This window comes from Dactylosporangium sp. NPDC050688 (assembly GCF_040654515.1).
Taxonomy (GTDB): Bacteria; Actinomycetota; Actinomycetes; order Mycobacteriales; family Micromonosporaceae; genus Dactylosporangium.
This window is the reverse complement of sequence record NZ_JBFAIC010000046.1, coordinates 2,193-58,468: the sequence shown is the minus strand read 5'-3', so window position 1 is coordinate 58,468 and position 56,276 is coordinate 2,193. Positions and strand designations below refer to the sequence as shown.

49 protein-coding genes, 1 tRNA gene and 1 pseudogene (1 of these 51 only partly in view) are annotated in these 56,276 nt (G+C 71.6%); 29 read left to right on the top strand and 22 right to left on the bottom strand.

Annotated elements, in window-relative coordinates; translation table 11 throughout:
- From AB0H83_RS34045 to AB0H83_RS34025, 5 genes are all read left to right on the top strand, one after another.
- Window positions 1-596, top strand: partial view of a DUF305 domain-containing protein gene (locus AB0H83_RS34045; protein ID WP_360102282.1) — the 3' portion only. The gene continues 34 nt to the left of window position 1, outside the view; the window shows 596 of its 630 coding nt (coding positions 35-630); the start codon falls outside the window, past its left edge; the stop codon is at window positions 594-596.
- Window positions 597-640: 44 nt separating this feature from the next.
- Window positions 641-712: transfer RNA gene (locus AB0H83_RS34040), tRNA-Arg, on the top strand.
- Window positions 713-1,013: 301 nt separating this feature from the next.
- A complete protein-coding gene (locus AB0H83_RS34035) occupies window positions 1,014-1,550 on the top strand; it encodes a UTRA domain-containing protein (protein ID WP_360102280.1) in 537 nt (178 codons plus the stop codon).
- 12 nt (window positions 1,551-1,562) lie between these two features.
- Entirely contained in the window at window positions 1,563-2,474 is a 912-nt protein-coding gene (locus tag AB0H83_RS34030) for a DMT family transporter (RefSeq protein WP_360102278.1), read from the top strand.
- A gap of 11 nt (window positions 2,475-2,485) precedes the next feature.
- Window positions 2,486-3,364 (top strand): UTRA domain-containing protein, encoded by an 879-nt coding sequence (locus AB0H83_RS34025; RefSeq protein WP_360102276.1) that lies wholly within the window; start codon window positions 2,486-2,488, stop codon window positions 3,362-3,364.
- Between the two features lie 195 nt (window positions 3,365-3,559).
- Here the strand turns inward: AB0H83_RS34025 and AB0H83_RS34020 are convergent, their stop codons facing one another.
- On the bottom strand, window positions 3,560-3,766 hold the full coding sequence (locus AB0H83_RS34020; RefSeq protein WP_360102274.1) for a hypothetical protein: 207 nt from the start codon (window positions 3,764-3,766) through the stop codon (window positions 3,560-3,562).
- A 133-nt stretch (window positions 3,767-3,899) separates the two neighbouring features.
- A complete protein-coding gene (locus AB0H83_RS34015) occupies window positions 3,900-4,922 on the bottom strand; it encodes a hypothetical protein (protein ID WP_360102272.1) in 1,023 nt (340 codons plus the stop codon).
- A 690-nt stretch (window positions 4,923-5,612) separates the two neighbouring features.
- Here AB0H83_RS34015 and AB0H83_RS34010 point away from each other — a divergent pair.
- Window positions 5,613-6,320: a DUF4241 domain-containing protein gene (locus AB0H83_RS34010; RefSeq protein WP_360102270.1), complete on the top strand. Its 708-nt coding sequence runs from the start codon at window positions 5,613-5,615 to the stop codon at window positions 6,318-6,320.
- A gap of 152 nt (window positions 6,321-6,472) precedes the next feature.
- On the opposite strand, the pseudogene AB0H83_RS34005 reads toward AB0H83_RS34010, so the two are convergent.
- From AB0H83_RS34005 to AB0H83_RS33995, 3 genes and pseudogenes are all read right to left on the bottom strand, one after another.
- Window positions 6,473-6,625, bottom strand: a pseudogene (locus tag AB0H83_RS34005) (IS1380 family transposase); the annotation flags it as partial.
- A gap of 33 nt (window positions 6,626-6,658) precedes the next feature.
- Entirely contained in the window at window positions 6,659-7,810 is a 1,152-nt protein-coding gene (locus AB0H83_RS34000; protein ID WP_360102268.1) for an MFS transporter, read from the bottom strand.
- A 59-nt stretch (window positions 7,811-7,869) separates the two neighbouring features.
- Entirely contained in the window at window positions 7,870-8,430 is a 561-nt protein-coding gene (locus AB0H83_RS33995; protein WP_360102266.1) for an NAD(P)H-dependent oxidoreductase, read from the bottom strand.
- A 116-nt stretch (window positions 8,431-8,546) separates the two neighbouring features.
- Here AB0H83_RS33995 and soxR point away from each other — a divergent pair, with 116 nt between their 5' ends.
- The 4 genes from soxR (at window position 8,547) to AB0H83_RS33975 (ending at window position 11,513) form a co-directional block, all read left to right on the top strand.
- Window positions 8,547-9,041 carry a redox-sensitive transcriptional activator SoxR gene (soxR, locus tag AB0H83_RS33990; RefSeq protein WP_360102264.1) on the top strand — a complete coding sequence of 165 codons (495 nt, stop codon included), beginning with the start codon at window positions 8,547-8,549 and terminating at the stop codon, window positions 9,039-9,041.
- Window positions 9,042-9,229: 188 nt separating this feature from the next.
- The gene (locus AB0H83_RS33985; protein WP_360102262.1) at window positions 9,230-9,706 is read left to right on the top strand and encodes an Rrf2 family transcriptional regulator; all 477 of its coding nucleotides are present in this window, start codon (window positions 9,230-9,232) and stop codon (window positions 9,704-9,706) included.
- Between the two features lie 41 nt (window positions 9,707-9,747).
- On the top strand, window positions 9,748-10,950 hold the full coding sequence (locus AB0H83_RS33980; RefSeq protein ID WP_360102260.1) for an FAD-dependent oxidoreductase: 1,203 nt from the start codon (window positions 9,748-9,750) through the stop codon (window positions 10,948-10,950).
- 161 nt (window positions 10,951-11,111) lie between these two features.
- Window positions 11,112-11,513 (top strand): hypothetical protein, encoded by a 402-nt coding sequence (locus AB0H83_RS33975; RefSeq protein ID WP_360102258.1) that lies wholly within the window; start codon window positions 11,112-11,114, stop codon window positions 11,511-11,513.
- A 162-nt stretch (window positions 11,514-11,675) separates the two neighbouring features.
- Here AB0H83_RS33975 and AB0H83_RS33970 read toward each other — a convergent pair whose 3' ends face one another.
- Window positions 11,676-12,170, bottom strand: coding sequence for a GyrI-like domain-containing protein (locus AB0H83_RS33970; protein WP_360102256.1), 495 nt, complete (start codon window positions 12,168-12,170; stop codon window positions 11,676-11,678).
- A gap of 376 nt (window positions 12,171-12,546) precedes the next feature.
- Here AB0H83_RS33970 and AB0H83_RS33965 point away from each other — a divergent pair, with 376 nt between their 5' ends.
- The 3 genes from AB0H83_RS33965 to AB0H83_RS33955 all read left to right on the top strand — a co-directional run bounded on the left by AB0H83_RS33965 (window position 12,547) and on the right by AB0H83_RS33955 (window position 15,373).
- Entirely contained in the window at window positions 12,547-13,359 is an 813-nt protein-coding gene (locus AB0H83_RS33965; RefSeq protein WP_360102254.1) for a phytanoyl-CoA dioxygenase family protein, read from the top strand.
- 62 nt (window positions 13,360-13,421) lie between these two features.
- The gene (locus AB0H83_RS33960; RefSeq protein ID WP_360102252.1) at window positions 13,422-14,252 is read left to right on the top strand and encodes a TrmH family RNA methyltransferase; all 831 of its coding nucleotides are present in this window, start codon (window positions 13,422-13,424) and stop codon (window positions 14,250-14,252) included.
- A 509-nt stretch (window positions 14,253-14,761) separates the two neighbouring features.
- Window positions 14,762-15,373: a hypothetical protein gene (locus tag AB0H83_RS33955; RefSeq protein ID WP_360102250.1), complete on the top strand. Its 612-nt coding sequence runs from the start codon at window positions 14,762-14,764 to the stop codon at window positions 15,371-15,373.
- 63 nt (window positions 15,374-15,436) lie between these two features.
- On the opposite strand, the gene AB0H83_RS33950 is transcribed toward AB0H83_RS33955, so the two are convergent.
- Window positions 15,437-18,523 carry an ExeM/NucH family extracellular endonuclease gene (locus AB0H83_RS33950; protein ID WP_360102248.1) on the bottom strand — a complete coding sequence of 1,029 codons (3,087 nt, stop codon included), beginning with the start codon at window positions 18,521-18,523 and terminating at the stop codon, window positions 15,437-15,439.
- A 209-nt stretch (window positions 18,524-18,732) separates the two neighbouring features.
- On the bottom strand, window positions 18,733-19,848 hold the full coding sequence (locus tag AB0H83_RS33945; RefSeq protein WP_360102246.1) for a hypothetical protein: 1,116 nt from the start codon (window positions 19,846-19,848) through the stop codon (window positions 18,733-18,735).
- 117 nt (window positions 19,849-19,965) lie between these two features.
- Here AB0H83_RS33945 and AB0H83_RS33940 point away from each other — a divergent pair, with 117 nt between their 5' ends.
- Window positions 19,966-20,859 (top strand): dienelactone hydrolase family protein, encoded by an 894-nt coding sequence (locus AB0H83_RS33940; protein WP_360102244.1) that lies wholly within the window; start codon window positions 19,966-19,968, stop codon window positions 20,857-20,859.
- Between the two features lie 20 nt (window positions 20,860-20,879).
- Here the strand turns inward: AB0H83_RS33940 and AB0H83_RS33935 are convergent, their stop codons facing one another.
- Window positions 20,880-21,698 (bottom strand): MerR family transcriptional regulator, encoded by an 819-nt coding sequence (locus AB0H83_RS33935; RefSeq protein WP_360102242.1) that lies wholly within the window; start codon window positions 21,696-21,698, stop codon window positions 20,880-20,882.
- A 69-nt stretch (window positions 21,699-21,767) separates the two neighbouring features.
- Entirely contained in the window at window positions 21,768-22,466 is a 699-nt protein-coding gene (locus AB0H83_RS33930; protein WP_360102344.1) for a response regulator transcription factor, read from the bottom strand.
- Between the two features lie 102 nt (window positions 22,467-22,568).
- Here AB0H83_RS33930 and AB0H83_RS33925 point away from each other — a divergent pair, with 102 nt between their 5' ends.
- Window positions 22,569-24,119, top strand: a complete 1,551-nt coding sequence (locus AB0H83_RS33925) for an ABC transporter permease (protein WP_360102240.1) — start codon at window positions 22,569-22,571, stop codon at window positions 24,117-24,119.
- A gap of 116 nt (window positions 24,120-24,235) precedes the next feature.
- On the opposite strand, the gene AB0H83_RS33920 is transcribed toward AB0H83_RS33925, so the two are convergent.
- The 3 genes from AB0H83_RS33920 to AB0H83_RS33910 all read right to left on the bottom strand — a co-directional run bounded on the left by AB0H83_RS33920 (window position 24,236) and on the right by AB0H83_RS33910 (window position 29,149).
- Window positions 24,236-26,158: an RICIN domain-containing protein gene (locus tag AB0H83_RS33920; protein WP_360102238.1), complete on the bottom strand. Its 1,923-nt coding sequence runs from the start codon at window positions 26,156-26,158 to the stop codon at window positions 24,236-24,238.
- An 80-nt stretch (window positions 26,159-26,238) separates the two neighbouring features.
- Entirely contained in the window at window positions 26,239-28,161 is a 1,923-nt protein-coding gene (locus tag AB0H83_RS33915; protein ID WP_360102236.1) for a discoidin domain-containing protein, read from the bottom strand.
- Between the two features lie 694 nt (window positions 28,162-28,855).
- Window positions 28,856-29,149, bottom strand: coding sequence for a metal-sensitive transcriptional regulator (locus AB0H83_RS33910; RefSeq protein ID WP_033358532.1), 294 nt, complete (start codon window positions 29,147-29,149; stop codon window positions 28,856-28,858).
- An 84-nt stretch (window positions 29,150-29,233) separates the two neighbouring features.
- Between AB0H83_RS33910 and AB0H83_RS33905 the strand changes: the two genes are divergently transcribed.
- From AB0H83_RS33905 to AB0H83_RS33895, 3 genes are read left to right on the top strand one after another with little or no spacing between them, the layout of a single operon-like run.
- Window positions 29,234-29,449 (top strand): heavy-metal-associated domain-containing protein, encoded by a 216-nt coding sequence (locus AB0H83_RS33905; RefSeq protein ID WP_033358531.1) that lies wholly within the window; start codon window positions 29,234-29,236, stop codon window positions 29,447-29,449.
- Complete coding sequence (locus tag AB0H83_RS33900) at window positions 29,446-30,318, top strand: hypothetical protein (protein ID WP_360102233.1); 873 nt, start codon at window positions 29,446-29,448, stop codon at window positions 30,316-30,318. Before AB0H83_RS33905 ends, AB0H83_RS33900 begins: the two co-directional genes overlap by 4 nt.
- The gene (locus AB0H83_RS33895; protein WP_360102231.1) at window positions 30,305-32,476 is read left to right on the top strand and encodes a heavy metal translocating P-type ATPase; all 2,172 of its coding nucleotides are present in this window, start codon (window positions 30,305-30,307) and stop codon (window positions 32,474-32,476) included. The genes AB0H83_RS33900 and AB0H83_RS33895 overlap by 14 nt, the downstream gene beginning before the upstream one ends.
- Before the next feature lie 78 nt (window positions 32,477-32,554).
- Here AB0H83_RS33895 and AB0H83_RS33890 read toward each other — a convergent pair whose 3' ends face one another.
- A complete protein-coding gene (locus AB0H83_RS33890) occupies window positions 32,555-33,154 on the bottom strand; it encodes an LPXTG cell wall anchor domain-containing protein (protein ID WP_360102229.1) in 600 nt (199 codons plus the stop codon).
- Window positions 33,155-33,430: 276 nt separating this feature from the next.
- Here AB0H83_RS33890 and AB0H83_RS33885 point away from each other — a divergent pair, with 276 nt between their 5' ends.
- The 3 genes from AB0H83_RS33885 (at window position 33,431) to AB0H83_RS33875 (ending at window position 37,549) form a co-directional block, all read left to right on the top strand.
- The gene (locus AB0H83_RS33885) at window positions 33,431-34,312 is read left to right on the top strand and encodes a PHB depolymerase family esterase (protein WP_360102227.1); all 882 of its coding nucleotides are present in this window, start codon (window positions 33,431-33,433) and stop codon (window positions 34,310-34,312) included.
- 115 nt (window positions 34,313-34,427) lie between these two features.
- A complete protein-coding gene (locus AB0H83_RS33880) occupies window positions 34,428-36,425 on the top strand; it encodes a helicase-associated domain-containing protein (RefSeq protein WP_360102342.1) in 1,998 nt (665 codons plus the stop codon).
- Window positions 36,426-36,451: 26 nt separating this feature from the next.
- Window positions 36,452-37,549, top strand: coding sequence for a winged helix DNA-binding domain-containing protein (locus tag AB0H83_RS33875; RefSeq protein ID WP_360102226.1), 1,098 nt, complete (start codon window positions 36,452-36,454; stop codon window positions 37,547-37,549).
- Here AB0H83_RS33875 and AB0H83_RS33870 read toward each other — a convergent pair.
- Window positions 37,501-38,409 (bottom strand): BadF/BadG/BcrA/BcrD ATPase family protein, encoded by a 909-nt coding sequence (locus AB0H83_RS33870; RefSeq protein ID WP_360102224.1) that lies wholly within the window; start codon window positions 38,407-38,409, stop codon window positions 37,501-37,503. The two genes, AB0H83_RS33875 and AB0H83_RS33870, sit on opposite strands and share 49 nt — an antisense overlap.
- Before the next feature lie 149 nt (window positions 38,410-38,558).
- On the opposite strand from AB0H83_RS33870, the gene AB0H83_RS33865 reads away from it, so the two are divergent.
- From AB0H83_RS33865 to AB0H83_RS33840, 6 genes are read left to right on the top strand one after another with little or no spacing between them, the layout of a single operon-like run.
- The gene (locus AB0H83_RS33865; RefSeq protein ID WP_360102340.1) at window positions 38,559-39,422 is read left to right on the top strand and encodes a MurR/RpiR family transcriptional regulator; all 864 of its coding nucleotides are present in this window, start codon (window positions 38,559-38,561) and stop codon (window positions 39,420-39,422) included.
- Window positions 39,419-40,174, top strand: coding sequence for an SIS domain-containing protein (locus AB0H83_RS33860; protein WP_360102222.1), 756 nt, complete (start codon window positions 39,419-39,421; stop codon window positions 40,172-40,174). Before AB0H83_RS33865 ends, AB0H83_RS33860 begins: the two co-directional genes overlap by 4 nt.
- A gap of 16 nt (window positions 40,175-40,190) precedes the next feature.
- Entirely contained in the window at window positions 40,191-41,609 is a 1,419-nt protein-coding gene (ngcE, locus tag AB0H83_RS33855; RefSeq protein WP_360102220.1) for an N-acetylglucosamine/diacetylchitobiose ABC transporter substrate-binding protein, read from the top strand.
- Window positions 41,609-42,517 (top strand): sugar ABC transporter permease, encoded by a 909-nt coding sequence (locus tag AB0H83_RS33850; protein ID WP_360102218.1) that lies wholly within the window; start codon window positions 41,609-41,611, stop codon window positions 42,515-42,517. The genes ngcE and AB0H83_RS33850 overlap by 1 nt, the downstream gene beginning before the upstream one ends.
- Window positions 42,514-43,329, top strand: coding sequence for a carbohydrate ABC transporter permease (locus tag AB0H83_RS33845; protein WP_360102216.1), 816 nt, complete (start codon window positions 42,514-42,516; stop codon window positions 43,327-43,329). The genes AB0H83_RS33850 and AB0H83_RS33845 overlap by 4 nt, the downstream gene beginning before the upstream one ends.
- 40 nt (window positions 43,330-43,369) lie before the next feature.
- Window positions 43,370-44,593 carry a glycosyl hydrolase gene (locus AB0H83_RS33840; RefSeq protein WP_360102214.1) on the top strand — a complete coding sequence of 408 codons (1,224 nt, stop codon included), beginning with the start codon at window positions 43,370-43,372 and terminating at the stop codon, window positions 44,591-44,593.
- 155 nt (window positions 44,594-44,748) lie between these two features.
- On the opposite strand, the gene AB0H83_RS33835 is transcribed toward AB0H83_RS33840, so the two are convergent.
- The 5 genes from AB0H83_RS33835 to AB0H83_RS33815 form a co-directional block, all read right to left on the bottom strand.
- Window positions 44,749-45,045, bottom strand: coding sequence for a DUF2695 domain-containing protein (locus AB0H83_RS33835; protein WP_360102212.1), 297 nt, complete (start codon window positions 45,043-45,045; stop codon window positions 44,749-44,751).
- Between the two features lie 25 nt (window positions 45,046-45,070).
- Window positions 45,071-46,300 (bottom strand): RNA polymerase sigma factor, encoded by a 1,230-nt coding sequence (locus AB0H83_RS33830; RefSeq protein ID WP_360102210.1) that lies wholly within the window; start codon window positions 46,298-46,300, stop codon window positions 45,071-45,073.
- A gap of 106 nt (window positions 46,301-46,406) precedes the next feature.
- Window positions 46,407-46,757, bottom strand: coding sequence for a YciI family protein (locus AB0H83_RS33825; RefSeq protein WP_360102208.1), 351 nt, complete (start codon window positions 46,755-46,757; stop codon window positions 46,407-46,409).
- A gap of 28 nt (window positions 46,758-46,785) precedes the next feature.
- Window positions 46,786-49,359: an aminopeptidase N gene (gene pepN / locus AB0H83_RS33820; protein WP_360102206.1), complete on the bottom strand. Its 2,574-nt coding sequence runs from the start codon at window positions 49,357-49,359 to the stop codon at window positions 46,786-46,788.
- A gap of 60 nt (window positions 49,360-49,419) precedes the next feature.
- Complete coding sequence (locus tag AB0H83_RS33815) at window positions 49,420-50,781, bottom strand: MFS transporter (RefSeq protein WP_360102204.1); 1,362 nt, start codon at window positions 50,779-50,781, stop codon at window positions 49,420-49,422.
- Between the two features lie 136 nt (window positions 50,782-50,917).
- Between AB0H83_RS33815 and AB0H83_RS33810 the strand changes: the two genes are divergently transcribed.
- Complete coding sequence (locus tag AB0H83_RS33810) at window positions 50,918-52,306, top strand: FAD-dependent monooxygenase (RefSeq protein WP_360102202.1); 1,389 nt, start codon at window positions 50,918-50,920, stop codon at window positions 52,304-52,306.
- A 201-nt stretch (window positions 52,307-52,507) separates the two neighbouring features.
- Here AB0H83_RS33810 and AB0H83_RS33805 read toward each other — a convergent pair whose 3' ends face one another.
- Window positions 52,508-53,965, bottom strand: coding sequence for a multicopper oxidase domain-containing protein (locus tag AB0H83_RS33805; protein ID WP_360102200.1), 1,458 nt, complete (start codon window positions 53,963-53,965; stop codon window positions 52,508-52,510).
- A 126-nt stretch (window positions 53,966-54,091) separates the two neighbouring features.
- Between AB0H83_RS33805 and AB0H83_RS33800 the strand changes: the two genes are divergently transcribed.
- Window positions 54,092-54,769, top strand: a complete 678-nt coding sequence (locus tag AB0H83_RS33800) for a permease prefix domain 1-containing protein (RefSeq protein ID WP_360102198.1) — start codon at window positions 54,092-54,094, stop codon at window positions 54,767-54,769.
- A 1,276-nt stretch (window positions 54,770-56,045) separates the two neighbouring features.
- Here AB0H83_RS33800 and AB0H83_RS33795 read toward each other — a convergent pair.
- A partial coding sequence (locus AB0H83_RS33795; protein ID WP_360102196.1) for a hypothetical protein occupies window positions 56,046-56,276 on the bottom strand: 231 nt, incomplete at its 5' end.

The following is a 56,276-nucleotide window of genomic DNA, read 5'->3' as shown; positions in this document are numbered from 1 at the left end:
CCCTGGGCGTGCTCGCCGCCGTTCTCCTGCTCGCCGTGGGCGTCTCCGTCGGCTACCTCATCCCGACCCTGCGCGCCCCCGGCGACAACTCGGTCGACGCCGGCTTCGCCCGCGACATGAGCGCCCACCACACCCAGGCCGTCGAAATGGCGATGTTCGCGTACCGCCTCGGCTCCACCGACGACATCCGCACCCTGGGCTATGACATGGCCACCAGCCAGCAGTGGCAGATCGGCCAGATGCAGACCTGGCTGACCCAGTGGCACCTGTCCCCCAACACGGACAAGACCCCGATGGCCTGGATGCCCGACGGCGCCAACGCCCTGCAGCCCGACGGCCGCATGCCCGGCATGGCGTCGCAGGACGAGCTCAAGAAGCTGAAGTCCTCCACCGGCAAGGACTTCGACACCCTCTGGTGCCAGCTCATGCTGCGCCACCACCTCGGCGGCATCCACATGTCGGAGACAGCCGCCGCCAAGGCCTCCACCCCCGAGGTCCGCGACGCCGCCGAGAAGATCCGCGTTGCCCAGCAGTACGAGATCACGGCCTTGACGGAGAAGCTCAAGGACCTCGGAGCGCAACCCCTCCCCTCCTGACTCAGGGGCCACAGCGGATCTGTTATCCTTTGCGAGGCCGCAAGGCCCCCGTAGCTCAGGGGATAGAGCACCGCCCTCCGGAGGCGGGGGCGCAGGTTCGAATCCTGCCGGGGGCACACAGCGTGAAGCGCCGGTGACCAGCCAAGACGAAGCCCTGGACCAGTGGAAGTGTGGTTTGGGGCTTCGCTCGTGTGTCCGGCTGTCACCGGCTGAATCCCGCCATGATCGGCCGTCCGCCCCCACGTGGGGACGCCCGAGTGCCGCGGCTTCGCATGAGTGCTGTGACCTGAAAACCTTAACCGGGTTGAGTCAGGCTGTGCGGATGGCGAGAGCGCCCCATCGGTGTTGCTTCGGTGCGGGCGCGTTCGTGGCGTTGCGCGTGCCCGGACAAGCTCCGCGCGCCCAAGAACGCCGCTGATGCGGCTCGGCTCGAACCGGTACTCGCGCCGGCTGCGTAGTGAGATCGGTCTGTCACCGTTCCGGATCGAGGTCGCCAGGCAGGGCCGGACACCGAAGGCGGAGTGCCGCTCGGTTGAGCTGGCGCCTGCACCGGCCGATGTCGTCGATCGGCTCGGCCTTGAGGTTGGTGAGCTGGTGGTGCGGCGGGAGAACTGGTACTTCGCCGACGACGAACCGGTGCAGGTCGGCGTCACGTACATCCCGCTCAGCGTGGCCGGCGACTCGCCGCTCGCCACCGCGAAGGTGCTCGGCAAGGGCAGCATCTACGCCCGATTCGAAGACGTCGGGTACGTCATCACCCGCATCCGCGAGGAGATCTCCGCCCGCATGCCCAGCCCCGACGAAGTGACCGGCCTCGCGATGCCGCCCGGAGTGCCGGTGATCGAGGTGCTGCACACCAGCTTCGACGCCAACCGCCAGCCGTTCGAGGTCACCAGGTTCGTCATGCGCGGCGACCTCAACGGCCTGGACTACAACATGCCCGTCGAAGACTGAGAGGACCCCTCCGTGCGCCGCAGCAGCATGCTCCGCCTCGTCGGCCTCGCCCTGCTCTGGGGCTCCGGGTTCCTCTGGATCAAACTCTCACTCCGAGGCTTCACCCCGGTCCAGATCGTGCTGGTACGCCTCGCCCTCGGCGCCCTGGTCCTCGCCCCGATCGGCCTCGCCCGCGGCATGCGCTTCCCCACCGACAAGCGCGTATGGGGGCACCTGTTCGTCGCCGCACTGGTCGCCAACGCCATCCCGTACACCCTCTTCGGCATCGGCGAGAAAACCGTCGACTCCAACGTCGCCGGCGTCATCAACGCCACCACACCCCTCTGGACCGTGCTGGTCGCGTTCCTCGCCGGCACGGACCGGAAGGTCTCCGCGTGGCGCGGCGTCGGCCTGGCACTCGGCTTCGCCGGAACGGTGCTGATCTTCAGCCCGTGGAAGTCGGCGAACGAGATCGCGAGCTGGGGCGGCCTGGCGATCCTCGCGGCATCGGCGAGCTACGGCATCTCGTACGTCTACATGGGCAAGTACCTGACCAACCGGGGCATCCCCTCGATCATGCTGTCCGCGTCGCAGCTCGCAGCCGGCGCCGGATTGATGCTGCTGGCGATGCCGTTCGGCGGACTGGTCGCCCCGCACTGGCGCTGGGACGCCGTCGCGTCCCTGGTCGTCCTCGGCGTCCTGGGGACCGGCGTCGCGTACGTGCTGAACTACCGCCTCATCGCCGACGAGGGACCAACCGTCGCCTCGACCACCACCTACCTCCTGCCCGTCGTCGCCGTCGTGCTCGGCGCCCTGGCCGTCAACGAACCCGTCACCGTGACGATGGTCGCCGGAATGCTGATCGTCCTCGGCGGCGTCTTCCTCGTGCAGCGCACCGCCGCCGCTCGCAAACCCGAACCAGAACCTGTCGCCATCAGCGACTGACAACCCTTCGGATGGTGCCGATGGCCTCATTCGCGCAACAGCTCCAGGCACTGCGGCACGCCCGCGGCCTGTCGCTGCGCGCGTTCGCCACCCAGGTCAACTACTCACACACCTACCTCTGGGAACTCGAAACCGGCCGCAAGCAACCCTCACCACTGGTCGCCAGCCACCTCGACAAGGCACTCAGCGCAGACGGATCGCTGTCCGCGCTGGTGCCCGCCTCGGCACCGGACTCACCGCTCGCCGGCTACAGACGCCAGGTCGAAGCACTGACCCGCACGGCACCGGCCGGCCTGATGGCACAGCTCGCGACCTGGCTGTACGACACGGACGTCCGAGGCCGGCCACCGCTGATGCGACTCGGCGCGGAACGGTACTCCCGCCGACTGCGCGAGGAAACCGGCCTCTCGCCGTTCCGCATCGAAGTCAGCAGACAAGGCCGCACACCAACCACCGAATGCCGCTCGATCACCACCGTTCCCGCGCCGGCCGAGGTCGCCCGGCGCCTCGGCTTACCCACCGGCACCCCGGTCGTTCGCCGGGAGATCTGGTACGCGGCCGACGACGAACCCGTGCAGCTGGCGCACACGTTCATACCGCTCGACATTGCCAGCAACTCGATTCTCGCAACGGCAACAACGCTGGGAGCTGGCGCGCTCTACGGCCGCCTGGACGAACTCGGCCACCACCTCGCCCACCTGCACGAACAGGTCACCACCCGGCTCCCGACTACCGAAGAGGCGACAGCCCTCAAGGCACCGGCGGGCGTTCCCGTCCTCGACGTCCTGCACACCAGCTCCAACAGCGACGGCCGCCCATTCGAGGTCACCCGGTTCGTCATCCGCGCCGACGTCGCGACACTCGACTACGAACTCGCCATAGACGACTGAGCGTCAGCCAGTCCACGGCTGACGCCAGCCATCTACCCAGCTCTCTGATTTCGTCGGCAAGCTGACCAGTGACGAACAGCGGGAACGCGCCCTGAACACGCCCCGGGCAGCTCACGGAACAATCGGCGCGTAGCTGCTCGAATATCTATGGCGCCATTGGGGCCGACAGCGTAACCAAACAGCCGAGGAGGCACTTCAAATGAATTTGGATACAGCGCCGATGATGAACAGCCTTTCGGCTGGCGTGAAGAAGCTACGTACGCACCGATCGACCTCGACGCCTGCGCAGTACCGTTCGACCCTCGCGCGGGGTGCGCTATCAGCATCGAACGCAATCTCGCTGGTGAGAAATCGTTCATCGGCTTGACGTTCGTGACAGAACTCGGCCAGGACCTGCCACACGACATTACGGTCGAACAAGCTGAGACGTTGATCTTGACGGTCTCCGAGGAGATCCGTCGAGCGCGAGCAGGAATCTAGGCGGCCAATCCCCGGCGTCACCTTCGCAGTCGATCCGACGCAGCGTCCTCGCACCTCATTCTTGAACTGCAAGAACAAACTCCGCGGAGGTATCTACAGGCGCTATCGTAGCCCTATAGTTCGCGGACCCAGACCACTTATGGGTCCCGAAAATATCTTTATAGGAACATGTGAGTGAATAACTTCCAGTTACCCGATATAGCCCGGTGGTCGTGTCAAATGTCACCTTGGCATTCGCGATCGGGTCGGTTGCGAGCGCCCAGGTCGCTCGATCACCACTGGGACCTCCACGGATGCTGGGACAGCCCGCGGGCATCGGTGCAGTCTTCGACTGCACGCACTGCTTGAGCCCTGCCAGAGTGGCGGCCTTCAAGCTGTCCGCGGGAATGCCAGGATCACTCTTCTTGACTTCACCTCCGACATTTTTCGAGACTGCTATCAGCTCTTTCAGAACGATACCGTCATCCGAATAATTCAACTTTGCGTGAAAGCGCACTACGACCACCTGCGAGGTATCCCCCGAGTAGGATCGGAAGGTAGCTGAAAGCGCTGCGACGCCAAGAACATGAAGAATCAGATCTTTGTAAGCGACCTTAGCCCCGTTGGCCGGATCGCCCAGAACCTTCCAAGTCACATCCTCGTCAGACGGTGCGTCAACCGATTGAGGACAGTTCGTCGGCTGGGCTACCTTTGCCGCAGCACAGTCGGAGAGCGCAGACTTCATCGCCTGAAATACGTCGCTATTGGCGACGCCATACGGCAGCGGGTCACTAATTGAGGGAAAGGTAGCCGCTTCCGCCTTCTTTCTTGCTTCCTCTTCACAAGCGCTGGAGATCGCGAGTGGAATCGCAATTATCACTGCGACTACCCAGACCCAGCGTGGGACCTTCTTCTCTACTCCAGCTGGCGGCTCGTCGGACTGCTCCGCTTCGGACGGTTCAGCTTGGGTGCCGACAGCGAAGTTATACGAATTAAAGGTGATATTTTTGGCTTGATTATTGAGCTGATACGCTCCAGTTTCTGCAGTCGCGTACTGACCGAACGAGCGAGGCGAAGAATCGCTCGATTCCTCATTCATTCTGCGTCATCCTCACCCGCTGACGACTGCCGAGTACCTCGCTCATCCGCGAAATGCATGTTCACTGCCTGATTGTTAACCTGGTGCGCGCTTCCACTGGCGCGGTTGTTTTGGCTGAAACTAACCGCGCGCGGTGTGCGCCGACTCGGCGGAGCATCAGTTGGGCCATCCTCCGAAGGCGGGTTTGGCGCGATTGGCGGCACAACGGGCTGCCTCGCCGCACGAAGCTCAACGGCAACCAGAATCGCGATCAGGCAGCACGTAACAGGGACCGCGAACCACAACCAGCGAACATCCATCTCAGACGTTCGGCTTGTAAGAATATTGATCGCCAAGGGAAGAAGAACTGCACTTACGAGTAGTCCTATTACGATTCTTGTTCTTGTCAGTCGTTCGCGACCGTCACTCATGATCACCATCCGTCAGCCTGGGGGGACTCTGCGTCGATGATATCGAAGTCTTGCACTTCCAAACGCCGCTGCCCGCTGGAGGCGCCAAGCCAGTCCGGTTTGAACCACCCATAAGCGAGACGACGCGCGGCTACCGTTGGGCGGAATATCCGAAATGTATGACTCTGAGCTTTTTACCCCAACTTCCAAGGGATGCCGAAGCTAGGCGTCCACCGTTGGCGCAGGTTGGCATTCAATCGCCTTACATGCCCTGCCCCTGATACGCCCCCAAGCTGAGCCGATGAGCATCGCAGACCACGGCGTTTTAGCAGCTCAGTACGCCTTTAGAAAATGCAGACGGTATACCTCTCCGGAGGCGGGGGCGCAGGTTCGAATCCTGCCTTGGACAGAGACCTGCGCTCTTCATCTCCGGGAAACGGCCCTGAACTGCAGGTTTGCCTTCAACATGGCGCTGATGGACGCGGAGGTGGTCGTCGCCGATCCGTTGAGACTGCCCAGTGGCCGCTTAGTCGCTGCCGAGCCGCCCGGTCTCTTCCCGGCCGGGGAGGTTGCCCGTTGGGCATTCGCCGAGACGGTCGCCCCGGGCGAGTATCCCGTCGAGGTACTGCGCGAGCGCGGCTGGGTGATTGCCGCGCGGGTCATCGTTTGCCCCGGGCCTGTGCACGAGTGGCGGCCGGCTAAGGTGGCTGGACAGCCGGATTGGGAGCATTGCTTCTTCCCGGTTGACGGCGCCACAGGGGCGTTCGGATCGGTCGAGGTGTTCGAGGCGCTGACCGATCCCGAGGCCAGGGAGGACCTCATCGCCGACTTCTCCTTCGGCTTCGGCGAGCCCTACATCACGTATGCCGACGAAGACACGGGTCTCAATCTGATCGGCTTCGCCCTTGGCGGCGACGGGAAGTTCGAGACCTGGGTCGGCTACGCCGCAGCCGGCGACGCGGCGCGTTTCCTCACCGATTACGGCGATCTGCGCGGCCGGGACCGCTGACCTCAGTCATTCGTTAAGCGTTGATCAATGTCAAGTGTCCGTGGGGCCTGGTGCTGGTCTTGTTGCTGGTGGTGCCGGTGGGTGGGCATGTCGATGGTCCGGTGCGGGTGGCCGGGTTCCTCCGGATGCTTGTCTGATCGTGGGTGCGCTGTTCAGCTGGTGACGAGGTCTGTTGCCCAGGGCCAGTGTTCGGCGATGCGGAGCGGGGTCTGCCGGGCTGCGCGGGAGAGGCGTGCGGCGACGTGCAGGAGTCGGTAGCGCAGTTTCTTCGGTTCGGCGAGGGCGAGCGGGCCGTCGAGGAGGAGTTTGTCCTTCCGCCAAGGTGGCTGCGGCTGGGTTCATCTCCGGTTGCCGGGTGGCCTTCCTGGGCCGGTGGCCAGGAGCGCGATGAGTGTTCCGGCGGCAAGCGCGGCGGTGGTCAGGAAGGTCCCGGTGACGGAGGTGGCGGTCTGGATCGGGCCGAGGAGCAGCGGCGAGGTGAACTGGCCGGTGAAGGTGGCGGTGGCCAGCAGGGCGGTGGCCTGCCCGCGGCGGTTCGCTGGGGCGTGCTGCGCGGTCAGGACGGTCAGGGTCGGGACTGCCAGTCCCATGCCGATGCCGAAGAGGGCGGGCGCGGCCAGGAGCAGGGTCGGTGTGTGGGTGAGGGCGAGTGTTGCCAGTGAGATGGTCCAGATGCTGTAGGCGAGGATCAGAAGTTGTGTGTGCCCGAGCCGGGCGCGAGCCTGCGCGTAGCGGAGACCGGCCAGGCTCATGGTCACGGACAGTGTCGCAGTGAAGGCAGCGACGATGCGTGTGTCGGTGATGCCGACCTCGGCGAGGCGCAGCGGCAGGAACACCAGGATGCCGTAGAGCAGCACGGTGGCCACGATCTGCAGGCCGTAGATGCCCAGGAGCCGGGGCCGGCTGCTGATCAGTGCACGCAGCGGTTGAGCCGGATCGTTGGTGTGGGCGCCGGTCGTGGCCGGCCGTGCAGGGGCTGGTAGTGCGCGTAGGGCGGCTAGTCCAAGCGGCACGCCCAGGAGGTAGACGGCGAACGGGGCGTGCCAGGAGATGGCGCCCAGGGCTCCGCCGGCCAGCGGCCAGATGACACCGCCGAGGCTGATCGCGGTCGAGCGCCAGCCCATGACCCGGTCCCGTGCGGCGCCTTCGTAGAGGTCGAGCAGAGCAAGGGTGGTACCGGTGAAGACGACTGCGGCGCCGACGCCGAAGACCAGCCGGCTGGCGATGAGGGCGGGGTAGGAGGTGGTGAGGAGTCCGGCGCCTCCGGCGACCCCGTAGAGGAGCAGGCCCGTGGTGAGCGGTCCGCGTACTCCCCAGCGGTCGATCGCCCGGCCTACCGCCGGGCCGGCAAGGGCTAGCGAGAGGCCGTGGGCGGTGATGACGAGCCCGGCGGTGACGGCGGTGAGGTCCAGGTCCGTCTGGAGGAGCCCGACCACCGGGGAGAGCACCCCTCCGGCCATTACTGTGAGGGTGGAGCCCAGCAGGAGCACAATCAGTACGGTTCGCCGATGCGTGCTGGGCTGGCTGGTGGGTGCAGACCGGTCCGCCGTCACGCTTGCCGCACCCGGGACAGGGCGGAAGACCAGGTGAGCAGCTCGTCCAGCATCGTCTGCAACGTGGCGCGCTGGTGGGGTGCGGGCATCAGGCCGCTGGCGGAGAAGTCGGTGAAAAGGGAGAGGCCGACCGCGGTGCGCACACCGGCGACCCGGACCTCGGCCAGGATCAGGCGGAGGGCCTCGGTGGCGCGCCAGCCTCCGGTAACCCCGTAGCTGACGAAGCCGGCGGCCTTGTCATGCCATTCCGCGAACAGGTAATCGATGGCGTTCTTCATTGCCGCCGAGGTGGAATGGTTGTACTCAGGAGTGACAAAGATGAACCCGTCACACCGTGCCACCGCATTCGCCCAGGCGTGCGTGTGCGGATGACGGTACTGGCCCATCGCGGCCGGACACGGCTCGTCTAGTAGCGGCAGCCCGAAGTCCGCGAGATCGAGAATCTCGAACGTCGCCGCTGGGCGGTCCGTCACCGCGACCTGATGGACCCAGCGTCCGACGGCTGGTCCGCGACGCCCGGGGCGGGTGCTGCCGATAATGATCCCGATACGCGCCATCAGGGCCTCCGGCCACCGACAGAGGCATGGGCAGGGCCAGGGGCAAGCAGAGCGGCTCTCACGTGGACAGCATCAGACCTCGAGTATGGTCGAGGTCAAGCCGATACGATGGGCCGGTGCTCAAACCGCCCCCGCGTGCCGCCGAACTCACCGTCGGTCAGGTCGCCGCCCGCAGCGGTGTCGCCATCACCACCCTGCACTTCTACGAGAGCAAAGGCCTCATCCGCAGCCGCCGCACCACCGGAAACCAGCGCCGGTACCCGCGGGACACCCTCCGCCGGGTCTCCTTCATCCGGGTCGCCCAGCGCGTCGGTATTCCGCTGCGTCTCGTCGCTGAAGCCCTGTCCAGCCTGCCTGATGAGCGAACCCCCACGCGCGAGGACTGGGCTCGACTCTCGGCTGCCTGGCGCGCTGAACTCGACGAGCGGATCGACCTACTTCAGCGTCTGCGTGACAACCTCTCCGACTGCATCGGCTGCGGCTGCCTCTCCATCGACCGGTGCGCGCTGCGCAATCCCGATGATCAGCTCGGCGACGCGGGCCCTGGCCCGCACCGCCTTCTCGGTGCGTACACCCAGCCCGGAAACCGCCAGGCGCGTCCTGGTAGGTGATGTCGCGACAAGAGTCCGCCGCGACCGCTGCGGAATCCCGGTCCCGGACCGACTGCAGTTCGTCATGACGCTCCGAAGCTACCCCTCAGGGCACCCCTGCCGGCAGGCAGGACCAAGACCGTACCGTTGCTTAAAATCTGGATAGCTGATATCCAGTTAAAGTCAGGGCGTCGACCGAGGGCGGCAGCATGATGATGAGCGAAGGCGTCGAGTGGGCGCTGCACTGCTGCCTCAATCTGGCATTTCTCGGACCGGGTACGGCTGTGCCCGGCGCCCGGCTCGCCGCGTTCCACGAGCTGCCACCGGTGTATCTCCACAAGCAGATGCAGGCGCTCGTCCGCGCCGGGATCGTGTCCTCGACGCCTGGCCGCCGCGGCGGCTTTCAACTCGCGCGAGATCCGGCGCACATCACGCTGATGGATGTGGTGGCGGCCGTGGAGGGGCAGGAGCCTGCTTTCCGGTGCACGGAGATCCGGTCCCAGGGGCCGTCCGGCAGCGGGGGCACCACACAAGCGATCTGCACGATTGAGGCCGCGATGCGCAAGGCGGAGATGGCCTGGCGGCGCGCGCTCGCCGAGCAGACCCTCGCCGACCTCATGGCCACGGTCGAACGGCGCTACCCGGCCACACCACGGCGTATCAGCAGCTGGTTCGCCGCAGGCTGACAAGTTCGGACCACAGACGACGATGAGCAGGGGGCAGATCGATGTCCGACATCCTGATTCTCGGCGGGGGCTTCGCCGGTGTGTGGAGCGCGATGGCCGCCGCCAGACTCCGGCACGAACTGGGCGGCGACCTGACCATCGCCCTGGTCGCGCCAGGTGAAGACCTGACCATCCGCCCACGCCTCTACCAGGCGAACCCCGGCACGATGCGGGTACCACTCGACCGCGTGCTCCGACCCGTTGGCGTGCGCCGGATCGCGGGACAGGCGATCACCGTTGACACCTCCGGACGCACGGTCACCGTCGTGGACGGCACCGGGTCCACACATGTGGTCGATTACCGCCGGCTCGTGCTGGCGACAGGCAGTGCGCTCGTCCGGCCAACCATGCCCGGCGCCGAGCACCTGCACGACGTCGACACACTCGGCGGCGCGGTGGCCCTCGATGCCCACCTCCACCGGCTGCCAGCCGGGCCGGCATGTGCAGGGCAGTTCACCGCAGTTGTGGCCGGCGCCGGATTCACCGGCATAGAGGTGTCCATCGAACTCATGGACCGGCTCCAGGCGATCGCTGGGCCTCTATCCCACAAGGTGCGGGTGATCCTGCTAGAGCGCGCCGACACCGTCGGCCCGGAGCTCGGCTCCGGCCCCCGCTCCGCGATTCGCACGGCCCTCAACCAGGTCGGTGTCGAAGCCCGACTCAACACGAGCCTGTCCGCCGTCACACCCACAGGCGCCACCCTCCGCGATGGCACCGTGATCGCCGCGCATACGGTGATCTGGACTGCCGGCATGGCCGCCAGCCCGCTGACCCGACAGATCGTCGGGCGGCGCGATCCACTCGGCAGGCTGCTGGTCGACCCGCAGTTGCGCGTGCCCGAATCGCCCGACGTGTTCGCCAGCGGAGACACAGCAGCCGCCGATACGGGAGACGGTCACCTCACCCTGCAGAGCTGTCAGCATGCCATCCCGCTCGGCCGGATCGCCGGCCACAACGCCGCCGCCGATCTGCTCGGCCACCCTGCTGTGCCGTTCAGCCCCGAACCGTACGTTACCTGTCTCGATCTGGGCTCGGCCGGTGCGGTCTTCACCACGGGATTTGATCGAGAGGTGCGGATGACCGGGGCGGCGGCCAAGGGCCTCAAACGGTCGATCAACGAACGCAGAATCTATCCGCCCCTCGACGACGCCAAAGCCATCCTGAATGCGGGAGATCCGAAACGCACATGGGCAGAAATGGCCTGAGGCCAGCGATCGCGCCGCGGCACCCGGGGGAGGGTCCGTTGCTGGGGCGCTCAGTCCCTCGGAGATCTCAGCCGGGCGGGGGCTATGTGCCGGCGGACACACGAAAACCGGCGTGGGCGGACAGTTCGTGCTGGGTTGACTGCCCAGGCTCGGGCGTCGCCTTGACGGGCAAGTACCTGCTGCGCTGCTCCGACCCGAAACTGTCCGCCGAGGACATCGCCCTGGGCTACAAACAGCTCCTCGAAGTCGAACGCGGCTGGCGCGACATGAAGACCACCCTGGACCTACGACCGGTGTTCCACCGCCGCGAGGACCGCATCCGAGCCCACATCCTGCTCTGCTGGCTCGCGCTGCTCCTCATCCGCGTCGCCGAGACCAGCACCGGCCGCACCTGGAACACCATCCGCACCGACATCGACCGGCTGCACATCGGCGTGTTCACCGGCCCCGCCGGCACCTTCACCCAGCGCACCGAGCTGGCTCAGCCCCAGAAGACCCTCCTGGCCAAGCTGAAGGTCACCGAACCGCCCCGCATCTTCGACGCCACACCCGCAACCGCCTGACCTGCACCAACGCCACAGCCCAGTGACCCGCCATGGCACCGGGCCCACCACTGTTTGCCCAGCTCACACCACAGATCCGCGGACTACATCGACGCGAAGCTGCGGAACGCAGGCGACGGATCCCCAACCACACCCGGCTGCGGCTGGATGCCCGCCAGGTCGCTACGCCGGTTCGACGGGCAGCCAGAGCTCACGGGCTGCGGTGCTGAAGCCGTTCGTAGGCTCGCGCACCGCGACGATCTCCGGACCTGGCCGCAGACGCCACGGGTTGGAGGGGAACCACTCGGCTGCGGCCGTGGCCCAGGTCTTCTGCAGGGTCTGCGGATACGGTCCCGCGGTCCGGATGACCACCCATCTGCCGGCCGGGACCTCGATGATGTCGAGGCCGCCGGGGACCGGCGTATCCGGGGACACGGCGACCCCGTGAAGGTAGGTCAGCTCACTGCCCTCGGTGTAGTCGGGGTCGAGGTCGTCGCTGACCGCGAGCAGGCCGCTCGGCTCAGCGTTGCCGAGGGCCTTCAAGCGCAGGTGCTCCTCTGTCGGCAGTGCGGTGATGTGCTGCTGGATGTGCGGGTTGACGCCTTGGTGGATCAGCGGCACGCGGGCGGCGTGCCCCACGAGCCGGAACGCGGGATGGTCGACGATGCGGGTGTCCATGTGTTCGCTCCCTTCGACGGTCAGACGGAACCAGAATTGTGGTTGTGTGCGAAGGGGGCCTCCGTAGCGGCGCACATCACCAGGGCCGGCGCCGATGACCGCCCGGAATGCTCGCCCGAACGCCTCGGTCGGGCCGCATCCGTGCCGAATGGCGACATTCCGCAGGTCTTGCTCACCTCGGACGACGTTGGCGAGCCGGTTGAGTGCCGAGATCATCAAGCCTCCTTCCGGCATCAGCCTTGGTCGAAGGCGCACCGGTCACGCCCGATCGCTGTGGTCCGATCCGATCGTGCGCCTGCGCTGTTGCGGCACATCCGATAAAAGCGGTGCGGAAAGTGTCGGGTGATCGGGACCGATGTCGCCGCACGATAGGGGCGTGGATGACACGACCTTGGTATCCCGCTTTCTTCGCGACGGCTTCGTGAAGGTGGAGGGCGCTGTCGCGCCGCGCGTGGCCGCGGACTGCGCGCGGCTGCTATGGCGAGAGACGGGCTGCGAACCGGACGATCCAGCAACGTGGAAGCAGCCCGTGCACTGGGTGGCCGGCATGGCGCAGGGGCCGTTCGCCGCCGCACCCAACTCCCCGTTCCTCCATCACGCGTACGACCTGCTCGTCGGCGCGGGACGCTGGGAGCCGCGCTATTCGCTGGGCACGTTCCCGCTGCGCTTCCCGCACGAAACGGAGCCGGACGACGCGGGCTGGCACATCGAGGGGAGCTATCTGCCGGAGGGTGAGAGCTGGTACTTCACAAATGTGCGCTCCCGGGGCCGGGCGCTGCTGATGCTGTTCCTGTTCAGCGAGGTCGGTGAGCAGGACGCCCCGACCCGGATCCGGGTCGGGTCACACCTCGACGTACCCAAGGTGCTGGAGAAGTACGGGGAAGGCGGAGCGAGCGGGCTGGCTCTTGCGCCCGATCTGGTGGCGGCGTCCGACCACCGGCCGCTCGCCCTCGCCACCGGGTCCCCGGGCGATGTCTTCCTGTGCCATCCATTCCTGGTACACGCGGCGCAACCGCACCATGGGGTGCGGCCGCGCTTCATGGCCCAGCCACCGCTGATGCCGGCTACACCGTACGAACTGGAGCGGACCGACGGCGCGTACTCACCCGTAGAGATCGCGATCCGTCGCGGCCTCGGACAGGACACCCCCGGTCTGGACGGGGACGGCACCAACTGCAGAGCCGGGTAGACGTGGCAGGCGCGGCAGGCACCAGGCAGGGCATGGGTGGGCGACGAGCGACGGAGGCGGGGTTGGCGATGGGTCTGCGGGTGAGTGGCCGCAATGCGCGGTTCCAGCAGTGGCAAGCTCTCCTCGGCAATCGGACCAAGCGGCAGCGTCGCGGCGAGTTCCTCGTGCAGGGCGTGCGCCCGATCACCATGGCCATCGAACACGGCTGGCAGATCCGAGAGCTGCTCTACGACACCAGCGCTCAGCTGTCCAGCTGGGCACGCAAGGCCCTGGACACGGTCCGGGCCGAGAAGATCGCCGTCTCCCCTGAACTGATGCAGGAACTCGGCGAAAAGGCAGACACAGTTCCAGAGCTGCTGGCTGTGGCCGCGATGCCGGAGGACGACCTGCGCCGTATCCCGGTCGGGCCGACCATGCTCACCGCCGTGTTCGATCGGCCCACCAGCCCCGGCAATATCGGGACCCTCGTTCGGTCCGCGGACGCCTTCGGCGCCTCCGGTGTCATCATCACCGGGCACGCCGCCGACGTATACGACCCGAAGGCCGTCCGGGCGAGCACCGGCTCGCTGTTCGCCTTGCCCGTGGTCCAGATGCCCTCACACCAGGCCGTTCTGTCCTGGGTGGCTGACGTCCGCGCCGACGGCATCGGCATGAGCATCGTGGGAACCGATGAGCGCGGCGCCCTGGCCGCCGCCGAGTACGACTTCACGCAAGCCACGCTGACGTTGGTCGGTAACGAGACCACCGGCCTCAGCTCCGGCTGGCGTGCGGCCTGCGACCAGTTCGTCCGGATTCCGATGTTCGGGTCCGCCAGCTCCCTGAACGCGGCGACCGCCGCGACTGTCGTGCTGTACGAATCGGCACGCCAGCGAACCGCTGCCGCCCGGCAGTAGCGCACTGATCGCCGGCGGCAGCCGGCGGCTATCCGACACCAGCGCGCTAGAGATCCAGGCCGCTCACAGTCCGGGCCATGGCCGATCTTGGGTCGGATGCCCGCGGCGGGCGCGACGCGGCCGCGCGACCAGCTCGTTCAGGTCGGCAGCGCCCCCCGGGTCGGGCCGGACCACGCGCTCCCCCGTCTCTTCGTCCCCGTCGCCGTCCGAGAGCGTCCGAGTTGGGCGCCCCGGCGACAGCGGACCCCCACACCGTCCACCATCGATCTTAATCGTCGTCGATATGGGGGGCGCGATGATGTACCGGACCTTACGGATGCTGGTGGCCGCCACCGCGGTGTCGGCCGCCACCGCGGTGGTGGTGGCCGGCCCGGCGTACGCCGCCACCGTGCCCACGCAGGATTACAGCACCTATTCGGTCTCCACCAGCTACAGCACCGCGTCCGCCGACGCGCTGGGCAATCAGATCGGCTGGGGCAAGAACCGCACCGTCGACTGGGTGATGGAGCATGCCAACCGGCCCCTGGAGCATCGGGTGCCAGACACAGCGCAACGCCGCGCTGTACCACCTCTCCGTGGCGGCCAGCCTGGACTATGGCTTCTGCTGGGAGCAGACCACGTCGACGACCGACGATCCGGACGGCGCCTGGTACCCGCAGGGCATCACCAGCACGGCGGACGCCTATGCCGCCGACCACTACGACGGCGTCCAGGCGGTCGCGGTCACGTGGTACCACAAGACGGCGGACTACGCCCGGCTGTCGCTCGCCCCGATCCACGGCACCGGCACCGGCACCGGCACCGGCACCGGCACCGGCACCGGCACCGGCACGAACAAGTACCGGCACCTGCTCTTCGCGACGCCGTCGTCCGACGGCTACGACTTCAGCAAGGTGCCGTGCCACGCCGGCGGGGCCATGTGGTACGGCGACCTGCTCTACGTGGCGTGCTCCGACCACATCAAGCTCTTCAGCTTCAAGCACATCTTCAGCGCCGACACGTCGGCGGACTGCGCGAGCGAGATCGGCCGCAAGTGGATCAACCAGGCCTGGAAGTTCACGCTCAGTGAGCATCCCGGGTACCGCGGTGTGATCGCCTTCAGCGCCGCCGACTTCCAGTAGCGGGGCAACGGGGGAACGGGCCGCCCTCACAGCGAGGGCGGCCCGACAATCACCCGACAATCATCAGGGAACGAGCTGCCACGGACCCCACTGGTCGCCCGGCGGCTGGTTGCGCGTCCACCACTTCGCCACGTACTTCTTGCCCTGGTAGAGGACGATGTTGCCCGCGGTGAAGATCCGCGAGGCGGTCCACACGGCGGTGCCGTCCGGGGCGGTCACGATCTGCTGCCACGGGCCGTACGGGTCGCCCGGGGCCTGGTTCTGCGTCCACCACAGCGCCTGCCAGACGGAGCCCTGGTAGGAGACCTGGTCGCCGTTCAGGTACACCTTCGAGGCGCTCCAGGCCGGAACGACCGGGGTCACCGGCGGGTTCAGGCCGACGACCACCGGGTCGTGGTCCGAGGCGGCGAAGGGGTCGGCGCCGTTGAAGAGCAGCGTCGCGTTGTAGTTGTAGCGGCTGTACGCGTAGGCGATCGCCTCCTGCGCGTTGATCTGCCACACGTCGGCGCCGGTGACCATGGCCAGGGCGGCCGGGTTGGCCAGGACGTGGTCGAGGGAGCCCTGCAGGCTGTCGAAGGAGTACGTGGACTGCGACGGTTCGTACGTGGCGCCGAGGTCGGTGTAGCCGGCGTCGTACAGGACCTGCAGGGGGTCTTCGTGGGTGTAGGCGTTGAGGTCGCCGACCAGGAAGATCCGGTCGGTGCCGACGGACGCGGCGACCTGCGCGGCGAAGGCCGCGGTGGCCTGGGCCTCGCGGACGCGGGTCTCGTTGAACGAGCCCTGGTTCACCGCCGGGGAGGACGTGTCCTCGGTGTCGCCGGGGTACAGCGGGGCGCCGCTGCGCCTCGACTTCCAGTGGTTGGTGACGACCAGGAAGGCGTCGGCGTCGGTGGCGCCGGCCTTCTTGAACGCCTGGGCGAGCGGCTCGCGGGCGATCGAGAAGGGCTGGCCGGGGCCGGACTCGGTGGTGAGGATCGTCGAGGTGCCGACGAGCGCGACCTCCGCGGGCTTGTAGATGAACGCGCTGCGGATCACGTCCTCGCCGGCGATGGGCGGCAGGACCGCCGGGGAGGGCACGTACGCCCACACGTTCGCGCCGGCGGCGGCGTTGAGGGCGTCGACCAGGCCGGCGAGGGCGAAGTCCCGGTCGAGGCCGAACTTCGCGGAGTTCTCGACCTCCTCGAGCGAGACGACGCTGGCGCCGAGCCGGTTGATGCCGGTCACGATCTTCGCCTGCTGCCGCTGGAAGCTGGCGGCGGTCGCGGCGCCGCGGGGGCCGGAGCCGGTGCACTCGTCGATGGCGATGGGGGTGCCGGTCCGGTCCCGGAAGTAGGTGCAGGTGCCCAGGCCCTGCTGGACGTACAGCTCGCCGGTCATCGGGAAGTAGTTCTCGACGTTGAACGTGGCCAGGCGGACGGTGCCGCCGACGTTCGCCGGCTGCTGGTTGCCGGTGCGGGTGTCGCTGAAGGTCGCGACCGCCGCGCCGTCGTCGGTGATCTGACGGGTCGGCTGGAAGTTCCAGAGCGAGAAGCGGTACTCGAGGATCACCGGCTCGTGGAAGGTGACCTTCGCGCCGACGCTGACGGCGTTGGCGGCGGTGAACCACGGCAGCGGCGTGCCGGTGTTGGCGGAGCCGCTGTAGTTGAGGCTCGCGCCGTCGTCCAGGGTCACCATGCGGGCGGCGTTGTCGGCGACCGCGGCGAGGGCGGCGGCGCTGCCGGGGCGGCCGGCGTCGGTGGGCTGGCGCAGCGGCGTGTCGCCGGCGGCCAGGGTGAAGGAGCCGTACCAGTTCGCGTCGTAGTTGTCCGCGACGGTGAACGTGCCCTGCGGCGCGATGAGCTCGCCCTCGTGGGCCTCCTTCTGCGCGTTCGTGGTGAGCGACGACCACGGGATCGTGCCGGGCGCCACGGGCGGCAGCGGGGTGGTGAGCTTCGTGACGGCCGGGCCGGTGATCTCGGTCGTGCCCTGGAACTCGGTCACCGTGCCGGTCACCCGGACGCTGTCGCCGGTGGCGACCTGGCCCGCGGCGGCCGAGCCGAAGACGAAGATCGCGTCGGAGGCGCCCGGGGTGTCGTCGTCGGCCTCGGTACCGCCGGCGCCGCCGGTCTGCAGGAAGAAGCCGTTGAACCCGCCGGTCCGGTATACGGCGGTGACGACGCCCTCGGTGGTGACGTTGCGGCCGGCGTACGGCGACGTGTCGGTGTCCGTGCCCTGGATCTCGGCGATCGGCACGACGGTCGTCGTGGCGGTGACCGTGAAGGTGAACGTCGCCGAGCCGCTCGCGCCGCCCGACTCCGTCGCGGTGACGGTCACCGGCGAGGTGCCGGTCGCGGTCGGCGTGCCCGTCACCACCCCGTCGGCGCTGATCGCCAGGCCGGTCGGCAGCCCGCTCGCCGTCCAGGTGTACGGCGCGGCGCCGCCGGACGCGGTGAGGGTCAGCGGCGCGATAGCGGTGCCGGTCGCCGCGGTCTGCGGGCCCGGGTTCGTCACGGAGACCGTGACGGTGCCGCCGTCGGACGCGGCGTTCTGCGGCTGCGGCGCCGCGGTGTGGAAGTCGGCGGCGTTGCTGTCGGTGTCGGTGCCGGACGCGTCGCGCTGGTAGCTCAGCACCAGCGAGTTGCCGGTCGCGGCGGTGCCCTCCGGGGCGTTGCTGGTGCCCCAGCCGATCCGGTCGATGACCGACGCGTCGGTGGGCAGCACGCCGGTGGCGCTGGCCGCGATGTACAGCGTCCCGCCGCCGGCGCCGGGGTTGACGCTGGTGCCGGTGCTCAGGTCGGGCGTGGGCAGCGGCGCGCCGGGGTTGGTGCCGGCGTTGTTGCTGGGCAGCTGGATGAGGAAGTGCCCGTGCGCGGCGACGGTGCCGGTCAGCGTGAACACCTGCGCGCCGCTCGGCACGACGGTGCTGGTCGGCGCCCGGTACTGCAGCGTGCTGCCGGAAAGGGGCACGGGGCTGGACGTCGGGTTGTACAGCTCGACGAACTTGTTGAAGTAGCTCGCACCGGACGAGCCGCCGTTGACGTACACCTCGCTGATGACCAGACCCGTGCCGGCCGGATTGGCGGCGGCCGGGTCGGTGAATAACGGCCAGGCCAGACCGGCCGTGGACACGGCCAAGGCGACGCTGACGCGTTGTATGAGCGCACGGGACATTGACCCGGACCTCCCAGGTGATGTGATTCGGCTCCGTTGATGACGCAGGCCGACCCAAAGACGCTAGTCGCTGCGAGGTGCCGTTGTCGCCGGACGGGACCTGAACGGCGGGTTTCGGCGAGGGTCGCTGCCGCGCGGTTCAGCGGTTGCGGAGCCGGTCGATGAACGAGCGGTTCAGCGGTTGCGGAGCCGGTCGATGAACGAGCGGTTCAGCGGTTGCGGAGCCGGTCGATGAACGAGCGGGGCGCCTCGCGCTGCTTGACGGTGCGGCGCACCGGCGTCGGCGTGATCAGGCCGCGGGTGCGCAGCTCCGCCCAGATCCACGGCGGGCACAGCCCCCGGTAGCTGCGGAACTCCTCCAGCGGCACCCGGGTCGGCCGCAGCTGTAGCCAGCTCTCCTTGCTCAGCACGCCCCGGCAGCGTTCCAGCGGCAGCGGCAGGTACTCATCGGAGCTGGACCTGTCCTGGCTGGTGATCTTCAGTACCTCGGCACCGTCGCCGTCGGCACTGATCACGAGGACCGGGCGGTCCTTGCCCTCCTCCTCGTCGTCCTCGAAGACCACGAAGGCGTTCCAGACCTCGTGCGCGGCGGGCAGCCGGACGGCCCGGTCTCGGGTCGCCGCCGGCGCGGCGCCGCGCAGCAGGTCGGGCCGCACCTGGCGGAGCACCGCGGCGGCGAGGACCGCGACGGCGAGGACCAGCAGCGGCAGGACCAGCAGCATGAGCGCCACGGTGGTGGTGGAGGCGGTGTGCGGGTCCCCGGCGAACGGGACGTCGTTGGCAGCCGCCCACGCCCAGACGAGGGCGACGGCGGCGAGGGTCACGCCGGCCCGCACGTACAGGTGGACGACGCCCTCGACCGCGGCGAACTGCCACACCGCGACGCACACCACCAGCGCCCCGAGCGTGACGGCGCCGCCGGTCCAGAAGTGGAACACGCGGAACCCGAGCGCGTAGGCCACACACTTGGCGACGGTGCAGCCGGCGAGCAGCACCCCCGCACGGATCAGGGTCTGACCTGTCGAGCCGGCACCGGGTGTACGGAAGCGGTGGCCGAGCACGAGCGCCACGACCGGCGCGGCGACCAGCCCGGGCCAGATCGCGCCCGCGCCGCTGTGCCCGAGCAGCACGTCGGCGGGCAGCCCCAGCACGGCCGAACCGCCGAACCAGGCGGCGACCACGATCGGCAGCAGCGCCCACCCCTGCGGGGTGAGCAACAGCGCCCGCGACTCCCACGCGATGACGCAGACCAGCGTGAACCCGATCACCGCGGCGATGACCAGCAGCACCCCGTTGCCGTCGAGCACCCCGGCCGCGACATCCATGCACGTTCCTTCCCCGACACGGTCGGCATCAGCGTCCCACAGCCGGGACGGCCGCGGGCAGGGTGGAGCTGCGCTGATCGGCGGGCCGGGGGCCTGGGCCGGCGATACAGTCGGGCGATGGCGGGCATCAACGAGTACCTGACCTCCGAGGTCGTCGTGGACTACGCCGATGGCCTGATCACCCGGCGGGAAGCGCTGCGGCGGCTGTCGTTGCTCGGGGTGGGCGTCGCGGTGGCCGCGACGATGCTGGCCGCCTGCGGGTCGCCGGGAGGCTCCACGCCCACGCCGGCGGGTTCGGGGTCCGCCACCGGGCCGGCCGGTCCTTCGCCGTTGCCGGCGCAGGCGATCACGTTCCCCGGCCCGCGCGGGACCCTGCAGGGCGCCTGGGCGGCCGCCGCCGAGCCGCGCGGCTCCGTCCTGGTGATCCACGAGAACCGGGGGCTCACCGACCACATCCGCTCCGTCGCGGGCCGGCTCGCCGCGAGCGGCTACTCGGCCCTCGCCGTCGACCTGCTCTCCGAGGAGGGCGGCACCGCCAGGTTCACCGACCCCGCCGAGGCCACGGCGGCGCTGAGCGCGGCGGCACCCACCCGGTTCGTCCCCGACCTGCGGGCGGGCATCGACGAGCTGCTGCGCCGCGTACCGGCGAAATCCCCCGCCGCCATGGGCTTCTGCTTCGGCGGCGGCATGGTCTGGCAGCTCCTCGCCGCCGGCGAGCCCCGCCTGCGCGCGGCCGTGCCCTTCTACGGCCCCCTGCCGGACGGCGCCGACCTGTCAGGCTCGAAGCAGGCCGTCGTCCTCGGCATCTACGCCGAGGACGACGCCCGCGTCAACGCCAGCCGCGACGCGGCCAGGGCCGCCCTGCAGAAGGCGGGCCTGAAGCACGAGATCGTCACGTACCCCGGCGTCAACCACGCCTTCTTCAACGACACCGGCCAGCGCTACGCCCCGGCCGCCGCGGCCCAGGCGTACCAGCGCGTGCTGGACTGGTTCGCCGCCAACCTCAGCTGAGCGGCGGGCGCTCAGCCGAGTCAGTCGAGCGGGAAGGCGATGTCGCAGACCTCGTCGGTGGGGGCGGCGTTGACGAAGTCGGCGAAGTACACCTCGCGGGGGGAGGAGCTCACCGGCAGGCCCTGCGCGGCGACCCACTGGGCGACGGCGTCGAAGGCGGACAGGATCTGCGGGTAGGCGACCTGCGCCTTGCTGATGCGGGTGTACGCCTCGCGGTGGGCCGGTTCGACGCGCAGCGCGCCGGTGACGGGGCCGGACGGGTCGACGGGGAGGCAGATCTCGACGGGGCCGTCGCTGTCCTCGTTGACCTCGCCGTGGTAGATGATGAAGCAGGGGCCGGTCATGCCGTCGCCGTGGCCGGCGGCGGTCTTCAGCAGGCGGCCGACGGCCTCGTCGATCCAGGACTGCAGCTCCTGCACCTTCACGTGCCGCTGTTCGGTGAGCACGGTCTGTTCCGGCACGTCGCGGACCTTGACGTCGTACATGGTGAATCCCTCCGGATCGTCGAGCAGCCGGCGGCGCAGGTGGGTGACGAGTTCACGGCGCACGGCCGTGGCGTGTTCCTGGGCGGACCAGTACTCGGCGATGAGGTCCGCCTGCACGCCCGGGTCCCCGGCCGCGACGATCGCGGCGACGGTGGCCAGGGGCATGTCGAGGCGGCGCAGCCGGGCGACCAGCCTGGCCGTGTCCAGCTGCTCCTCGCGGTACCAGCGGTAGCCGTTGTGCTCGTCGACGGCGGCGGGCAGCAGGAGGCCCTGCCGTTCGTACAGCCGCAACGCTTTCGGTGACAGCCACGACCGCCGCGCGAACACCCCGATGCTGAGCAGGTCCTCGTCCACCCGCGCTCCTTCCGGTCCGGGCCGGTCGGCCCGTCGGGATCCACGTTCGGCCTTCCCCGAGGGACAAGGTCAAGCCTGCCCCGGTCGTACCAGACCTGTCTCGTAGGCGACGACGACCGCCTGTGCCCGGTCGCGCAGCGCCAGTTTCGCGAAGATCCGGGCCACGTGCGTCTTCACGGTGGCCTCGCTCAGGAACAGCGCCGCGGCGAGCTCGGCGTTGGACATGCCGCGGCCCACGAGCGCGAGGACCTCCCGCTCGCGAGGGGTCAGCGGGGCGAGGGTCGCGCCGGGGGCCGCCGCCGGCGGAGCCGGGCGGGCCTGGTCCTGCGTGGCGAACCGCTCGACGAGCCGCCGGGTGATGGACGGGGCGAGCAGCGCGTCGCCGGTGCCGACGAGCCGGACGGCGCCGGCGAGGTGGTCGGCGGTCACGTCCTTGAGCAGGAAGCCGCTGGCGCCGAGGCGCAGCGCGGCGTACACGTAGCGGTCCAGGTCGAACGTGGTCAGCATCAGGACCCGGCAGGCCGGCAGCAGCTCCAGGATCCGCCGGGTCGCCTCCAGGCCGTCCATGACCGGCATGCGGATGTCCATGAGCACCACGTCGGGGCGCAGCTCGGCGGCGGCCTGCACGGCCTTCTCGCCGTCGCCCGCCTCGCCGACGACGTCGATGCCGCGGGCGGTCAGGATGAGCCGGAACCCGGTGCGGATCAGCTCCTGGTCGTCGACGGGTTCACCGCCGCGCTGCCGTCCGGCGGGCTGCTGGCGACCCAGTCGTACCTGGTGATCAAGGACGCGGTCGCGGCGGGTCCGGGCGCCTACGTGCCGTTCCTGGTGGTGTTCGGGGTCCTCGGCCTGCTCGTCGCGGTGCTCGTCGTGGCGAACGTGGTCAGCGGGGCGGTCGTGTCGGGGCACCGGCACATCGGCGTGCTCAAGGCGATCGGCTTCACCCCGGCACAGGTCGTCGCGGTGTACCTGACGATGGTGTCGGTCCCGGCGGTCGCCGGCTGCGGGCTGGGCGCCGCGGCCGGCGAGCTCGCGGCGCGGCCGTTGCTGACCAACGCGTTCCTCGGGCTCGGCTTCAGCGGCGACGCCGGCAGCGGGCGGGGCGTGCAGCTCACGGCGACGCTCGGCATCCTGGTCGTGGTGCTGCTCGCCGCGCTGCTGCCGGCGCTGCGGGCCCGCGCGCTGCCGGCCGCGGAGGCGATCAGCGCCGGCAGCGCCCCGCGCTCGGGGCGGGGCCTGCGGGTGCAGCGCTGGCTCAGCGGCACCCGGCTGCCCCGGTCGGTGAGCCTCGGGCTGGGCCTGCCGTTCGCCAGACCGGCCCGCACCGCCCTGACCGTCGCCGCGGTCGTGCTCGGCGTGACGACGGTGACGTTCGCCAGCGGGCTCGCCACGACGGTCGCGCGGTTCTCCGAGATCGCCGACCGGGTCGAGGCCGCCCCGGTGGCGGTGCGGCCGCTGAACCCCAGGTTCGGCCAGGGGCAGTCGGCCCGCTCCGACGAGGAGGTCGAGCGGCTGCTGCGCTCGCTGCCCGGCACCCGGTACGTGACGGCCGAGCTCTCGCTGGAGTTCCCCGTCGTCGGGCAGACCCAGGCGATCACGGTGCTCTTCCTGCGTGGCGACCGTGACCACGTGGGCCTCAAGGAGGCGATCGTGGCGGGCCGGTGGATGCGTGCCCCGGGCGAGGTGGTCGTGCCGTCGACGCTGCTGCACGAGCGGGGGCTGGCAGTCGGCGACCGGCTCGCCCTGGACGCGGGCGGCGGCCGGCAGGCCGAGGTGACGGTCGTCGGCGAGACCATGAGCGGCGGGGTGGGCGGCGCCGGGCTGCTCACCGCCTGGGAGACCCTGGAGCGGCTCCGGCCGGAGCAGCCGGTCCCCAACCACGAGTACCTGTACGAGATCGCGCTCGACCCGGGTACCGCGATCCCGGCGTACCTGGCGTCGGTGCGCGCCGCCGACCCGGGCCTCGACGCGTGGGACAACTCGGGCCGTAACCCGTTCACGATCACGATGATCGCGCTGTCCGGCGCGCTGTCGCTGATGCTCGGCACGGTCGCGGCGCTGAGCGTGCTCAACACCGTCGTGCTCAACGTCCGGGAACGCCGCCGCGACCTCGGCATGCTCAAGTCGATCGGGATGACCCCGCGGCAGGTCGTCGTGATGACGGTGACGTCGATGGCCGGGCTCGGCCTGGCCGGCGGGCTCGTCGGCGTCCCCGCAGGCGTGCTCGCGCACCGGTTCGTCGTGCCGCTCGCGACGAGTGCGGCGAAGGTGGACGTACCGCTGGCGCTGCTGCACGTGTGGCAGCCGTGGACGCTGCTGGTCCTGGCCGTCACCGGCGCCGTGATCGCGGTCCTCGGCGCGCTCGTCCCGGCGAGGGCCGCCGCCCGCCTCACCATCGCGGAGGTCCTGCACACGGAGTGACCGGCCGGGCGGGCAGGTGGCACCTGGCGCAGCCGTGCGGGCGGAAGCCACCCGATGCAGCGACGGCGCGGTCCCGGGAGCGCGGGGCTCCCGGGACCGCGGGTCGCCGGCGCGGCTCAGCCCACGGCGACCAGGCGGAACGACTGCGCCACGCCGCCGGTGCACGACCACTGCTGCAGCAGCGCGCCGTCGGCGGTGGAGACGTCACGGACGTCGAGGCACTTGCCGCTGTTGCGGGCGGTGAAGCGGAACGCGCCGCCGCCGAGGGAGGCCGGCAGCCACTGCTGGTTGGTGCCGCCGCCGTACGCCCACAGGTGCACCTGCGCGCCGTCGGCGGTGGCGCCGGCGCCGCCGTTGACGTCCCAGACGAGGCTGGGCGCGTAGCGGTTGACGACCTGGTAGTAGCCGCCGCTGGTGGGGCGGAACTGCCACTGCTGGTTGGTCGCGCCCGCGGCGCCGCAGGTCCACTGCTGCAGGGCGGTGCCGTTGGCGGTGCCCCAGCCGGTGTCGTCGAGGCACTTGCCGCTGTTGGTGTTGATCACCTGGTACCAGCGGGCCGGGTCGATCGAGGTGGCCGGGGGCTGGGACGTGACCGGGGGCGGCGAGGTCGGCGTGACGGGGCCGCCCGGCCAGGTGAAGGTGGCCATGGCGCCGGCGGGCAGGTGGTAGCCGAAGGACGAGCCGCCGTAGGAGACCTGGAAGTTCTGGGCGCCGCCGGAGTTCACCGCGACGAGCACGATCGAGCCGTCCGGGTTGCGGAAGGCGACGTTCTCGATGCCGCCCTGGCCGTAGCCGGTCGAGTCGACGCGGACCGCGCCGGGCTTGACGAACTTCGCGAGGTGGCCGAGTACGTAGTACTCGGCGTTGTACGTGACGCTGCCGCCGTTGACGGTGGTGACGCCCATGCAGTTGGTGCAGCTACCGATGACGGGGCCGTGCGAGGGGTTGAGCGCCAGGTTCCACAGCGTGACGGTCCTCGCCCAGTTGCGGGTGGCGCCGACGGCGAGGTTGCGGCCCTGCCACAGCAGCGAGTCGGCGAAGGTGTTGCCCGACTCGACGCCGGAGCACTCGGTGAAGAAGACGTCCTTGTTCGGGTACGCGTTGCGCACGGTGCTCTGCCCGCCGGGCGCGCCGCCGTAGCAGTGCCAGGCGGTGCCGGCCGTGTTGTTGCCGGTGGCGGCGAGGACCTGCTGCGGGAACGAGGTGTTGTCCCAGTTGTGGTCCCAGGCGAGGATCTTCGTGCCGAGCCCGGCGGCGGCGAGCTTCGGCGCGAGGGTGTTGATGACCGCGGCCTGCTGCGCGGCGGACATGAGCATGCCGGGGTACCCGGGCGGGGAGAACTGCGGCTCGTTCTGGACGCTGAGGTACTGCACCGGCACGCCCGCCGCCTGGTACGCCTGCACCGACCTGACGAGGTAGTCGGCGAAGGTGGCCTCGTAGCTGATGCTCAGCGAGCCGCCGATGAGATTGTTGTTGGTCTTCATCCAGGCCGGCGCGCTCCACGGCACGACCATCGTGGACAGCTGCGGGTTGAGCGAGCGGGCCTGCGTCAGCAGCGGCAGGATGTACGCCTGGTCGTGCGCGATCGAGAACCGCGACAGGCTCGGGTCGGCCGCGCCGTCGTCGTAGGTGTAGAAGTTCAGCGAGAAGTCCGAGGCGCCCAGCGGCTGGCGCAGGAAGCTCAGGCCGATCCCGTTGGTGGGGCTGAACAGCGACGTCATGATGCCGTTGCGGGCCGAGGAGTGGTAGATCAGGTTCGCCGACGAGTCGGTGAACGACGCGCCGAAGCCCACCATCGACTGGTACGTGGTGTTCGCGTTGACGGTGATCGTCGAGCCGCTGCCGGCGGTGCCGAACGCGACGTCGGCCTTCTTCGTGAGCTGGTTGGCGCGGTCCGGCGTGGTGAGCCAGACGCTCGCATTGGTGGCGGCGAGGGCGGGCGACGCCTGGGTGACCACGAGCGCGGCGCCGGTGGCGAGCAGGCCCGCGGCGGCGCAGGTGGCGATGAGGCGTTTCCCGGTGACCGGGCGGTCGGTCATGAGGGGGTTCCCTTCTGGGGGTGGTGACGGGGGCGGGGCTGGCGGGCCCCGCCCCCTGCCAGTGCTGTGCGTTGCGGCTGCTATGCGTAGAGGCGCAGGTCGGCCAGGCTCCACCAGCTGCCGCTGGTGCCCGTGTTCGTCACCCGCAGGTACCGTGCGCGGGCCTTGACGTCGACGTTGGTGAGCTGGCCGGTGCCCGTGCCCGACGCGAGCACGCGCCACGAGGTGCCGTCGTCGCTGACGGACACCTGCCAGGCCCGTGCGTAGTCGCCGATGCTGCCGCCGCTGTCGATCGCGACCCGGCGGAAGCGCCGCTGCTCGCCGAGGTCGACCTGCAGGTACTGGCCGGGCTCCTGCGCCTGGCCGGCGGACCAGCGGGTCGAGGCGTCCTCGTCGACGGCGAGCTTCGCGTCCGGGCTCGCCGGCAGCGACGTGGCGGTGGCCCCCCGCAGCGGCAGCAGCCGCAGGCCGTCGTCGAGCACCCGGCTGCGCGGCCAGGTGAACGTGGCGAGGGAGCCGCCGGGCAGCGTGTAGTCGAAGGTGCGGCCGCCGGCGGCGACGGTGAACGTGCGCGGGTCGTCGTTCTCGTTGTGCACGACCAGCGCCGTGGAGCCGTCGGGGTTGCGGAAGGCGACGTCCATGATCTGGCCGTTCCAGCCGGTGGTGCCGAAGGAAGTGCTGGCGACGCGGACCGCGCCGGGCTTCACGAACCGCGACAGGTGCCCGATCGTGTAGTACTCGGCGTTGGTGGTGAACGTGCCGCCGGGCTGCACCGTGATCAGCCCGGTGCAGGTGTCGCAGCCACCGAGGTGCGGGCCGCCGGTCGCGTCGAGGGCGATGTTCCAGTTGACCACGGACTTCGCCCAGTTCCGGGTGGTCCCGATCGCGATGGTACGGGCGTGCCACTTCAACGTGTCGCGGAAGAACTGCGCGGGCGGGTCGTTCGGGCCGTGCGAACCGGAGCACTCGGTGAACCAGATGCCCTTGCCCGGGAACGCGTCGTGCAGCGCGCTCTGCGCGGCCGGCTCGCCGTAGTAGCAGTGGTACGCGGTGCCGGCGAGCCACTTGCCGGCCGGCCCGGACAGCAACTGGTACGGGTAGTCGGTCTCCGGGTCCTGCCCCGGCGGGACATTGGCGACGTCGTTGGGGTGCGTGGCCCAGTTGTGGTCGTAGCCGATGATCTTCGTGCGGGGGCTCGCGACCCGCAGCAGCGGCCCGAGCGCCTCGATGACCTTGGCCTCCTGCGCGACCCGCATGGCGGTCGTCGGGTAGCCGTGCTCGCCGCCGTTCTGCGGCTCGTTCTGCACGGTGAGGTAGTCGACCGGTACGCCGTTGGCCGCGTACGCGAGGACGAACCGCACCAGGTAGCGCGCGTACGCCTGGTAGATCGCCGGGTCGTCGATGAGCGAGCCGCCGACGAGCGAGCCGTTGGTCTTCATCCAGGCCGGCGGGCTCCACGGCGTCGCCATGATCTTCAGCTGCGGGTTGAGCTGCTTCGCCCGGCGCAGCAGCGGCAGGATCCGCTCCTGGTCACGGGCGATGCTGAAGTGCCGCAGGGCGAAGTCCTGCTGCCCCGCCGGCACGTCGTCGAGCGAGTAGTGGCTGCTCGCGGCCGTGAAGTCCGACGAGCCGATCGGCTGGCGCAGGAAGCTCACGCCGTCGCCCTTCGCGGGGTCGAACAGGGCGCGCATGGCCTTGTCCCGTTCGGCCGGGCTCAGCCGGTACAGCACTGCGGCCGACGAGTCCGTGATCGACGCCCCGAACCCGTCCATGGTCTGGAACTCGCGGCTCGGGTCCACCGTGATCGTGACGTTCGGGTTGCCGGCGACCGGCCGGCCGAACGCCACCGGGGCCCGCTCGTGCATGAGCTCCGCCCCGTCGACGGTCGTCACCCACACCCTCGCCGCCGGCGCGGACTCCCCCGCCTGCGCCTCCGTGAACCCCGTCAGCCCGACCGCGACGGCGGCACCCACCGCCACCAGCCGCAACACCCGTCGTGTCATCGCGTCTCCCCAGCGCTACGCATGTAACAAATGAAACACGAATGTAACTAAGCGGAGGACAGCACAGCATCGGCCTGCACCGATTGTCAAGACCGCTCAGCGGGCATGAGGTGCGGAGCGTGAGGACCGGGACGGGCCGACCGGCAGCCGGATGAAACACCGGCGATGAAACACCGCCCAGCGGGGCGAAATGACGGCCGCACGATTCGCATGAGGTGGATCGGATGGCCCGTTGTTGTTCAGCGCCCGCCGCCTTCCGCAGCCGCGCCGGACCGGCTTGGATCGCGGGACCCGTGATCCAAGGCCCGGAGTGGTCGCCCGGATGGCCACCCCGGTCCTTCGATCATGGCCGGGGTCGATCGGCGGTGGGGCGATCGCCGTCCGGGCGCCAGGGCGGTCCCGCTGGGGCAACGGGAGGCGGCCGCGGGCCGCGTCGCCGAAGCGCGCCGCAGGGCGTGGGCACCGCCCTGGAGTGGCTCGCATCGCGGGACCCGTGATCCAAGGCGCGGAGTGGCCATCCAGACGACCACCACACGACTTCGATCACCACGGCCCGCGCGGCACGGTCCGGGTCCCCATGGGGGCAGCCAGCCGCCGGTTTTGTCAACGGCGCGAGACGTCTGCCGGTGTCACCCGGCAGGCCGCGGCCGGCAGCCGGCCTGGCGAGTCCTGACTCCAGGACGGCGCCGGGCGGTCAGCCGCGGCGCAGGAGGCGGCCCACGGCGGCCATCATCTCGGTGGCCATCTCCTCGCCCTTGCCCTCCTCGGCGCCGTGCTGCATGCAGTGGCGGGCGTGGTCGTCGAGCAGGCCGAGGGCGACCTTGTCCAGGGCCGCCTGGATGGCGCTGATCTGGGTCAGCACGTCGATGCAGTAGCGGTCCTCGTCGACCATTTTCTCCACGCCGCGGACCTGGCCCTCGATGCGGCGCAGCCGGCTCTGGAGCTGGTCCTTGGTCGCGGTGTAACCGCGGGGCGTGGCGGTGGTCATGCCAACCATCGTAGCGCACACCCCCGGGGGGTATGCTAGGTTCACCGGGTACCCATAGGGGGTATCCGTACCTGAGGAGTCGACATGACCACCACGACCTACGCCGTCAAGGGGATGACCTGCGGACACTGCGTGCAGGCGGTGAGCACCGAGGTCGGCCGGGTGCCCGGGGTGACCGGGGTCGAGGTCGATCTGGCGTCCGGCGCGGTGACCGTGACCAGCGACGGGCCCGCCGACGAGCAGGCCGTCCGGGCCGCCGTGGACGAGGCCGGTTACGAAGTCGTGGGCACCCGAGCATGAACACCCCGATCAGGCTCGGGGTGTTCGCGGCCGTCCTGGCCGTGGTGTTCGGGGTGGCGTTCGGGGCGGGGCGGCTGGTCGGGCCCGTTGCCCAGGCGGAGCAGGCCGCCGGCGGCCCGGCCATGGACGGCCATGCCGGCGGCGACGGCAGCGGTGGCGGCAGCCATGACGCCTCGCCCGCGCCCGGCAGCACACCGTCCGGCCCTCAGCGGCATGGCTACGCGTTCGCCGGTGGGGCGTACACCGGCGGCAACCTGAGCTTCAGGATCACCGCGGCGGACGGCCGGGCCGTCACCGGTTTCGACCTGGTGCACGAGAAGCCGCTGCACCTCATCGTGGTGCGGCAGGACCTGTCCGGGTTCCAGCACGTGCATCCCGCGATGGACGCGGACGGCACGTGGCGGGTGCCGGTCGCGCTGCCGGACGGCGGGCCGTGGCGGGCGTACGCGGACTTCACCGCCACCGGCGGGCCCGCGACCGTGCTCGCCGCGGACCTCGACGTGCCCGGGGCGCGCCGGGCGGAGCCGCTGCCGGCGCCGGCCACGACGGTCGTCGTCGACGGGTACACGGTGCGCCTCGACGTGCACGACGGGGTGACGCTGCGGGTCGAGCGGGACGGGCGGCCGGTGACCGACCTGCAACCGTATCTCGGCGCGGCCGGGCACCTGGTGGCGATCGCCCAGCGGGACCTCGCCTACCTGCACGTCCACCCGAAGGAGCCGCAGACGGGCGGGCCCGACGTCGGGTTCGCCGTCGAGGGCGCCGGGGAGGGCACGCACCGGCTGTACTTCCAGTTCCAGCACGCTGGCGCGGTGCACACCGCGGAGTTCACCGTGAACGGCATCGGAGGCGGCCATGCCCACAACTGAGCTCACGATCGGCGGCATGACCTGCGCCGCGTGCGCCGCGCGCATCGAGAAGAAGCTCAACCGGCTCGACGGCGTCGAGGCGAGCGTCAACTACGCCACCGAGAAGGCGCGCGTGGTGTTCCCGCCGTCGGTGGTGGTGGCCGACCTGATCGCCACCGTCGAGCAGACCGGCTACACGGCGGCGACGGTCAGCGCGCCCGACTCGGCCGCCACCCCCGCCGCCGCCGACCCGCTCGTGGTGGCGCGGCAGCGGTTGCTGGTCAGCGCCGCGCTCGCCGTGCCGGTGGTCCTGCTCGCGATGGTGCCGGCCTGGCAGTTCGAGTCGTGGCAGTGGGCGTCGCTGACCCTCGCCGCGCCGGTCGTGGTGTGGGGCGCGTGGCCGTTCCACCGCGCGGCGCTGCGCAACCTGCGGCACGCCTCGGCGAGCATGGACACGCTGGTGTCGGTCGGCACGCTCGCGGCGTTCCTGTGGTCGCTGTACGCGCTGTTCCTCGGCGACGCCGGCATGCCCGGCATGCGCCACCCGTTCGAGTTCACCGTGTCGCGGGGCGCCGGCGCGGACGCCATCTACCTGGAGGTCGCCGCCGGGGTGACGGTGTTCATCCTGGCCGGCCGCTACTTCGAGGCCCGGGCCAAGCGCCGCGCCGGGGCCGCCCTGCGCGCCCTGCTGGAGCTGGGTGCCAAGGATGCCGCGGTACTGGCACCCGACGGCACCGAGCACCGCGTCCCGGTGGAGCAGCTGGCGGTCGGCGACCGGTTCGTCGTGCGGCCGGGCGAGAAGGTCGCCGCCGACGGCGTGGTGCTCGACGGCACGTCCGCGGTCGATGCGAGCATGCTCACCGGCGAGCCGCTGCCGGTCGACGTCGGCCCCGGCGACGCCGTCGTCGGCGGCTGCGTCAACACCGCCGGCCGGCTGGTGGTGCGGGTCAGCCGGACCGGCGCCGACACGCAACTGGCCCAGATGGCCCGGCTCGTCGAGCAGGCGCAGAGCGGCAAGGCCGACGTGCAGCGGCTCGCCGACCGCGTCGCCGCCGTCTTCGTGCCGATCGTCATCGGGCTCGCCGTGGCCACCCTCGGCTTCTGGCTGGGCACCGGCGGCTCGGTGGCGGCCGCGTTCACCGCCGCCGTCGCGGTGCTCATCATCGCCTGCCCGTGTGCGCTGGGCCTGGCCACGCCGACGGCGCTGCTCGTCGGCACCGGCCGCGGCGCCCAGCTCGGCATCCTGATCCGGGGGCCGGAGGTGCTCGAGTCGACCCGCCGCGTCGACACCGTGCTGCTGGACAAGACCGGCACCGTGACCACCGGCCGGATGTCGGTGCTGGACGTGCGGGGCCACTCGGACACGCTGCGCCTCGCCGCCGCGGTCGAGCACGCCTCGGAGCACCCGATCGCCCGGGCGGTGGCGGCCGCGGTGCCGGACCGGCCCGCCGTGTCGTCGTTCGTCAGCCACGCCGGGCACGGGGTCAGCGGCATCGTCGAGGACCGCACCGTCTGGGTGGGCCGCCCGTCGTTCCTGGCCTCGCAGGGCCTCACGCCGCTGGACCCCTCGGTCGCCGCGCCGGAGGGCGCCGGGACGGTCGTCGCGGTGGGCTGGGACGGGGCGGTGCAGGGCCTGATCGCCGTCGGCGACACCGTGAAGCCGACCTCGGCCGAGGCGGTCCGCCGGATGCGGGACCTGGGCCTGCACCCGGTGCTGCTCACCGGGGACGCCGAGCCCGCCGCGCGCGCCGTGGCCGGCGAGGTCGGCATCGACGAGGTCATCGCGGGCGTGCTGCCGGCCGGCAAGCTCGACGTGGTCCGCCGCCTGCAGGCCGAGGGCCGGGTCGTGGCGATGGTCGGTGACGGGGTCAACGACGCCGCCGCGCTCGCCCAGGCCGACCTGGGCCTGTCGATGGGCACGGGCACCGACGCCGCGATCGAGGCGGGCGACCTGACCCTGGTCCGCGGCGACCTGACCGCGGTCCCCGACGCGATCCGGCTGTCCCGGCGCACCCTCGCCACGATCAAGGGCAACCTGTTCTGGGCGTTCGCGTACAACCTGGCCGCGGTGCCGCTCGCCGCCGCGGGCCTGCTCAACCCGATGATCGCGGGCGGCGCGATGGCGCTGAGCTCGGCGTTCGTGGTGGCCAACAGCCTGCGGCTGCGCCGCTTCGGCTGACCCCGCACAGGCGGCCGGTGGCTGTCCACATGAGACGGTGCGGGGGGAGCCGGCGGGCTCCCCCCGCACCGGTCGGGACTACTCGGCGGTGAACGTCACCCGGCGACGGCGGCGCAGGGTGGCGACCAGGGCGACCCCACCGACGACGAGGGCAGCGCCGGTGCCGACCAGCGGCATCGTGCTGCTGGAGCCGGTGACGGGCAGGCCCGGCGTGGGCGTCGTCGACGGCGGGACCGACGTCGACGGCGGCACGGACGTCGACTGCGACGGAGACGGCGACGCGGAGGGCGACTTCGACGGCGACTTCGACGGCGAGGGCTTCGGGCACGGGCCGGTCAGCTGGACCCAGCCGCTGGCGCCCTGGGCGCGGTAGTTGTCGGCCCACCTGGCCTTGTAGGTCAGCTTCACCCTGGTCGCGGGCTTCGCGACGACGGAGGTGAAGCTCACCTCGGTCAGCGGGCTGCCGGCGGGCCGGGCGGCGATCGTGGTCGGCACCGTCGTGGTCGACAGGGTGCTCTTGGCGTTCTTGTCCAGCTCCAGCTTGACGTCACCGAGCGTGACGGCCGCCGGATAGTCGTTCGTCAGTTTCCAGGTGATCTCGTACGTGCCGTCGACGGACACGCACACCGCGGAGCCGGTCGCTCCCGTTGCGTGAGCACTGGCGGGCGAAGCGAACATGGTCGATAGCCCAACGGCCACGGTCGCGGCGGCAGCGCCCCCCGCAACCCTCCTGAACAGCGTGTTTCCCACAACGACTCCTGCCTCAAGAAACTTGACGTCCGACAACATACGGCCGCGAGCCGGAGTGCGACAGCCGTTGCGGGGCAGGGATTTTGCGACCCATCCGGATTTGGTCTGATTCATCCGGGAAAATACTGAAGATCGATGACGGTGGCGGTGACACACGGCGTTCGGGCAGGTGGAAATGCGCGACGACGCTTAGGCTGGCGAGGCATGAGACGGGGACTCGCACTGCTCACACTCGCCCTGCTGACCGCCTGTTCGGCCGGGACGCCGACGGCACCGACGACCAGGCCCGGCGCGGCGGCCGAGGCCGCCCGGCCCGGCGATCACACACTGACCGTCACCGTGGGTGACAAGGAGCGCACGTTCCTGCTGCACGTGCCGGCCTCGTACGATCCCGGCCGGGCCACGCCGGCGGTCCTCGCGCTGCATTTCCGGCCCGGCAGCGGCGCGGCGATGCGCGGGCTGACCGGCTTCGACGCCAAGGCCGACGCGGCGGGTTTCCTGGTGGCGTACCCCGAGGGCGTCGGCGGGCAGTTCAACGCGTTCGGCTGCTGCGGCGCGCAGGACGACATCGGCTTCGTCAAGGCCGTCGCCGGGCAGCTCGTGCAGCGGTGGCACGCCGACCCCGCCCGGATCTTCCTCGCCGGCATCTCCAACGGCGGCGACCTGAGCTTCCGGGCGGCCGTCGAGGCGCCGGGCGTGTTCGCCGCGATCGGCGTCGTCAGCGGCGGCTTCGCCGGCGGGCGGACCGAGGCCGCCGACTACCGGCCGGCCGCCCCGGTGTCGGTGGTGACGCTCATCGGTGCCGACGACCCGCAGGCCACCGTCTTCCGCGCCGGCGTGGACACCTGGCGGACCAGGCTGCACTGCACCCCGGCCGCCCCGGCCTCCGCCGCGCCGCTGGATCCGGCCGTACACCGGACGACCACCCACTGCCAGGACGGCAGCGACGTGGACGACTACGTCGTCGACGGCGCCGGCCACGTCTGGTTCGGCGCGGCGTCCGGCGAGCTGAAGGACGCCACCATGAAGGTCGACGCCACCGGCGTGCTGTGGGACTTCTTCGCCGCCCACCCCCGGCGGGGCTGACCTTTCGCCGGCCGACCGGCGCGCGGCGGGACTGCTTCGCCGCGCGCCTCCGGCGGCGCTAACCTTCGCTGGTCGACCGGCGCGCGTGAGGGACGAGGGCACAGACGTGAAGACGATGCTCGACTTCCTGTCCGGGCTGGCCGCGCCGAGGCTGGCCGAGCTCGCCGCCGCCCACCTGCCCGACGGCCCCCGGGTGGACCGCAAGCGGCTCGCCGCGCTGCTGATGGCTCCGGCCACGGTCACCGGCACGGTAGCCGTGCTGAGCCTGCCGGAGCTGCAGGTCGCCGAGGCCCTGTCGCTGCGCGCGGCCGGCACCCGGCGCACGGACCTGGCGCAGCTGCTGGGGGTGGCCGCCGACGACGCCGACCTGAGCCTGGTGCTGGACCGGCTGGAGTGGCACGCGCTGGCCTGGCCCGACGGCGAGTGGATCCGCACCGCGCCGATCCACGAGGTGCTCGTGGGCGGCTACGGGTTCGGCCCCTCGGCCCGCCTGGAGCTCGCCCACCTGCCGCTGGACCAGCTGCAGCGCATCGCGTACAACCTCGGCGCGCCGGTCGGGCGGGACCGCGCGGCGCTGCTCGACGGCATCTGCGCCGCGCTCGCCGACGCCGCGACCGTCCGGGCGACGTTCGCCGCCGCCCCGGAGGCCACCAAGGACCTGCTGCTGTCCCTCGCCGACGAGCCGTTCTACTTCGACCCGCAGCAGATGGGCGCCCTGCGCACCAGCCGGCCGACGCCGCTGCGCTGGGCCGTCGAGCACGGCCTGGTCATGTGGAGCCCGGCGAACATGGCCGCGGTCCTGTGCAGCGAGGCGGGCGTGGTGCTGCGGGAGGAGTTCCAGGCGGACTTCGACCCGGCGCCGCCGCTGCAGGTGCCGGTCGAGGTCGGCGCCGAGATGGTGCGCCGCGACGGCGCGGCCGCGGTCCGGACCGCGCTCGCCCAGGTCACCGCACTGCTGGAGACGTGCGGCCGGGCGCCGGTGCCGATGCTGAAGGACGGCGGCGTCGGCACCCGCGAGCTGCGCCGGCTGAGCAAGGCGATCGGCGGCGACGAGCTGGAGATACGCCTGTGGCTCACGCTCGCCGGGGTCAGCGGCCTGATCGGCATCACGGACAACCGGATCGCGCCGTCGGCCTACTACGACGACTGGCTGAAGCTCGACCCGCCCGCGCAGTACGGCGAGCTGGTCACCGCCTGGCTGGTGATGGACGCCGCCCCGCTGGACACCGGCGCCCCGGCGCTGCTGCGCACGGAACGCGACGAGGGGGTGAGCGTGCTGCGGCGCAGCCTCGTGTCGCTGCTCAACGGCCTGCCCGACGGCTACGCGCTGCCGTCGCTGGACGGGATCAACGCGCTGCAGATGTACATGCGACCGCTGCTGACCGGTCCGGAGCCGCAGGAGGCCTACCCGACGACCGCGATGCTGTGGCGGGAGCTGGAGCTGATGGGCGTCGGCGCCCTGTTCGCGCCCACCGGCCTGTGCCGGGCCCTGGCCGCGGAGGCGGGGCTGGACGGCACGCCGCAACGCCCGGCGCTGCGGGCCGAGCTGAAGCGGCTGATCCCGGCCGCGCAGCACACGGTGCTGCTGCAGAGCGACCTGACCGCGGTCGCGACCGGCGCCCCGGCGGCGCCGCTCGCGGCGCTGCTCGACCTGACCGCCGACCGGGAGTCGCGCGGCGGCGGGCACACGTGGCGCTTCTCGGAGGCGTCGGTGCGCCGGGCGTTCGACAGCGGCTCGTCCGCCGAGGAGCTGCTGGCCGCGCTGCGCGAGGCGGCGACCGGCGGCCGGGTGCCGCAGCCGCTGGAGTACCTGGTGATGGACCTCGCCCGGCGGCACGGCGCGCTGCGGGTCCGCCCGGTCGCGTGCGTGCTGCGCAGCGACGACCCGGCGCTGCTGGCCGAGCTGCCCCGGGTGAAGAGCCTGGCCAGGCTGGGCCTGACCGAGCTGGCCCCGACCGTCTACGCGAGCGTGCTGCCGGTCGCGGAGACGCTCGTGGCGCTGCGCGCCGCCGGGTACGCCCCAGCCGGCGAGCACGCCGACGGCACGATCGCCTTCGACCGCGTCACGAAGCACCGCGTCAGGCCCTCGCATCCGGATCAGGACAGGACCTGACCGGATCCCGCCGTAGCGTCCTGGGCGTGATCCTCACCAGGCGGCAGCTCAACCGCACGTACCTGCAGCGCCAGCTGCTCACCACACCCGACACCGCGCCGGACCAGCGGCCGGTCGACGAGGTCGTCGCGCACCTCGTCGCCGTGCAGGCCCAGGAGGTGGACGCGCCCTACGTGGGGCTGTGGACCAGGATGCGGGGGCTGCGGCACGAGCAGCTCACCGAGGCGCTGGGCGACGGGCGGGTGGTGCGCGGCGGGCTGCTGCGCCGCACCCAGCACCTGACCGCCGGCGCCGACTACCGCTGGCTGAAGCCCCTGCTGCAGGAGCGGCTCGGCCCCGGCGGGATGTCGCCGTTCGCGAAGGAGATCGCCGGGCTGGAGCCCGCCGACATCGCCGCGGCCGGCCGGGAGATCCTGCGCGGCCAGGTGATGACCCGGCCGAAGCTGGCCAAGCGGCTCGGCGAGCGGTTCCCCGGCCGGCAGGCGATCGTGCTCGCGTGGGTCGTCCAGCTGCACGTGAACCTGGTGCACCCGCCGCCGTCCGGGGTCTGGCGCCGCCGCGGGCACGTGACCTGCGCGCTCGCCGAGGACTGGCTGGGCGGGCCGCTGCAGGAGCGCCCGCCGGTGTGGACGCTGCTGTCGCGGTACCTCGCCTCCTGCGGCCCGGCGAGCGTCGCGGACCTGCAGAACTGGTCGGGGCTGAAGCGGCTGCGCGAGGAGGTCGAGCGGAAGCGGCACCGGCTGCGGGTGTACCGCAACGAACGCGGGCAGGAGCTGTTCGACCTGCCGGACCTGCCGGTCGCCGGCGGCGGCGAGCCGGTGCCGGTGCGCTTCCTGCCGGAGTTCGACAACCTGGTGCTCAGCCACGAGGACCGCACCCGGATCATCAGCGACGAGGACCGGGCCCGGGTGTGCCCCGGCTACTCGATGGTGCACCCGACGTTCCTGGTCGACGGGTTCGTCGCGGGCATCTGGTCGGTGCGCGGCGCGGCGCTGACCGTGTCGCCGTTCCGCCGGCTGCCCGATGCGGATGCGGCACTGGTACTGGACGAGGCCGGCCGCCTGCGCGAGTTCCTTCAGCTCGACGGGACCGTGCGGCTCGACCAGCCGCTCGACCAGCTCTGAAGGGCCAGCCGGGCGGCGCCGAGCGCCGGGTCGTGGGCCGTGCCGGCCTGGACGCCGCGCGCCCGCAGCACGTCCAGCACCCCGTCGCGGACCGGGGTGCCCCCGGTGAGCAGGCCTCCCGCCAGTACCACCGCCGCGTCCGGAGCCTCGAGCGCGTCGAGGGTGGCGACCAGCCGGTCGACGGCCTCCCCGGCGATCGCGGCGGCGGCCGGATCTCCGGCGGCGGCGAACTCACACACGACCGGGGCGAGCGCGGCGAACGAGCCGAGCGGCAGCCGCTGCGCCCAGTGCACGAGGTCGTCGGCGGACGTGACGCCGGCGTGCAGGGCGACCCGGACGGCGAGCCCGGTGGACGACCAGTGCCGGGCCGCGTGCCGGACCGCCTGCAGGCCGAGCCACAGTCCCGAGCCCTCGTCGCCGAGCAGCCAGCCGAGCCCGTCGGCGGTGCGTGTGATCCGCTCGCCGTCCACGAGGGCCGCGACGGCGCCGGTGCCCGCGATGAGCACCGCGCCTCCCGCGGCGGCCGAGCCCGCGGCGAACGCGGTGACGGCGTCGCCGAGCACCTCGACCGGGCAGGTCAGGCCGAGGCCGGCCCACTGGCCGGCGAAGCTCGCGGCGACGCCGGGATCAGCGAGGACGCTGACCCCGGCGACTCCCACCACGCCCGCCACGACCCCGCCCGGGTCGTGCGGGCCGAGTGCCTCGCGGACCGCCGCGCCGATGGCGACCGCGGCCGCCGACCCGACAGCGGACGGGTTGCCAGGGCCGGCGGTCCCGCGCCCCAGGACCGTCCCGTCAGGCGCGACGACGACCGCTTTGGAGGCCGTCCCGCCGGCATCGACCCCGAGGATGAGCACCATGGCGAAGATGGAAACATAGAAAATGCTTGTTGACTAGAAGTTGAAGTGGTCGTAATTTTCATCGTCAAGACGTACCGATGAAAAGGATGACCGAAGTGACGGGTGAGAGCGGCGGGCTGCTGGGGCGGCTGCGCATCGAGGGGCCGACCATGCCGGAGGCCCTCGCCAAGATCGCCGAGACGATCCTCAGCGATCCCGAGACGGCGGCGCACGCCAGCATCGTCGACCTCGCCGAGCGGTCGGGCACGTCCACGGCGACCGTGACCCGGTTCAGCCGCACGCTCGGCTTCAAAGGCTACGCCAACCTGCGGGTCGCCATCGCGACCGAGACCGGCCGCGCCGAGCAGGCCCGCTGGGAGACCGACATCAGCGGCGACATCGCCCCCGACGACCCGCTCGACGGCGTGCTCGACGTGATCACGGCCGCCGACACCAGGGCGATCCAGGCGACCGCCGCCGGGCTGGACGTCGCCGCGGTCGAGCGGGTCGCGGCGGCGATCGCGACCGCCGGGCGGGTGGAGATCTTCGGGCTGGGCAGCAGCGGCACCGCCGGGCGGGAGATGGCGTTCCGGCTCGAGCGCATCCGCGTCCCCGTCTGGTACCGCTCCGACACCCACACCGCGCTGACCAACGCGGCGCTGCTCGGCCCCGGCGACGTCGCGATCGGCCTGTCGCACTCCGGCCGCACCCGCGAGGCGATCGAGACCCTGGCCGAGGCCGCGGACCACGGCGCGCTGACCGTCGCGGTCACGTCCTTCGGCCGCTCGCCGCTGGCCGAGGTCGCCGACGTGGTGTTCACGACCTCGGTCCACGAGACCACCTTCCGGGTCGCGGCACTCTCCGCACTGCACTCGCAGCTGCTGGTCCTGGACCTCATCTACGTGGCGGTCGCGCAGCGCACCTACGAGCGGACCGCCGAGGCCCTGGAGCTCACGGTGCGCGCCGTCGACGCGCACCGGGTGCCCGACACGACCACCAACCGCAAGCGACCACGGAGGGACAAGCCGCAGTGACCAGCATCAGCAGTGGGGACTACGTCGAGGTGATCCGCGCCGCCATCGAGCGCGTGAGCAGCACCCAGGGCGACCGGGTGGCGCGGGCCGCCGACCTGATCACCGCCACGCTGCAGGCCGGCGGGGTGATCCAGGCGTTCGGCTGCGGGCACTCCGAGGCGCTCGCGATGGAGATCGCCGGCCGGGCCGGCGGCCTGGTGCCGACGAACCGGATCGCCCTGCGCGACATCGTCCTCTACGGCGGCGACCCCGCCGGCGTCCTCGGCGACCCGCAGCTGGAGCGCACCCCGAGCGTCGCGCACCGGCTCTACGACCTGGCCCCCGTCAAGCCCGACGACACCTTCGTCATCGCCTCCAACTCCGGCGTCAACGGCGCCGTGGTGGAGATGGCCCAGCTGGTCAAGCAGCGCGGGCACGCCCTCATCGCGATCACGTCGCTGGAGCACTCGTCACGGGTGGACTCCCGGCATGAGAGCGGCCTGAAGCTCAGCGACCTCGCCGACGTGGTCCTCGACAACGGGGCACCCTACGGCGACGCGTCGCTGCCACTGCCGGGCGGCGGCGCCGTCGGCGCCGTCTCCTCGATCACCGCGGCCCTGCTGGCCCAGCAGATCGTCACCGAAGTGGTGGCGCGGCTGCTGGCCCTCGGCGTCACGCCGCCGGTCTACCTGTCCGACAACGTCCCAGGCGGGCGGGAGCACAACGCAGCACTCGAAGCGCGGTACGCCGGGCGCATCCGGCGTACCGCTTAGGAGAGAAGGCCCAGTCATGAACCCATCACCCTTGGTCCAACCGTACCCGAACAGACGCACCGTCCTGTGCGCGGCGGTCGCGGCGGGCGCCACCCTGCCGCTGCTCAGCGCGTGCGTGACCGGCGGCAAGGACGACACACCGGCGGCCGCGGCGGGCGCGAAGAGCGCGGCGAACCCGCTCGGCGTCAAGGAGGACGCGGCCCTGGAGGTCGTCATCTTCAAGGGCGGCTACGGCGACGACTACGCCAAGAAGGCCGAAGGCCTCTACACGCAGAAGTACCCGAAGGCGACGGTCGACCACAAGGGCATCCAGAAGGTCGGCGAGGCGCTGCAGCCGCGGTTCGTCGCCAACACCCCGCCCGACGTGGTGGACAACACCGGCGCCGGCCGTCTCGACCTCGCCACCCTGGTCGGCGCGAAGCAGCTGTCGAACCTCACGGACCTGCTGGAGGCACCGTCGTTCGACGACCCCGCGGTGAAGGTCAAGGACACGCTGCTGCCGGGCGTGGTCGAGGACGGCACGTTCGACGGTGCCCCGCTGGTGCTCAACTTCACCTACACCGCGTGGGGCATCTGGTACTCCAAGCCGCTGTTCGCCAGCAAGGGCTGGACGTACCCGAAGACCTGGGACGAGATGCTCGCCCTGTGCGCCACGATCAAGGCCGCCGGCATCGCGCCGTGGACCTACCAGGGCAAGTACCCGGAGTACATCAACGACCCGCTGCTGAGCATGGCGGCGAAGACCGGCGGCACGGACCTGCTCAAGGCCGTGGACAACCTGCAGCCCAACGCCTGGAAGTCCGACGCCTTCAAGGCCGCCGCGGAGGCGTTCGCGGAGCTCGCCGGCAAGGGCTACATCATGGCGGGCTCGGAGGCGCTGTCGCACACCGAGTCGCAGGCCGCCTGGTGCCAGGGCAAGGCCGCGTTCATCCCCTGCGGCTCCTGGCTGGAGGCCGAGCAGAAGGACGTCGCGCCGAAGGGCTTCGACATGGTGATGGGCGCCGTGCCGCCCCGCACCGGCTCGGACAAGCTGGGCGCCGCCGCGGTCCAGGCCGCGAGCAGCGAGTCGTTCATCGTGCCGGCGAAGGCGAAGAACGCCGCCGGTGGCATGGAATACCTGCGGATCCTGTTCTCCAAGCAGTCGGCGCGCAGCTTCGCCGAGTCCGCCGGCACGCTGCCCGCGGTCGCCGGCGCCACCGACGGCCTCACGCTCAGCAGCGGCCTCGGCTCGACCCGCGACGCGGTCACCGCCGCCGGCAAGGACGCCTTCACGTTCCGCTTCCGCACCTGGTACGCGCCGCTGGCGAAGGCCGTCGACGACGCCACCGGCGAGCTGGTCAACAAGCGGGCCACCCCGGCCGAATGGGCCGACCGCATCCAGAAGGCCGCCGACGCGCTGGCCAAGGACAGCTCCGTCAAGAAGTACACCCGCTGATGAAACACGGTCGGCTCCGGTTCCTCACCGGTGCGCTGGCGCCCGCGCTCGTGCTGCACGTCGTCTTCGTGCTGTCGCCGTACGGCCAGGCGTTCTACCTCTCGCTCACCGACTGGACCGGCGTGGCCGGCGAGGCGCACTTCGTCGGGGCGGGCAACTACGCCCGCCTCGGCGGCGACTCCCTGTTCCTGGACGCCGTGCGCAACAACGCGGTGATGCTCGTCTGCGTGCCGCTGGTGACCATCGCGCTCGGCCTGTTCCTGGCCAGCATGCTGCACCTCGGCGGGCGCAGCGGCCGCTCCGGCATCCGCGGTGCCGGCGCCTACCAGATCGTGTACTTCTTCCCGCAGCTGCTGTCGCTGGTGGTCGTCGCGGTGCTGTGGCAGTTCGTCTACAACCCGACCAACGGCCTGCTCAACGGGGCGCTGCGGGCGATTGGCCTGGGCGGCCTGGCGCGCAGCTGGCTGGGCGATCCGCAGCTGGCGCTGCCGGCGGTGATGGCGGTGCTGGTCTGGTCGTCGGTCGGCTTCTACATGGTGCTGTTCAGCGCGGCGATCGACGGCATCCCGAAGGAGCTGTTCGAGGCGGCGCTGCTGGACGGCGCCGGCGGCTGGGCCACTTTCCGCAAGGTGACGCTGCCGCTGGTCCGCGACACGGTGCAGGTCGCCTTCGTCTATCTCGGCATCGCCGCGCTGGACGGCTTCGCGGTCGTGCAGGTGATGACCGTCGGACCGGGCGGGCCGGACGGGGCCACCGAGGTGATCGGGCTGTCGCTGTACCGCAACGCCTTCACCTACGGCAAGTTCGGCTACGCCTCGGCGATGGGGGTCGCGCTGTTCTTCGCCACCCTCACCCTGGCGGTCCTGGCGCTGCGTTCGGGTCGCAAGGAACGGCTGGAGCTGGCATGAAGCGTTTTCCGGTACATGTGGCGATGCTGCTGTGGGGCGTCGTCACCGCGCTGCCGCTGCTGTGGGCGGTCGTCAGCTCGTTCAAGACCGACAACGCGATCCTCAACGACCCGTGGTCGCTGCCCACGGACCCGCAGTGGGGCAACTGGGCCCGCGCGTGGGGCGAGGCCAGCATCGGCCGGTACTTCCTCAACAGCCTCGTCGTGGTGGGCGGGGGCCTGCTGCTGACGATGCTGCTGGGCTCGCTGGTCGCCTACGCCCTGGCCCGGTACGAGTTCCGCGGCAACCGGCTCATCTACTACGTGTTCGTCGCGGCCATGTTCTTCCCGGTGTTCCTGGCGCTCGTCCCGCTGTTCTTCGTGGTGCAGCAGCTCGGGCTGCTCGGCACGTACCAGGGCCTGATCCTGGTCTACACGGCCTACGCGGTGCCCTTCACGGTCTTCTTCCTGCACGCGTTCTTCAAGACGCTCCCCACGGAGGTGGCGGAGGCGGCGTTCCTCGACGGCTGCTCGCACGGCGCGGTGTTCTTCCGCGTCATGCTGCCCATGGCCCGTCCCGGTCTCGTCGCCGTCGGCATCTTCAACTTCCTCGGGCTCTGGAACCAGTACCTGCTCCCCCTGGTTCTCAACCCCGACCCCGATCGGTATGTCCTGGCGCAGGGTTTGGCCGCCCTGTCGGTCAGCCAGGGGTATCGCAGCGACTGGAGCGGTCTGTTCGCCGGTCTCACCATCGCCATGCTGCCGGTGCTCATCGCCTACGTCGCGTTCCAACGGCACATCCGAGCCGGTATGACCGCCGGCGCGGTCAAGTAAGGTCCGTCCAACTCCTTTCCCCTCAAGGAGGACTGTGCCCATGTCCATTGGTAAACGTCGATCTCTAGCGCTCGCGGCCGGCGCCGCGGTGCTCGTCGGGGCGGGGGCCGTGGCCGTCACCGCGGCCACCGTCGGCACCGCCAGCGCCGCCGCGAACAATTGCGGCTACCTGTTCGACGACTTCAACTACAGCTCGTCGTCGGACGCCTCGCTGAGCCAGCACGGCTGGGTGCCGCGCACCTACGCCGGCGGTCCCGGCGTGCCCGGCGCGACCTGGTCGGCCAGCAGCATCACCTTCCCCACCTCCGGCGGGCAGAAGGTGCTGCAGCTGACCGCCTCCACCGACGGCACCGGCGCCGGCACGAACCACGCCGAGCTGTACTCGGCGCAGAAGCGGTACCTCGAAGGCACCTACGCGAGCCGGGTCCGCTTCACCGACACGCCCGTCAGCGGCAACGACGGCGACCACATCAACGAGACGTTCTTCACCATCAGCCCGCTCAACGGCGACCTCGACCCCACCTACAGCGAGCTGGACATCTCCGAGTACCTGCCCAACGGCGGCTGGGGCGAGACCGGCCCGATCAACTACCAGACCACCTGGTACACGTACCGCAACGAGCCGTGGTACGCCGACAACACCCACTCCGAGCAGCGGCGCAGCTTCGACGGCTGGCACGACCTGGTCGTCACCGTCGCCAACGGCCACGTCATCTACTACATCGACGGCGTGCAGGTCGGCGACCACTCCGGCAAGTTCTACCCGCGCCAGACCATGACCATCAACTGGAACCTCTGGTTCATCGACACGGCCGCGCACACCGGCGGGCTGTCGACCTACATCCAGCAGGTCGACTGGGTCCTGTTCGCCAAGAACCAGGTTCTGACCCCCGCCCAGGTGACCGCGCAGGCGGGCGCGTACCGCTCGGCGGGCAGCGCCTTCACCGACACCGTCGACTCGGCCGGGCCCTGCGTGACCCCGAGCGGGTCGGCCTCGCCCTCGCCCTCGCCCTCGGCGTCGGCGTCGGCGTCGGCGTCGCCGTCGGTCTCCACTCCGCCGGCCACCAACTGCGCGGCCGCTCCCGAGTGGTCGATCGGCGCGGTGTACACGACGGGCCAGACCGTCAAGCACGAGAAGAGCAAGTACGGCGACCCCAACGGCCCCGCCTCGGGCCAGGGCAAGCACCTGTGGCGCGCCAAGTGGTGGACGCAGGGCTCCGAACCGGGCTGGACCGCCAACTGGGAAGACCTCGGTCACTGCTGACCGTCCCGACCACGACAGGGCCCGCACCGAACCCCGGTGCGGGCCCCCTCGGGTCGGTGAGGCCCGCCATCCGGACGACGATCAGCGCACGGACCAGCCGGAGGGCATAGGCGTCGTCCTCCCATCGGTACTTCAGCGAGCCCCGGAAACCCTGGTCAGCGGAAGACCACCTCGGGTCCGGCGTTCATCACGATCTCGCAGTCGCAGTAGCCGTCGAACTCGTGCAGCCCTTCCTCGAGCGGTGCCCAGTCGACACCGTGCTGCTCGGCCCATCGCTCGGCGAACCGGGTCGTGTGGTCGCAGTCGTCCGCCACGACCCGCTGGTCGACGAACACCACCAGCGCCGTGAGCTGTGGCTGCGTGAGCGGCATGCGCGCGCGCCGGGCGGCGTGCTCGGCGCTCTTGTACGCGTTCTTGAGCTGCCGCCGCCGCTCCTGTTCCGCCGACCCCATCGAGCCACCTCCCGTGCCTGAACGTCTACCGGCAGCCCTCGGCGCGGGCCAGCAGCAGGCCGCGTTCGGCCTCGTTGCGGGTCATCGCGGCGGCCCGCTCGAACTCGGCCCTCGCCTCGTCGCGGCGGCCGAGTTTCAGCAGCAGGTCGGCGCGGACCGTCGGCAGCAAGTGGTACGCGCGCAGCGACGGCTCCTCCAGCAGCGGGTCGAGCACGGCCAGCCCGGCGGCGGGGCCGTCCGCCATCGCAACGGCCACGGCCCGGTTGAGCTCGACGACCGGCGACGGGGGGTGCCGGGCGTACAGCTCGGCGATGCGATGCCAGTCGGTGTCGGCGGCGGTGGCGGCGCGGGCGTGGCAGGCGGCGATGGCGGCCTGCAGTGTGTACGTCCCGCCGCCGAGCTCCTCGGCCCTGTCCAGGGCGGCCAGGCCACGGCGGATGAGCAGCCGGTCCCACCGGCCGCGGTCCTGCTCCAGCAGCACGATCGGCTCGCCGGACGGGCCGGTGCGCGCCGCCGAGCGCGACGCCTGGATCTCCATGAGGGCGACGAGGCCGTGGACCTCCGCCTCGCCGGGCATGAGGCCGGCGAGGACCCGGCCGAGGCGCATCGCCTCCTCGCACAGGGCGGGCCGCATCCAGTCGTCGCCGGCCGTGGCCGAGTAGCCCTCGTTGAAGATCAGGTAGATGACCTCGAGGACGGAGGCAAGCCGTCCGGTGCGGGCGGCGCCGTCCGGCACCTCGAACGGCACCTTCGCGTCGGTGAGGGTCTTCTTCGCGCGGCTGATGCGCTGCCCGACGGTCGTGCTCGGGACCAGGAACGCCCGGGCGATCTCGTCGGTGGACAGCCCGCCGAGCATGCGCAGCGTCAGCGCGACCCTGGCCTCGGGGGTGAGCACCGGGTGGCAGGCGGTGAAGATGAGCCGCAGCAGGTCGTCCTCGATGGTGTCCTCGAGGACCGCGTCGAACTCCCCCTCGACGGTGTCCGGCCCCAGCAGGTCGGGCAGCCGGGCCTCGAAGCGCTCCCGGCGCCGGATCTGGTCGATCGCGCGGCGCTTCGCGGTCGTCATCAGCCAGGCGCCCGGGTTGCGCGGCACGCCCTCGGCCGGCCACTGCTCCAGCGCCGCCAGCAGCGCGTCCTGGGCCAGCTCCTCGGCCAGCCCGACGTCGCCGACCATGCGCGCCACCCCGGCGATGACCCGGCCCGCCTCGATGCGCCAGACGGCCTCGATCGCCCGGTGTGTGTCCGCTTGCGTCACCCCGCCAACGTAGCGGCCGGCACCGCGTCCACGGTGCCGGCCACCCGGAAACACGACGCCGGCCGTCCCGCGAACGTGGTGCCGGCCGTCTGGCAACGGCGCCGGGTCAGTCGAAGTCGGACACCTTGCGGACCTCGATCTCGACGTTGTCGAACAGCGCGGCGAAGCGCTGCGCCCACTCCACGGCCTCGGCGTGGTCGCGGACCTGGACGATGGCGAAGCCCGCGATGACCTCCTTGGCCTCGGCGAACGGGCCGTCGACGACGGTCTGCTGGCCGTTCTTGACGCTGATCGTGGCCGCGCCGGCCGAGCTGGGCCGCAGGCCCTCGGCGGCGAGCAGCACGCCGGCCTTGGTGACCTCGGTCATGAACTCGCCCATCCGGCCCATGAACTCCGGCGTCGCCGACCACTGCGAGGGGTCGGCGTCGTTGAGCTTGTGCATCAGCATGTAGCGCATCTGTGTGCCTTTCTGGTGAAGTCGTCCGTCACCAACGCGTCGAACGGTGCCGGCCGGCTTCGACATGGTCCTGGAAAAATTTCAGCTCGTCCGCGGCGTCACCGATCTCGCGCCGCAGCACCGGGTCGAGCCCGGCCGTGGCGAGCAGCTCCTGAGCGAGTTTGCGGGATCGGCCGGTGTACCAGGGGAAGACCCGCCGGACGAGGTTCATCGCGAACAGCTGGTATCGCCCGTGCACCATGGCGGGCGCGTCGGCGAAGAACCGCTCGACGTAGGGGTCGGTGAGCGGCTCCTGCCCGGGCTGCCAGAAGCCGGCCGCGGCGGCCATCGCGACGCGGGGCCGCTCGTCGCGCACGATCAGCTCCCATGCCTCGGCCTTCGCCACGGCGGTGGGCAGGGCGGCACGGCACCTGACGGCGTGCTGGGCACCGGCGGCGCTCAGGTCCCGCCGCTGCTCGTCCGCGATGGCCACCTCGGCGTCAAAGCCGCTGGTGCGGTTGTCGCCGTCGCTGCCGCCGGTGCCGGTGCCGCCGCCGGTGCCGCCGCCGGTGCCGCCGCCGGTGCCGCTGCCGGTGCGGTCGCTGACGCCGGTGCCGTTGTTGCTCAGGGCGACGAGCCGGCCGAGCACTTCCCACCGCAGGTCCTGCGTGACGACCAGCCCGGGCGGGCCGGCCGGGGCGGGGGTGAGCCAGTCCACCAGCCGCGCCGCGTCCGCCGGGCCGGCGACGGTCGTGAACGCCGTGGCCAGGGCGAGCTGCCGCCCGCTGCCCGGCGCCGCCGATGCCAGCGCCGCCCCGCAGGCCGCGGCGAGCGGGCCGAAGGGCACCAGACCGCGCCGGGCCAGGCTGTCCCGGGCGAAGCCGAGCACCTCCAGCAGCACGCCCGTCTCCGCCTCGCCGGGCAGCGCCGCCCGCAGCAGCGCCAGGAAGCCCTCCGGCGGCAGCTCGCCGTCGTGGGCCGCGTCCATCGCCGCCGTCCACAGCTGCGCCCGGGCGAGCGGGTCGGCGACCGCGGGCAGCACCGACGGCAGCGCGGCCAGGCCCGGCGGGTCGAGGCGGATCTTCGCGTACGTGTCGTCGCCGTCGTTCAGCAGCAGCACCGGCCCCTCGGGCACGTCCAGCCCGGCGGACGCCGCGGTCAGGGTGACCTCGGCGCGGTGCGTGGGTGCGCCGGTACGGTCGTCGTACACGGCGACCCGGAACCGGTGCGGGCGCAGCGGGGCGCCGGTCTGGTGGACCGCGGGGCCCGGCGCCGGGCGCAGGGTGTTGACCCCGGCGGTGCGCAGCCACAGCGCCGCCCACCCGGTCAGGTCCGCTGTGGACACCTCGGCGAGCACGGCGAGGAAGTCGGCGAGGGTGGCGTTGCCGAAGCGGAAGCGCTCGAAGTACCCGCGCAGCCCGGCGAGGAACACGTCGTCGCCGAGCAGGACCGAGAGCTGGCGCAGGGCTGCGGCGCCCTTGGCGTAGGAGATGCCGTCGAAGTTGAGGAACGCGGCCGTGGTGTCGGCGACGTCGTCGGGGGCGACCGGGTGCGTGGAGGGCCGCTGGTCGGCGAGCATGCCCCAGCGCTTGCGCCACACCACGAAGTCGGCCGCGGCACCCGGGTGCCGGCCGGTGTCGGCGGCGACCCGCCAGCCCATCAGCTCGGCGAACGCCTCGTTGAGCCAGATGTCGTCCCACCAGCGCAGGGTCACGAGGTTGCCGAACCACATGTGCGCCAGCTCGTGCGCCATGATCACGAAGCGGCGCCGGTGCTCGTGGTCCGGGGCGACGCCCTGGAAGAGCAGCTCCTCGCGATAGTTCACCAGGCCCGGGTTCTCGACGGCGACGCCGGCGAAGTCGGGGACGAACGCCTGGTCGTACTTGCCGAAGGGGTACCGGACGCCGAAGAGCTCGTGGTAGCGGTCCAGGCTCGCGGCCGTGGCGGCGAACAGCTCACCGGCGGCGGCGTCGAGCCGGGCGGCGAGCGACCGCCGGCACACCAGGGCGAGCGGGATGCCGTCGTGGTCGGTGGTCCGCACGTGCCACGCCCCGGCGAGCACCGTGAAGAGGTACGGGGCGAGCGGCGGCGTCGGCGCGAAGCTCCACCGCCCGTCGCGGGCCTGCCGCAGCGGCGCGTTGCCGAGCACCGTCCACTGTGGAGGTGCGGTGACCGTCAGCGTGATGGGCGCCTTCAGGTCGGGCTGGTCGAAGCAGGCGAACATCCGCTGCGCCTCGTCGAGGGGCGCCTGCCCGTAGAGGTACGCCTCGCCGTCCTGCGGGTCGACGGTGCGGTGCAGTCCTTCGCCGGCGTGGGAGTACGGCGCGGTGAACGTCACCTCGAGCCGGTTGGCCGCGCGCAGGCCGGGCAGCGGCAGGCGGTTGCCGTCGAGCGTCGCGGGGTCCAGCGGCCGGCCGTTGAGCACGACGCGGTCCAGCGTGGCGCCCTTCACCTCGGCGAACGTGGTCGCGCCAGGGACGGTGCAGCGGAACTCGACCGTGGTGGCAGACCGGTAGGTCTCCGGGTCGGTGACGTCGAGATGGACCGTGTACCCGTCGACACCGATGAGGCCGGCCCGGGCCTCGGCCTCGGTGCGGGTGAGGGCGTGGATCGGACTGGACACGCCCCGACGCTACCCGGGCACCGCGGCACGCCGGGACGGCCGCCGCCGGCGGCGGTCGGGCTACCCGGGCACCGCGGCGCCGCGCGGCGGGGCGGCGGCGGGCGCGGGGGTGGCGCGGACCGTCACCCGGCCGGCGAGCAGGGCGCCCGCGACCGCCGGCAGCAGCGCGATCAGGAACGCCGCCAGGTAGGCGACCGGGCCGGCAGTGACCAGTGCCGCGAACACCGACCCGCCGACAGCGAGGACGACGGTGGTCAGCAGCGAGTCGGCGACCGACAGCGCCGAGCTGTTGACGCCCTGCTCGTCCGGCGGCGACAGCTGCAGGACCAGCGCGGAGACGGTCGGCGACGCCAGGCCCATGCCGAACCCGGCGATGCACCACCCGATCACGACCGCCGCGACGGGCACGGCCGGGGCGACGAGCGCCACCGCCGACAGCACCCCGAGGGCGATGCTGGTCAGCCCGGCGCGCAGCCGGACCGCGGGGCTGAACCGCTGCCCCTGCCGGGCCTGGATCCACGAGCCCGCGGACCACAGCAGCGCCCCGGCGGTGAGGGTGAGCCCGGCGAGCGACGGGGTGAGGCCACGCTCGCGGGTGAGCAGCAGCGGGATGAAGACGTCCGCCTGCATGAACGCGGCGCCGGCGAACCCGCGCACGAGGATGACGCTGGGCAGCCCGCGCCGGCCGGTGAACGTGCCGGCGGGCAGCAGCCGCGGGCCGCACGCGGCGACGACCAGCAGCCCGCCGCCGACGAGCAGCAGCGCGTCGAGGCCGTGGCGCTGCCCGCCCCAGTGCAGGAGCACCACCCCGGCGGCGACGCCGACGGCCCACAGCACCCGGGTGTTGGCGGCGGTGGTACCGGCGCCGCCCGCGATCCGGCGCAGGTGCGGCTGGATCACCGCGGCGACCGGGAGGGTGGCGACCGCGATGAGCAGGAAGACCCAGCGCCAGCCCAGGTGCTCCACGATGAGCCCGGCGACGGCGGGGCCGACGACGGCGGGCAGCACCCAGGCCGCGGACAGCGCCGAGAAGACCTTGGGGTGCTCGGCGGCGGGGTACGCACGGCCGACGACGACATAGAGCGCCACCGTGATGAGCCCGCCGCCGAAGCCCTGCACGAGCCGGCCGGCGATGAGCGTCCAGATGTCCGGGGCGAGCCCGGCGAGCAGCAGCCCGAGGCTGAACAGCACGACCCCGGTGAGGGTCGGGCGGGCCGGGCCGCGGCGGTCGCACCAGGTGCCGGCGGCGACGGTCGCGACGATGCCGGTGGCGAACGGCCCGCCGAAGGCGAACCCGTACAGGGCGACGCCGTCGAGGGCCTGCGCGACGGTCGGCATGGCCGCCGTCACAGCTACCGCCTCGAACGCGACGAAGGTGACCAGGGTGACCATGCCCGCTGTCAGGGCGTTCCTGCGTTGCATCCCGTCACCGTCCTACCTCAACCGGGCTTCAGGTCAACCGGGAGTGACGGCGGCCATTTCACCGACCGTTGACATGCGTCCCGCCGCGGAGTCAACATGTGTTGGCCAACAGTCGTTGACTTTCGAGGAGGACGTCATGAGCACCGTCGTCGTCGGCGCCGGACCGACCGGGCTGCTGCTCGCCGGTGACCTCGCCGCCGCGGGTGTCGAGGTCGCCGTGCTGGAGCGGCGGACCACCGGCTCGAACCTGACCAGGGCGTTCGGCGTACACGCGCGGACGCTGGAACATCTGGACGCCCGCGGGCTCGCCGACGAGCTCGTCGCGACCGGGACCCCGGTGTCGAAGCTGCGGCTGTTCAACCGGCTCAGGGTCGACCTCGGGACGCTGCCGTCGCGCTTTCCGTTCCTGCTCATCACGCCGCAGTACCACGTCGAACGGCTGCTGCGGCGGCGCGCGGAGGAGCTGGGCGCCCGCATCGTGCCCGGCGTGACGGTCACCGGGGTCGAGCCGGGCGCGGTGCTGGCCGGCGCCGACCGGTTCGCGGCGGACCACGTCGTGGGCGCCGACGGCGTGCACAGCGCGGTCCGCGAGGCGATCGGCATGCCGTTCCCGGGCAAGGCGGTGCTGCGCTCGATCATGCTCGCCGACGTGCGGCTCACCGAGGCGCCCGACGACGTCCTCGCGGTGAACTCGGTCGGCGACGCGTTCGCGTTCGTCGCGCCGTTCGGCGACGGCTGGTTCCGCGTGTTCGCCTGGGACCGGCGCGCCCAGCAACCCGACGACGCGCCGCTGGACCTCGGCGAGGTGCGCGAGGTGACCCGGCGGGCACTCGGCACCGACTTCGGGATGCGGGAGGCGCGGTGGCTCTCGCGCTTCCACAGCGACGAGCGGCAGGTCCCGCGGTACCGCCAGGGCAACGCCTTCCTCGCCGGCGACGCCGCCCACGTGCACTCCCCCGCCGGCGGGCAGGGCATGAACACCGGCCTGCAGGACGCGGCCAACCTCGGGTGGAAGCTCGCCGCCGTCGCGCAGGGCTGGGCGCCGGAGGGCCTGCTCGACACGTACCACAGCGAACGCCACCCGGTCGGTGAACTGGTGCTGCGCAGCAGCGGCGGCCTGGTCCGCCTGGCCATGCTGCACTCACGCGCCGCGCGGGCCGGGCGCGACCTGCTCGGCGGGGCGCTGCTGCACGTGCCGACGATCATGCGCAAGGCCGCCGGCACGGTCTCCGGCATCGGCATCGACTACCCCGGCGCGCCGCGGCAGCCCGACGTCGTCCTGTCGTCGGGTTCCCGCCTGTACGAGCTGCTGCGCGCGGGCCGGCACGTCCTGCTCGGCGGGGCCACGGCGCCGGCGGGGTACGACGACCGCCTGCTGCACGCCGTGCCGCGGGGCGACGGCCCGCCGGGGCCCGGCGCGAACGACCGTTTTATCCTCGTCCGGCCCGACGGCCACACCGCATGGACCGGTACAGAGCGGGATCTTCCGGTCGCCCTCCGGCAGCACCTCGGACCGGCACGGTGATCCACGACACCCCACGTCCAGGAAGCCCTTGACATGGGAGCGGTGATCCATGTGTCATGCCGATCACAGAGCGGTTCTCGTTGGGTTGCCGCCGCTGTCAGGCCGTCACAGCGACCGGACGACGGCGCTACACGGGGACGACGGAGACGCTTGCGAGACGTGCCGGGCCCCGCGCCGCCACGGGGGGCCCGGCACCTCGCCTCAGCCGTGCCCCAGCCTGGGCGCGTCGCCCCGCTCGACCACCACGAACTGGCCCATCATGCCTTGGTCCTCGTGCCGCAGGACGTGGCAGTGGAACATGTACGCCGTCGTCGGGTCGGCGTAGTCGGCGAATTCGGCGATCACCGCGTACCGGCGCCGCGGTTCGAGGAACAGGGTGTCCTTCCAGCCGCCCAGTTCCGGCGGCGGTGCCTTGCCGTCGACGGTGAGCACCTGGAACTGCACGTCGTGGATGTGGAAGCTGTGCGGCGTGTCGTGACCGTTGGCGACGTTCCAGATCTCCACGGTGTCCTTGACCACGACGGCGTCGACGCGGCGCATGTCCATCCGGTCGCCGTTGATCTCGCGCCCCAGGAACGTGAACGTCCGCCGCTGCGCCGCCCGCTGCGGGTCGAGCTTCGTGACGGCGGCCAGCCGCTCGGGCAGCTCGCCCGGCCGTAGCTCCCCGGCCGCCCGCAGCTGCAGTACGTCGAACGCGTCCTGGCCGCCGTGGACCGCACCGAGCCCGGTTTTCGCGCTGCGCAGCTCGACCCGCTCGCCGGGGCGCATCGCCACGACGACCTCGGCCCGCTCCCCGACCGACAGCCGCACCCGCCGCGTCATGTACGGCGCCGCGAGCGGCCCTCCGTCGGATGCGACCATCGCGAGCGGCCGCCCGTCGGACATCGTGAAGTCGTACACGCGGGCGGTGGAGGCGTTGAGCAGCCGCAGCCGGACCAGCTCGGTCCGCACGTCCAGGTACGGGCCGGGCGTGCCGTTGACCAGGATCTCGTCGCCGAGGACGCCGAGGTCGCTGAGGAACCGGTCGCTCATGCTCAGCTGGCCGCCGCTGAAACCCTTGTCCTGCACGACGACCGGGATGTCGTCGACGCCGTACTCGTGCGGCAGTGCGGTCGTGCCGTCGTCTATCAGGAACAACCCCGCGAGGCCGCGGTACACCTGCCGCTCGGTGAGCTCGCCCGGGTGCGGGTGGTACCAGAGCGTCGCCGCCGGCTGGTCGACGGTCCACGCGGCCTGGTAGTCCCCGCCGGGCGGGATCGGGTGGTGCGGCCCGCCGTCGACCTTCGCCGGCAGGTGCATGCCGTGCCAGTGCACCGTCGTCGGCTCGTTGAGCCGGTTGTGCACGTTGACCGCGACCCGCTCGCCGCGCGTGGCGCGCAGCGTGGGGCCGAGGTACGCGCCGTTGTACCCCCAGGTGCGGGTGCCGGCGCCGTGGCCGAGGTCGCTGTCACCGGACTGCGCGGTCAGGTCGAACACCCGCCGGCCGCCGGCGTCGACCGTGGACGCGGCGAGCGGCGGCACCTTGAGCGGCCGGTCGAACGCCACCTTGCCGACGGTGTCCACGCTCAGACCGCCGGTCACCAGCCAGACGATTGCCGCGACCCCACCCCCGCACAGCAGGAGCAGCAGACCGAGCCCACCGAGCAGCCATTTACGCATCCTTTATAAGTAGCACAGCTACATGTAGCCTGGCTGCTATAGGTGATGGGGGTTGTCCCTGAGGTTTCCCCGGATATCGGCACCGCGCCATCGCTCGCGCGTCCTACCGGCCCCGATACTTGGCCGGTGGTAATCGACGCCTACGTGACCTCACTCGGCGCCGCCCTGCGCGGTCCCCGCGCCGCGAAACGCGAGCTGCTGGCCGAGGTGCGCGACAGCCTGCACGACGCCGCCGCCCACCACGAGTCCACCGGCCTGCCCGCTCCCGCCGCCGCCCGGCTCGCCGTGGACGAGTTCGGCTCGGTGCGCGAGCTCGCCCCCGACTACCAGCGCGAGCTCGCCCTCCTCCAGGCCCGCCGCACCGCCCTCTTCGTCGCCGTCGCCGTCGCCGTCCAGCAGGTCATCTCCGAGATCACCTGGCGCTCCGCCGCCGGCAGCTGGAACTGGCAGCCCGGCCGCGGGTACGCCTTCCTCGCCCACACCGTCGACTACGCCGGCTACACCGTGGTTGTCTTGGGCCTGCTGGCCGCGTTCGCCTGCACCGCCGGCAGCCGCTACGTCACCGTGGGCCGCACCTTCGCCCGCGCCACGGGCATCGCGGCCATCACCACCTGCGCGTTCTTCGTCCTCGGCGGCGCGGCCCTGTCCCTGCTCAGCCCCGCCTGGCACGCCACCGCCACCACAACGTCACCGCTGGCCCTGACCTCAGCCACCATCACCGCCGCGACCCCTCTGTGGATGGTCCTGTCAGGCCTACGCTGCCTGCGCGCGGCTGTGTTGCCTGTGTTGCCGCCCCACCGCTGACGCGACTGTGTTGCCGCCCCACCGCTGACGCGGCGGGTCCCGGCGGGGGTTCCCACCCGCACCCCCATGCTCGCTGCGCTCGCACCGCCTGCGCTCCGCGCGGCGGCCTTCGCGCGTGCGCGCCGCAACCCGCCGGTCGGTCTCCGCGGGTCACGTCCGTCCACCGGCCGCCGTCGACGGCTCGCCCCCTGGGCGAGACGCGGCCACCTCCGGACACCGAGGCACCGGACCCGGCCGCAGCACTGGACCCGGCCGCCGGACGCGGCCGCCGGACGCGGCAACCGACGCAAGGCACCGGGCCCGACCCCTGCACCAGGCCGCGAACAACGGGCGATGACACCGGGCAGCGAGGCAACGGGCGCCGACAACCGAGCAGCGAGCCACGAGCAGCGGGCGCTGGCGCCCGGGCAGCGAGCCGCGCGAGAGAGCCAGCACCCCGGTGCCGGACGCCAGGGCCGACGGCGGGCGGCCGAGACGCGGTCGCTTCCGGGCATCAAGACACCGGACGTAGGCACCGGACGTGGACACCGGCAGCAGGCACCGGACGCGGGCACCCGACGCGGGCACCGACACCCAGCCGCGACGGGCAGCGGGCGCTGGCACCCCGGCGGCGAACCGCACGCGAGCGCCGACACTCCGGCGACGGGCCGCGCGAGAGAGCCGACACCCGGGCAGCGGGCCGCGGGCGAGTGCCGGCATCTCAGCGGCGGGCGTCAGGGTCGACGTCGGGTGGCGGACGGCGGACGGCGCGCAGGAGCACACCGCGCCATTGCCGCACGCCGGCGCTGGCATGGCGCCCTCGCACGGCGTTCTGCCGGGGCGTTGGATGGATTACGGATCTGTCTCCGGTGGGGGTGGCCGGGGCGCGGCCTTACCGACGCGAGCGCTGCGGTGTCCTGCTCGCCGGCTCCGATTGGGCAGAAGCCGCTCTCCCCTGCGGCGTGTGCGAGGTCCTGTGCATGACGGTCGCTGGGTGGCGTTGGAGGTAGTGGTGGATGCCGGCACGGCGGCCGGATCTCGGGCATCACCGCTGTGCGCTGCGGTCGCGGCTGTGGGTGCCGGCCCGGCAGCTGCGTCGGCCGGTCCACCAGGCGGCACCGATGCTGAGGCTGCGGGCGCGGATGGCGGGCAGGCCGGTATCGGCGGTGAGCCGGCGGGCGTGGGTGGCGGGCCGGCAGGCGTCGGTGGCGGGCCGGCAGGTGTCGGTGGTGAGCAGACGGGCGTCGGCGGCGGGCAGGCCGGTGGCGGTGGCGGGCCAGCGGGTGTCGGCGGTGAGTCAGCAGACATGGGTTGCAAAGCCGGGCCGACAGGTGCTGCCCCCGACGCCGGGCGGGCAGTGGCAGTAGCCGGACCGGCGCACGCCGGGCGGGCAGTGGCAGTAGCCGGACCGGCGCACGCCGGGCGGGTAGTAGCAGTAGCCGGACCGGCGCACGCCGGGCGGGTAGTAGCAGTAGCCGGACCGGCGCACGCCGGGCGGGTAGTAGCAGTAGCCGGACCGGCACACGCC

Excerpts from the sequence above, each read along its gene's own strand:
- AB0H83_RS34025 (WP_360102276.1), top strand. The coding sequence starts at position 2,486 with ATGGTGCCGATGGCCTCATTCGCGCAACAGCTCCAGGCACTGCGGCAC.
- AB0H83_RS33810 (WP_360102202.1), top strand. The coding sequence starts at position 50,918 with ATGAGCACCGTCGTCGTCGGCGCCGGACCGACCGGGCTGCTGCTCGCC.
- AB0H83_RS33945 (WP_360102246.1), bottom strand. The coding sequence starts at position 19,848 with ATGGATGTCGCGGCCGGGGTGCTCGACGGCAACGGGGTGCTGCTGGTC.
- AB0H83_RS33885 (WP_360102227.1), top strand. The coding sequence starts at position 33,431 with ATGAGACGGGGACTCGCACTGCTCACACTCGCCCTGCTGACCGCCTGT.
- AB0H83_RS33995 (WP_360102266.1), bottom strand. The coding sequence starts at position 8,430 with ATGGCGCGTATCGGGATCATTATCGGCAGCACCCGCCCCGGGCGTCGC.
- AB0H83_RS33980 (WP_360102260.1), top strand. The coding sequence starts at position 9,748 with ATGTCCGACATCCTGATTCTCGGCGGGGGCTTCGCCGGTGTGTGGAGC.
- AB0H83_RS33915 (WP_360102236.1), bottom strand. The coding sequence starts at position 28,161 with ATGACACGACGGGTGTTGCGGCTGGTGGCGGTGGGTGCCGCCGTCGCG.
- AB0H83_RS33955 (WP_360102250.1), top strand. The coding sequence starts at position 14,762 with ATGCCAACCGGCCCCTGGAGCATCGGGTGCCAGACACAGCGCAACGCC.
- AB0H83_RS33815 (WP_360102204.1), bottom strand. The coding sequence starts at position 50,781 with ATGCAACGCAGGAACGCCCTGACAGCGGGCATGGTCACCCTGGTCACC.
- AB0H83_RS33985 (WP_360102262.1), top strand. The coding sequence starts at position 9,230 with ATGATGATGAGCGAAGGCGTCGAGTGGGCGCTGCACTGCTGCCTCAAT.
- AB0H83_RS33895 (WP_360102231.1), top strand. The coding sequence starts at position 30,305 with ATGCCCACAACTGAGCTCACGATCGGCGGCATGACCTGCGCCGCGTGC.
- AB0H83_RS33805 (WP_360102200.1), bottom strand. The coding sequence starts at position 53,965 with ATGCGTAAATGGCTGCTCGGTGGGCTCGGTCTGCTGCTCCTGCTGTGC.
- ngcE (WP_360102220.1), top strand. The coding sequence starts at position 40,191 with ATGAACCCATCACCCTTGGTCCAACCGTACCCGAACAGACGCACCGTC.
- AB0H83_RS34035 (WP_360102280.1), top strand. The coding sequence starts at position 1,014 with ATGCGGCTCGGCTCGAACCGGTACTCGCGCCGGCTGCGTAGTGAGATC.
- AB0H83_RS33835 (WP_360102212.1), bottom strand. The coding sequence starts at position 45,045 with ATGGGGTCGGCGGAACAGGAGCGGCGGCGGCAGCTCAAGAACGCGTAC.
- AB0H83_RS33880 (WP_360102342.1), top strand. The coding sequence starts at position 34,428 with ATGCTCGACTTCCTGTCCGGGCTGGCCGCGCCGAGGCTGGCCGAGCTC.
- AB0H83_RS33840 (WP_360102214.1), top strand. The coding sequence starts at position 43,370 with ATGTCCATTGGTAAACGTCGATCTCTAGCGCTCGCGGCCGGCGCCGCG.
- AB0H83_RS33910 (WP_033358532.1), bottom strand. The coding sequence starts at position 29,149 with ATGACCACCGCCACGCCCCGCGGTTACACCGCGACCAAGGACCAGCTC.
- AB0H83_RS34010 (WP_360102270.1), top strand. The coding sequence starts at position 5,613 with ATGAGCATCGCAGACCACGGCGTTTTAGCAGCTCAGTACGCCTTTAGA.
- AB0H83_RS34015 (WP_360102272.1), bottom strand. The coding sequence starts at position 4,922 with ATGAATGAGGAATCGAGCGATTCTTCGCCTCGCTCGTTCGGTCAGTAC.
- AB0H83_RS33825 (WP_360102208.1), bottom strand. The coding sequence starts at position 46,757 with ATGCGCTACATGCTGATGCACAAGCTCAACGACGCCGACCCCTCGCAG.
- AB0H83_RS33865 (WP_360102340.1), top strand. The coding sequence starts at position 38,559 with ATGCCGGAGGCCCTCGCCAAGATCGCCGAGACGATCCTCAGCGATCCC.
- AB0H83_RS33940 (WP_360102244.1), top strand. The coding sequence starts at position 19,966 with ATGGCGGGCATCAACGAGTACCTGACCTCCGAGGTCGTCGTGGACTAC.
- AB0H83_RS33970 (WP_360102256.1), bottom strand. The coding sequence starts at position 12,170 with ATGGACACCCGCATCGTCGACCATCCCGCGTTCCGGCTCGTGGGGCAC.
- AB0H83_RS33850 (WP_360102218.1), top strand. The coding sequence starts at position 41,609 with ATGAAACACGGTCGGCTCCGGTTCCTCACCGGTGCGCTGGCGCCCGCG.
- AB0H83_RS33890 (WP_360102229.1), bottom strand. The coding sequence starts at position 33,154 with ATGTTCGCTTCGCCCGCCAGTGCTCACGCAACGGGAGCGACCGGCTCC.
- AB0H83_RS33900 (WP_360102233.1), top strand. The coding sequence starts at position 29,446 with ATGAACACCCCGATCAGGCTCGGGGTGTTCGCGGCCGTCCTGGCCGTG.
- AB0H83_RS33845 (WP_360102216.1), top strand. The coding sequence starts at position 42,514 with ATGAAGCGTTTTCCGGTACATGTGGCGATGCTGCTGTGGGGCGTCGTC.
- AB0H83_RS33920 (WP_360102238.1), bottom strand. The coding sequence starts at position 26,158 with ATGACCGACCGCCCGGTCACCGGGAAACGCCTCATCGCCACCTGCGCC.
- AB0H83_RS33870 (WP_360102224.1), bottom strand. The coding sequence starts at position 38,409 with ATGGTGCTCATCCTCGGGGTCGATGCCGGCGGGACGGCCTCCAAAGCG.
- AB0H83_RS33905 (WP_033358531.1), top strand. The coding sequence starts at position 29,234 with ATGACCACCACGACCTACGCCGTCAAGGGGATGACCTGCGGACACTGC.
- AB0H83_RS33950 (WP_360102248.1), bottom strand. The coding sequence starts at position 18,523 with ATGTCCCGTGCGCTCATACAACGCGTCAGCGTCGCCTTGGCCGTGTCC.